The sequence below is a fragment of the Roseivirga sp. E12 genome (assembly GCF_017592825.1).
Taxonomy (GTDB): Bacteria; Bacteroidota; Bacteroidia; order Cytophagales; family Cyclobacteriaceae; genus Roseivirga.
Window position 1 is genome coordinate 57672 of the sequence record NZ_JAGFMD010000007.1, and the last position, 57671, is coordinate 115342.

The window sequence follows — 57671 nt, forward strand, 5'->3', positions numbered from 1 at the left end:
TTCGATCTAGCAGTTTTATGATGGCATTTCCTGAAGGAGTGTTTTCTTCCTTGAATTCAGAAAGCTGTGTTCTGTCCAATGAAAAGAAAGCTACCTCTGACCCAGAAATAAGTGCGGACGCGAGAATAAGCAAAATGAAGGCAACTCCATTAATTATCACATAACTACTGGAGAGTTCTACGAACTGGGAAAGGAGCACTAAACTAGGCTCGGGGTCGTCTGCGGGTAAGTCCAAATTGTACTTTTTAGTCCAACATTAGAATGGTAAGTCGTCTGTATCATCCTCCGGAATACTAGATACGGGACTTTCCACGGCTGGGTTGGCGGCAGCATTACCTTGAGGAGCTGCGGCTCCACCTCCACCTTCTGGACGGCCGCCCAGTAAAGTCAATTCACGGCCCACTACTTCAGTAGTGTAGCGTTTATTACCATCCTGATCGTCCCAAGAGCGAGTTGTCAACTTACCTTCAATATACACTTGACCTCCCTTTTTTAAAAATCGCTCTGCAATTTCGGCAAGTGGGGTCCAAAGTACTACGTTATGCCATTCAGTATTGGTCACGCGTTCGCCTTGCTTGTTTTTATAGGTTTCGCTTGTTGCTAACGAGAAGTTAGCCACTGCTCTGCCATTGTCTAAATGACGTACTTCTGGGTCTTTGCCCAAATTACCAACCAAGATTACTTTGTTTACTCCTGCCATGTTATTTACTTAATTTAAGATTGAGCTGGATGAATCTAATTAAAAAATCTCTTTTTGCAAATAGTTTTGAATCAGTATCGGTTTAGGTAATTCCTGCACCTTGCCTAATTCAAATGCCTTCAGTTTTTTGCTATTAGAAAGCGCTTCAAAGTTACCTAAATCCTTGACCTTAACCCTAATGAAACGGGCGAAAATTCGTTGATGTGTTAGCACATGTTTCACCTCCTCGGAAAAATCGATCACTACAAGCCCTTCTATACTGATCTCTTTTAAAACAGATTCTTCTGAAAGTGATTCAGGGCTTTCCAAAAGGCTAAAATCATATAACCCCTGCCAAACATCTTTTGGCCCTCGTTCTTTCATGAGCAGCTTGTCACCAAACTCATAGACATAATAATAGAAAAAGCGATTTCTGACTTTGACTTTTTTAGTTTTAACTGGCAACACCTCCTGCTTGCCAGTATTAAAAGCATAGCAGAAACTGCTCATTGGACAAATTGCGCATGCAGGACTCTTCGGAGTACATTGTATGGCACCAAAGTCCATGATGGCCTGATTGAACTCTCCTGGAGCCTTTTTATCAATAAGCGTATTGGCTTTTGTTTCGAAGATTTTTAAGGTTTTACTATTAGAGATATCATCTTCAATGCCAAAAACACGACTGAGTACCCGATAGACATTGCCGTCTACCACTGCATTGGGTTTGTTAAATGCGATTGAGGCAATCGCTGCCGCAGTGTATCGCCCAATTCCTTTGAGTTTCAGTAATTCCTCGAAGCTCGATGGAAATTCTCCTCCCAAGTCATTAGAAACAGTTTTAGCACAGGCATGCAGGTTTCTGGCCCTCGAATAATAGCCTAAACCCTGCCAAAGGCGTAATACCTCACTTTCAGGAGCTGTCGCAAGGTCATTCACAGTGGGATACTGTTCTATAAATTTCAAATAGTAAGGCATACCTTGCTTGACCCTCGTCTGCTGCAAGATGATCTCAGATAGCCATATTTTATAAGGATCATCCGTTTGCCGCCATGGCAAATCCCTTTTTTGATGATCATACCAGCTAATTAATTGATTTACAAATATTTCGCTTTCCAAAGCAGATGTGGAGGGCTTATTAGGTGTCGGTGCTGAAGGGTTCTCCATTTTTTTTGGGAATACGTTTTTTAATTAGTCACGAACCCTTAATTTTGCAGGCCAAAATAACTGGGAATAAGTTTTTTACACAATTTTATTAACCTAAAAATATAAGTTACAGTGACTAAAGCAGATGTTATCAATCAGATAGCCGAAAAGACCGGAATTGACAGGTCTGATGTTACTACAACTGTTGAGACCCTTTTTGCGGTAGTGAAAGACTCAATGGCGGAAGGAGAGAACATTTACGTGAGGGGATTCGGAAGCTTCGTGAACAAGAAGAGAGCTAAAAAAATTGCTAGGAACATATCGAAAAACACGGCAATCGTGATTGACGAGCATTATGTACCAAGCTTTAAACCTTCAAAGGTTTTTATCGAACAAGTGAAAGGCAGCGACAAAGTAAAAGCTGCTAATAATTAATATTATAAGCCTAAATAGGCTTTATGAATAAGTTTCAGGTATTACTTGTTGTTATTGGAATTCTACTTATAGTGGGCATTTACAGCCTTCCTAAGGTGGTAGTAAACAATGAGGGTACCGAAGAAGCAGCGTTTATCGATGAGACCATTCCAGGTGGAATAGTTGATCATAGTACTGAAATTCCGGAAGAGGTTCAACCTCGGATAGTTTTTTGGAAGGACAGATTGATCAGCAACGGTCGAATTCAGCCAAACATTGAATCACTTGATTCGCTCATGGCTGTCTTCATAGAGATAAATAAATATGACAGTGCAGCCTATTATGCTGCCTTATATGCTGAAGAACTTAATCAAATACCACTCTGGCAGAAGGCCGGAGATGCTTATTTCGAAGCATTTACTTTTGCTTTGGATAAGCCAAAAATTGATTTCCTAGGAGGTAAAGCACGAGAGATTTATCAAAAGATACTCGAAAAGCAGCCAGACAATTATGATGTCAAGCACAATGTCGCAATGACTTATGTGTCTTCATCGAACCCAATGCGAGGAATAATGATGTTAAGGGAGATTTTGGAGCAAGATCCAGATAACCAACGAACATTGATGAGCATGGGTAGAATGTCAATTCAAACCAATCAGTTTGGAAATGCCGTAGAGCGATTTGAGGCCTATGTGCAATATTACCCACAGGATATCGAAGGAATTTTCTTTTTAGGAGTGTGCTATTATGAAACTGGCCAGATGGTCAAAGCAAAAGCACAGTTCAATAAAGTTAAAGAATTAGGTGCCGATGAGCAGATCATTACTGCTGTAGACGAGTACCTGGAAAGAATAAGTTAAAACATTAAAAAATTACAATTATGCCTTGCGGTAAAAAAAGAAAAAGACATAAGATTTCTACTCACAAGAGAAAGAAGAGGCTAAGAAAGAACAGACATAAGAAGAAGTAATTGACTTCATTTTTATGTGCTATACACGAATAACAGTTCTTTTTTAACATAAAATACTATCACATTGAGTAATGAATTAATTATTAATTCAACTCAGAGTGGATGTCGTATAGCCCTTCTTAAAAACAAGAATTTAGTTGAATTTCATCATGATAATGATGAAACCAAATTCAATGTCGGAGATATATACTTGGGTACAGTCAAGAAGATTGTACCAGGTTTGAATGCCGCGTTCATTGATATTGGATACGAAAAAGACGCTTTTCTGCATTATTTGGATTTAGGTCCACAGATTAGGTCTTTGAACAAGTATACCAAACAAGCCTTAACCAATAAGAATATTACTGGAGGTTTAGGCAAATTCAAGAACGAACCAGACATTAATAAGCTTGGCAAAATGAGCCAGGTTTTGACAAAGGGACAAAAAATACTTGTTCAGGTTGTCAAAGAACCCATTTCAACTAAGGGGCCACGACTCACTTGTGAGTTGTCGATAGCGGGGCGCTACATGGTTTTAGTGCCTTTCTCTGATGCTATCAACGTTTCGAAAAAAATCACCGATGGTGAAGAGCGTAAAAGACTTTTGCGTTTAATTTCATCTATTAAGCCTGAAGGTTTTGGCGTCATCATTAGAACAGTAGCCAAGACTAAAAGCGTTTCAGAATTAGACAAAGATCTTCGTAATCTTCAGGAAACCTGGAAAGAGGGTATAAAGAAGCTACATCAAGTCAAGCCGAGAGATAAGGTTATTGGCGAGGTGAGCAGAGCTTCTTCTCTTTTGAGAGATATTCTGAATGAATCTTTTGACAGTGTTGTCTCAGATGACAAAGAGATTCATGAGGAGATCAAGGGTTTCATCCAGAAGATTGCGCCTGAAAAGGAAAAGATCGCTAAGCTGTACAATGGCAAAGCGAAAATCTTTGAGTCTTTTGATGTCGAAAAACAGCTGAAATCACTCTTCGGTAAATCTGTAAGTCTGCCAAAAGGAGGCTACTTGATCATTGAGCATACGGAGGCCCTGCACGTTATTGACGTGAATAGTGGCAATAAGTCCAATGCTGGTGCTGATCAAGAGTCGACTGCATTACAAGTCAATATGGAAGCTGCCAAGGAGGTAGCTCGCCAATTGCGACTTCGAGATATGGGAGGCATCATTGTCATCGACTTCATTGACATGAGAAGAGCTGAGAATAAAAAGCAGCTTTATCAGTTCATGAAAGAACAGATGAGTGAGGATCGTGCTAAAAACACCATCCTACCACTATCTAAGTTTGGACTGATGCAGATCACTCGTCAAAGAGTTAGACCTGAGATGAATATTGCTACTCGCGAAGTTTGCCCTACTTGTAATGGTACTGGTAAAGTGAGTGCGACTATTTTGGTCTCAGATCAGATTGAAAAGAATATAGAATACATTTTGAGTACTCAGAACGAGAAAGGTGTGGCAGTAGCCTTGCACCCATTCTTACATGCTTACTTCACTAAAGGTGTCTTTTCTAAAAGATGGCAGTGGTACAGAAAGTATCATACCTGGGTGAAAATTGAGAAAGACAGTTCTTTGGGACTCTCCGATTATACCCTCTACAATAAGATGGGAGAAGAGATCGAAATGAAAGCTTAAACATAAAAAACCCCGACTTGTCGGGGTTTTTTATTAGAACTTAATTCCGAATTCTAGACTGAAGAGACTGCTCTTCACTTTAAAGTCATCGTATATAGGGTTCTGAGTCTTGACTTGGTTCAGAAAGCCGATATAATAGTTAAGGCCGGCATAAACTCGTGTGTTGACTCCAATACTCCTTTCGAGTCCACCTCCAAAGTTTCCTGATAGATCGACACTCTGGAATTCACTTACAAAACCAACTCCCGGGGTTTCGTTATCGGTGTTTAACCTAATTTCAGGAACAACTCCAAAGTTGAAGAATACCTTTGTGTCCAATATAACTTCATTGGTATATAATTTTAGGAGCAGAGGTAGTTGAAGGTACTCGTGATCATAACGTTCTGACACGGTTTGGCCTGCCAGAACACCTGGGTCTGTAAGGCTTATGCGAGTCGCTTTAGAAGCAAAGTTCAATCCGGCATGAAGAATGTAATTTTCTTTAAAGGGTAAATCGACAAAAGCACCGATCAGGAATTTAATTGCGGATCCGTCTTTTTGAATGTCAGTATTGTTCCCATCTGTAGAAGTACGAGAAAGTGAAAGTGATGGACCTACCTTGATGCCAATTCTATAGTCCTGCTGAGCAGTGGCAAATTGACCTATAACCATCAGAATGATGGCTGAGAAAATGTATTTCTTCATGTTCGATAAAATAAATAAATACATTTGTCATTTAAAAAGAGGAGATGCTTAAACGGTGCTTAATTCTAGTTTTATTATCGGCTTTGGTAGCCTGTTCTAATGATGACTCTTGTGATAGTGATATAGACTTATCAGATATCAGTCTTGATTTTGAATTTGAGAACCTCACGCATACGTTAAACGAGATAGAAAGTACAGAAGCACTCAATATCTTTTTTGAGAAACACCCAGTGATCAGAGACGAGTTCTTCGAGTATGGTGGTCGACCAACAGAGGAACAAGTGCTTACGGACTTATCCAAACTAGTTCAAAATCCTGAAATCAAAGCAGTGTTTCAGACAAACTCCTACAGTGCTTTTGAGGAGGTATTGGACAAGAATAGAGACCTAAGGGAGTTTTTGAGCTATGATTATCTCTCAGTTAACAAGGGAAAAAACCTTAAGCATCTCTATGAGATGATATCTGGTTCGCGGATCATGTCATTAACCGGAAGGGAAAGCACCAGTGTAGAACCATTGAGGAATTACCTCAATGCTAACCCAAAAGAAAAGGATTACTACTATACAATTTTCGCTTATCGCTCGGATGACCAATTATTGAAGGATAACTACGAACTATTGCAGAACCCTTTTGTAGATACTCTTTACCAAGAAACAATGAGTCTCATTGATGCGGGTATGGTGAGTTATGAGCTAGATAGGGCATACAAGAGAGTAAAGAAGGCTTATCCGAACTTTACTCCCCCAAAAGTTCAGACTGTTTACTCTGGGTTTGGTAAGGACATATACCTCACTGATTCTCTGTTGATCATTGGACTTGACTATTATTTGGGAGAGAATGCATCCTTTAGACCAAGTGTCTATGATTATCTACGAGTACGACTGACTCCTGATCATTTGGTGCCCCAACTCATTCAGTTTACCTCGTTGAAGTTCAATGCAACCAAAAAGGGTAAAAGAACGATTTTGGAGGATATGATCTATTATGGTAAGGCTATGGAGTTTACCAGTGAGATGTTGCCTTGCGTGGCTGATAGCATTATCATGGGCTATTCCAGTAAGCAGATTGCCGATGCCATGGTAAGCGAAGGAGTTATTTGGTCACATTTTCTAGAAAGGAAGCTTTTGTACAGTGATATTCCTTCAGATATCACTAAATACATTGATGAACGACCAAACATTCCAGAGATAGATAAAAACTGTCCAGGGCGAATTGGTCAATGGTTAGGTTGGCAAATTGTAAAAGCTTATCGCGAAGAGTCAGGTGTAGATATAAAGGAATTGATGGAAGAAACAGATGCTCAAAAAATCCTTACGCGGTCAAAATATAGACCTCGTTCTCGTTAGCCTTAATCTGACTTTCGTTATTCAATACCTTCACTAACTTGTTTATCTGAAGCTTTTTGGAATAGAGTGATTCCGCAATCGTACGCGCATTGTTTTTCGCAGTTTCCATTAACTCTCTGTTCTCAAGATAAAGTCTGAGTTTTTCAATAAACTGATCAGGTTGATGTGGGTCTGCGTAGAAACCGCACTTGTACTGTTCAACCATGTCCTTTGTCCAGCCAGGAGTGTTTACTATGGTGAGTTTTCCAGAAGCCAGACTATCAAAGAACTTGTTAGGGCTGTTAGTTGCCAATACGGGTAGGTCAGCAAAGCTCACATAAGTTGCATCCGTTACATTGAGTATTCTCCTGACTCCTTCCTTATTTTGATGACCAATGAATTCTATGTTGGTCAACTTCTTTAGGTATGCCTTCAGTTTGATGTTTTGGAGCTGTGAACCCTCACCTACCACTTTAAAGTCAACATTGAGATTAGCCGACTTTGCCTCACTGGCTATGTCCAGTAGAAACTCGAGGTGGTTTGTCATGCCAATACTACCCAAATAAGTAACAACGAATGGCTTTTCGGCATGATAGAACTCAACCAATTTTGGGTCTTTCAGCTCTTTCTTAAAGAACTGACAATCCGCCATATTCGGGATCATAAAAACATCCTTTTCAGGAACTACTTTTTTGATCCAATCCCTCATTCCCGGAGACAATGCCACAATTCGATCGGCATGACGATATATTCTGGCTTCTAGTCTATAAAGTTGTTTCTTGAAAAAACGACCCTTGATAGCTCCAATTTCGATAGGAGCTGTGGGCCAAAGGTCTCTAACTTCGAAAGTATAATCTATGCCTAGCTTTTTCTTTAGCCAAAGCCCTATCAAACCTACTGTTAGTGGGGTTGAGGTGATGTAAGCGTGATCTATGTTGTCAATTTTCTTAGCCAGTTTTTTGGCCTTTCTAACGAATTTGAAAAATGAAAGAACACGTTTAATGAAGCCCATGTCATTGTGATACTTCACAGGGAGGTAATGGACTTTTACACCATCGATATCTTTTACTGTATAAATAGAGTCATTGTGACTCGTAATCATTTCTACCTCAAACCCATTATCTACAAGGCCTTTGGAGAGGTAATAAGACCGAATGGCACCACCTTCTTGGGGCGTTTTGAAGTATTGGTGAATATATAAAATGCGTGATGGCACAGATCAAATTTACGAAAATCACATTATCGAATGATTTTCTCCTTCTTCTCAAAATAACGACAGAAGTGAATCAAATTGCATTCTTCACATTTAGGTTTTCGTGCTAGGCAGGTATACCGTCCGTGCAAAATCAGCCAATGATGGGCCAAAGGAATAACTTCTTTGTCAAGGTTCTTTACGAGAACCTTTTCTACAGCAAGCGGAGTGGTTAGATTTTGATTGACTAGACCAAGCCTTTTGGAGACCCGAAAAACATGGGTGTCAACTGCCATTGAAGGCTGATTCCAAACTACGGAAGTAATAACATTAGCCGTCTTCCGGCCAACGCCTGGTAGCTTTTGTAAATCTTCTATTGTCTGGGGGATTTCCGAACCAAAGTCTTCCACCAACATCTTACCCAAGCCTATGAGATGCTTGGTTTTATTATTGGGGTAGGAAACGGATCTGATATACGGGAATAGTTCATCAAAATTGGTGGCGGCCAAATGTTCAGGCGTAGGAAAATCCTGAAACAACTTTGGAGTCACCAAATTGATTCTTTTATCAGTGCATTGAGCACTTAAAACTACGGCAACCAGTAATTCAAACGGGTTGTCGTAGTTGAGTTCTGTCTCAGCCTCTGGCTGATTTTCGCTAAAATAGGCTACAAATTTCTCGTACCGTTCCTTCCGTGTCATTACGCTAAAATAGCCTAATCCACGGAATGTAAATGGTAAGATTTAGAATAACTGATAATAGCATCGATGGTCTTCTCTGAAGGAGACTTCATTGATGCTTCTAAATCATTTACTACACTGAAAAGGTCGGTATAGGCTTCCGCAAGCTGCTCATCGAAGAGCATTGCGATTTCTATCTCCGAATTTTCTTCAGGGGTAGTTTCTTTGTAAATGTAACGTACTAGGTCATCTTGGGTAAAGGTTTTGATCATACGCAATGTTCTTTTTGTCCATCTTTTTTCTAAGGTTGATGAGTGCATAACGCATACGGCCCAGAGCAGTGTTGATACTCACACCAGTGGTATCAGCAATTTCCTGAAAGCTCATTTGCATATAATGTCTCATCATAAGCACTTCACGCTGTGAATCGGGCAACTCTTTGATCAAGTCGCGCAACAAAGCGTGGGTGTCTTCTTTTATTTGTTTGGACTCAATTGAGTCCTCCGAAAATTCTAATGAATTAAATACGCTACTGCCATCTTCCATGACAATAGTTGGGTAGCGCTTTGCCCTTCTGAAATTATCAATCGCCAGATTATGTGCAATTCTTGTCACCCATGGTAAAAATTTACCTTCCTCGTTGTAACGCCCTGATTTGATGGTGTTAACCACCTTTACAAAGGTTTCTTGTAACAAGTCTTCAGCCAAATATTGATCTTTAACGATCAAGTAGATGGTTGTATGGATTTTTTTAGTGTGACGTTTTACCAGCGTGGTGAAAGCCTCTTCGCTACCATTTTTATACTGCGATATCAATTGACTATCGCTTACAGCATATTTCCTCATGTCAGTAATTGTTAGGTTAACGTAGAGGTTTATATCATATTGTGCCGGTTTTTAGGGTTGGAATTATTTTCAATAGTTTCAAAAGTAGAAAATCTCAATTACAAAGCAAATATCCATTTGTTTTTATCAAATCCAGATTAGTTCCTTTTGTCATTTTCATTTCACTCCAAACTTAAAGCAATCATAGTGCCAAAAAGTGAAATAATATTCTGAGAGATCCAGATAAAATTAAAGTCACAAAACATATTAGCTCTCTTATCTTTGCACTCTCATGAATTTAACAACTGTTCTGAAAAACACCCCTATCGATGAGCTTGACCCTAAGCGGTTCATTATTATAAAAGGGGCTAAGGTAAATAACCTCAAAAGCCTTAGTGTGGCCATTCCACGCAATAAATTGGTTGTAGTCACAGGTCTGTCAGGCTCTGGAAAATCTTCTCTTGCCTTCGATACCCTTTTTGCCGAAGGTCAGCGTATGTATGTGGAAAGTTTGAGCAGTTATGCCCGTCAATTTTTGGGTAGAATGGAAAAACCAGAGGTGGACTATATCAAAGGAGTCTCTCCGGCCATTGCAATTGAACAGAAAGTCAGTACACGAAACCCTCGATCGACAGTTGGGACTTCCACTGAAATTTATGACTACCTAAAATTACTTTTCGCAAGAATTGGTAAGACTTACTCTCCTGTAAGTGGCAAGGAAGTTCAGAGAGATAGTGTAAGTGGAATAGTCGATTTTATACTCACCAAAGAAGAGGGAAAAAGGGTAATGATCTTGTGTCCTTTGGTTAAAAAGGATGACAGAACACTAGAACAAGAATTAAACATACTGCTTCAAAAAGGCTATACGAGAGTACTTTCTGAAGGCGAACCTTATTTTATAGAAGACCTTTTAGGAGACTTAAAAAGTGGGGAAGGCAAGCCTCTTGAAATTTTAATCGATCGGGGCGTTGTTCAGAAAGATGAAGACACACAATTCAGGTTTGGCGACTCAGTACAAACGGCCCTTTTTGAGGGAGAAGGAGACTGCATAATCGATTTTCCAGGAGAAGAACGGTTCTCTTTTTCAGATCGATTTGAGGCCGATGGCATTATATTCGAAGAGCCTAGCGTCAACCTTTTCACTTTTAATAATCCCTTCGGTGCTTGTAAGCGTTGTGAGGGCTTCGGAAAGATTTTAGGTATAGACCCAGACCTTGTCATTCCTGATAAATCACTTTCCGTTTATGAAGGTGCAGTCGCTCCATGGCGAAGTGAAACCATGAAAAAATGGGTTGAACCATTGCTAAAACACGGTATTGAATTTGATTTTCCGATTCACCGATCATTTAGTGAGCTGACTGCCGAAGAAAAAGAGCTGCTCTGGAAAGGCAATAAGTATTTCAAGGGCATCAATCAATTCTTTCAGTTTCTGGAGTCGAAAATGCACAAGATTCAGTACCGAGTGATGCTATCAAGGTATCGAGGTAGGACTGATTGTCCAGAATGCAAAGGCACACGACTTAGAATGGACGCCTCTTACGTGAAGATTGCAGGCGAATCAATTACCGGGTTGGTGTTAATGTCAGTTAATAACATGTTGAAGTTCTTCGATCAGCTTGAACTTACTTCTTTTGAAGAAAAGGTGGCAGGCAGGTTGATGAAAGAAATTAGAAATCGCCTCGAATATCTCGATCGTGTTGGCCTTGGCTACTTAACGCTGAATCGATTGACAAATACACTTTCAGGAGGAGAGTACCAGCGAATTAAGTTGGCGACATCACTCGGAAGTGCTTTAGTGGGTTCTATGTATATTCTGGATGAGCCCAGTATTGGTCTTCACCCTAGAGATACCGATCGCTTGATCTCAGTATTAAAAACCCTCCGAGATTTAGGCAATACTGTTGTTGTAGTAGAACATGAAGAGAAGGTAATGCAAGCTGCCGACCAGATCATAGATATTGGACCAGATGCTGGGTCAAATGGAGGTGAGTTAGTTTTCCAAGGCTCATTAGATGAGTTGAAGGAGGCTGGAAACACCTACACCGCTAAATATTTGAATGGCACCGAAAGGTTAGAAGTTCCAAAAGTCAGAAGAAAGTGGAGAGACAGTATATCCATTAAAGGGGCGCGTGAGAATAACCTTAAGAATATTGATGTTGAAGTTCCCTTAGGTGTGCTCTCTGTCATTACTGGAGTCAGTGGATCTGGAAAATCAACTTTGATTAAGCGTATTCTTTACCCAGCTCTGGGTAAGATGCTCGGAACGGTAGGTGAGCAAACGGGTAAAATGGATGCATTAGAAGGTTCACTTAAGACAGTTACCCAAATTGAATTTGTAGACCAGAATCCGATTGGAAAATCATCGCGATCAAACCCAGTGACCTATGTCAAAGCCTACGATGCCATAAGGCAATTGTTTACCGATCAACCAGTGGCTAAACAGCGCGGATATAAGCCTGCATTTTTCTCTTTTAATGTGGATGGTGGTCGTTGTGAGACTTGCCAGGGAGAGGGCATTGTTAAGATTGAAATGCAGTTTATGGCTGATATCCATTTGACCTGTGAAAGTTGCAAGGGGCAACGTTTCAAACAAGAGATTTTAGAAGTCACTCATAGGGATAAGAATATTGCAGAAGTGTTGGATATGACCATTGACGATGCCATGGAGTTTTTTGAAGGTGAAAGATCGGTGATTTCGAAACTTGCGCCATTGCAGGAAGTAGGTTTGGGATATATCAGGTTAGGACAATCTTCTAACTCACTTAGTGGTGGGGAAGCTCAACGAGTGAAGCTTGCATACTTCCTTGGTAAGGGGTCTCCAAAGTCTCGAGCAGCTTCAAAAGACAATATTCTTTTCATCTTTGATGAACCAACGACAGGCCTTCATTTTCATGATATCAGCAAGTTGATGAAGTCCATCAATGCGCTGATCGAGCAGGGAAACTCAGTATTGATTATTGAACATAATACTGAGGTAATCAAGTGTGCGGACTGGGTTATAGACCTTGGTCCTGAAGGTGGAGAAAACGGTGGTGACCTGTGCTTTGTCGGAACTCCGGAAGAAATGATAAAGCTAAAGGATAACTATACAGCCAGCTACCTGAAAGAGGCTCTCAATTAGACTTCTTAAAGCGCTTTTTATAAGCACTAAATACATTGGCCGAGACGATCAATGCTGCACCAATAAGCTTAGAAGAATTCATCTCTTCATTCAGGAAAATGTAACTCGTAACCATGGCTATAGGTGTTCCCAAATAGAAGATAAGACTTGTGGTAGCTGGTGCCAACATGGTAGATGCCCTAAGCCAAAGTGTATGTGCGCCAACAGTACATACTACGCCTAGAATACCGAGGAAGATCCAGTCCTGCTGACTTAAGTCCCAGTTGGACTCTGATGTAAATGTCAGAAAAACCAATAATGCAAAAGCATATTGGCCAAAAGCCCTAGTCATGGAGTCTATATGCTGATTTCTTCTTTGTACAAAGGGCAGAACAGCAAAGAAGAATGCACTGACCAAACCCACTAAAATTCCGGCCGTAAGGTCATTTTCTAAGTTGAACTCGGGTACAATAAGGAATATACCGAACAAGGCTACCGCTACTGCAATCAAGTCTGATAAAACAGGTTTTTGGCCATTGATAATCCAGTTCAAGTAGATCATATGAAGCCCAAATGAGGAAACTGAGAGTATCGCAATGGAAGGTGTAGCGAGCTTAACACTAATAAAATAGGTAATCCAATGTGCTCCAAAGAGTAAGCCGATATACAATAGGCCCTTCCAGTCCTTTTTGCTAAGCTTTTTTAGCTTGCCGGTCCTGATGATAGTAAATAAGAAAGCCGTCCCGATGACCAGCCTAACAATACCGATGGTAAATGCATTGGCAGAAACCTCTTTGATAAACACGGGTGTGATTCCAAAAAGAAATACAGCGATTAAGCCTTCGGTATAATAACGGGAGTTCAAGAATTCAAATGTAATTGAAAACTCAATGATGCACTATGAAGCACAATGTTGATTTCCACCAAGAAAGATTTCACAGAAAATTCGGTGCCTAGTCTTCAGACTTATCTCCTTTTAGTAAGCCTTTACGCTTTAGGATCGTCTCTACAAACTTGACTTCATTCTGTGTTTTGAAAGCGTTGAAAGGAAAGAGCATCAATTGCGCCTTACTTACAACAAGAACAATCTGTTTTTTATCTACCCAGGCTCTTTTGATTTGATCCCATTTCATAGGCATTCCTTGCTTGGAATTCATCTTGATTAAGATCTGCTGGCTGTTGATCTCATATGAGAGCTTTTCAAAAAGCATTTTGCTTTGCTCCAACTGAGTTACACCAGCGAATTGGATTAACCAGAAAAGTAGATAAAGTGTGAAAGCGATAAGTGCTCCGATCCACCACCAATTAGATGGTATAACGAAAGTCATTGAAGAAATGGCAAGAACTATCAAACCAACCCACCATTGTTCTTTCAGTACATTGCGCATACCTGCGCGTCTGTAAGCCTTCTTATCTAAGGCGTATTTTTTAGTTTTTACTATCATCTTAAAGCCTTTCTATACACAGTGTCGAAAAAGGAACACAAACATAATGATCAAAATGAAGGCTTCAATCATCTTAACTAAAAAATTGCGTTTGTTTCGAGCCAAAGTGTTATTCTGCTTTTAGACTGATATCCAGACTTTTGATAGAATGGGTAAGTGCACCAACGGAAATATAGTCAACTCCGGTCTCTGCAACCGAGCGAATGGTTTTTTCGGTAATTCCACCGGATGCTTCTGTCTCTGAACGGCCTGCCACATGCTGAACCGCTGCTGTCATTTCTTTGGGAGACATATTGTCGAGCATTATTCTGTCTACGCCACCAACGGCCAGGGCCTCCTGTACTTCTTCTAAGTTTCTTGTTTCAACCTCAATCTTTAGGTTGCGACCAGTCTCTGATAAGTACTTCTTGGTAGCATTGACAGATGCCGTTATGCCTCCGGCAAAGTCATTATGGTTGTCTTTGAGCATGATCATATCATAGAGACCATATCGGTGGTTTACACCCCCTCCTATAACAACTGCCCACTTTTCCAGCATACGCATATTAGGGGTGGTTTTCCTGGTGTCGAGAAGTTTTGCCCCAGTACCTGAGATCAATTCTGTGAGTTGCGCAGTTTTAGTGGCGATACCGCTCATTCGCTGCATACAATTAAGCAGTAATCGTTCTCCACCTAGAATGGCACGAACCTTTCCATGGAGTCTGAGAATGACATCACCAGTCTTTACATGATCACCATCTTTTACCAAACGCTCAATGGTCATTTCTCTATCAAGTCTGCTGAAAATGAGTGGTGCCAACTCCATTCCTGCTATCACGCCATCCTCTTTCATGATTAGGTAGGCTGATTTTACTGCATCAGCAGAAATTGACGCGAGCGAAGAGTGATCACCATCTCCAAGATCTTCCTTGAATGCACGATCTATAAAATCTTCTAATCCCTCTTGGGTTACGTAAGCAGGTCTCATGGTACAAAAGTAGCCAAAAGAGGAGTTCAATAAATGATTTTAGGGGAATTAGCGGTCTTTCGTGAATTCTAAGCGATAGACCTTGTAGACCTTGTTGTATTCTTTTGCTCGAATGACAACGCGGTGCTTTCCAGAAGCTGATTTGTAGGTACCGATGGCATAGATTCTTGCACCAGAGTCATTATCGCCATCATGGATAAACTCAAAACTATCGGCAGGATGTTGTTGAAAGAATTTTTTCAAGACAATCTCCGCTTGGTTGACACTGTATTCCTTGCGGACACCATCGAGCTTGATTTCAACTTTTGAATGCAGATGCTTGGTCAACTCTTTGGAACTACTTGCCTTTAATGCCTCTTCTACATTCTCAATAATGCTTTCAGCGTCCTGTGCGTTTGCGGAAAACGCAACGCAAAGGGCGAGTACTAGAAGTGTGTTTCTTAATAGGTTATACATGTCTAAGGCTTGTATTCGATTCTTGAACGAAAATTGTGCCAAATAGTATGCATCAGAGCATAATGAATTGAAATTAATACAATGCACCTCCACTTACAAACCAGCCTTTAATATTTATATTTGAGGCATGAACAAACGCGTTTTATTGATGATCCTTGATGGTTGGGGACTGGCACAAGATAAGTCGGTTTCTGCTATTGATCAGGCTAGAACACCTGTCTTAGATGGTCTTTTTCAAACCTACCCTAGTTCAAAACTTGAAGCATCGGGTTTGGCTGTTGGTTTACCAGCGGGCCAAATGGGTAATTCGGAGGTGGGCCATATGAATATCGGTGCCGGACGAGTGGTGTATCAAGACCTTGTTAAAATCAATAAGGCCGTTGAAGAAGGGACTTTAGGAGATAATGAAACGCTCAAGAAAGCTTTGAACTATGCTCAGTCTGAAGGAAAGAAAGTCCACTTGATAGGTCTGGTTTCTGACGGTGGTGTACACTCTCATGTCAACCATTTGAAAGGCCTATTGTCTATTTGTGCTGACTATAAGCTGGATCAGGTTTTTATTCATGCCTTTACGGATGGCCGAGATACAGACCCAAAAAGTGGGAAGGCCTTCGTACAAGATGTAATGGACCATGCTGAGAAGACTACCGGAAAAATAGGTTCAATCATCGGTAGATACTTTGCAATGGATCGAGATAACCGTTGGGAACGCGTTAAACTTTCCTATGACGCCATGGTCAAAGGTGAAGGTTTGAAAACTGACGATCCAATTTCAGCCATCCAAACTTCTTATGATGAAGGGGTGACCGATGAGTTCATCCAACCCATTATCAATACGGAGGGTGCCAATATTGAAGAAAGTGACGTAGTAATATGTTTCAACTTCAGAACGGATAGAGGCCGAGAAATTACTCAGGCATTGACACAGTCAGATTTTCCAGATCAAGAAATGACTAAGCTTGACTTAAAGTATGTGACCATGACTAATTATGACTACTCCTTTAATGGAGTTGAAGTAATGTTTGATAAAGACAATTTGACGAACACACTTGGTGATGTACTAGCTCAGGCGGGCAAAAAGCAGATAAGAATAGCAGAGACAGAAAAGTATCCGCATGTAACTTTCTTCTTTAGTGGCGGAAGGGAAACGGAGTTTGACGGTGAGAAAAGAATACTATGTCCATCGCCTAAGGTGGCCACATATGATATGCAACCTGAGATGAGCGCAAATGACATCAAAGGTGCAATTGTTACAGAATTGAATGCCGGAGAGGTTGATTTTGTCTGCCTGAATTTTGCAAATGCAGATATGGTAGGTCATACTGGAGTATTTGAAGCAGCGGTCAAGGCCTGTGAAACAGTCGATACATGTACCGGGCAAGTGTTGGAAGCAGCGCTCGCCAATGACTACACTTCCATTGTAATTGCGGATCATGGAAACTCAGACATTATGATTAATGCTGATGGCTCACCAAATACTGCGCATACCACAAACCTTGTACCCTGTATTCTAGTTGATAAGGATATGAAACCTGAAATGAAGGATGGTAAGCTTGGAGATTTGGCTCCGACTATACTAAAATTGATGGGTGTTCAAATTCCTTCAGAAATGACAGGCAACTTTCTTCTATGAAAAGACTTCCGATTACTTTAATTATACTCCTGTTCGCTTTGGTGACCAACTGCTCTTCCCAATTGGAAGGAGATAAGGATGACATCAATTCCTACTTCGATTTAGGTGGCTTGCTTGATCAAGAGATCAAAAAACTAACCAGTCAAGGAGCGACTTTAGAAAAGTTACTTCAAACAAATGATGAGGAAGAAAAGATCACACTTAGCCCTGATTCTGCCCAATGGCATGAACAACTAATGCTATTTTACGAAGCAGACATCAACAAGCCAGGGTTCATAGGAGAATATTTCCAAGAAGAATTACCATCTATCAGTGGTATTTCTAAAGTGATTTATACTTCCAAGAGTCAGAGGCATCCCGTGCAGGTGATGGAGTGTTTTTATGAGAATGAATCCATGACCAAAGTTCGTCTCTTGGTCAAAGAAATCAATGCCATATATAGTGTCACTAAAGAGTTGAGCCTTTACTTTGATGAAAACGGCTTGAGCAGTTTTGACATAAAAGGAGAAGAGTCGATGCGACTAAAGAAAGATTTGAATTATAAAATTCAGGGAGCGATAGTGAGGTCTTTATAGCCTGAACAGTGCTTCTAGAAAACTCATGTTTTCCTTTCCTTTCTTGACTAAAAAGAGAGGGATATCCCGATCCTCCATTAATAACTTCTCCGCCACACTGCCAATTAAGAAAGCAGCGCCACTAGACCTTCCTTTTGACCCTAAAATGATCATATCTACATTAAGCTCAGCGCCCGTCTTATAGATTTTATCGGCCGGGTGAGGGTCATCATCCAGAGCGTAAGTATGATCATATTCAACTCCCTCCAGGTTTATTTTCTTGAAGAACCGCTCACACTCTGCTCTGGTATTTTCAAGCATGATATCTGCAAATTCCTCGTAACTCTTTCCTGATTTGGCATAGCCCACAGGCACGCGATATACATTGTTACTCAAAAGTTTAGCGCCCGATTTCTTCTGTATATCAATGCCTATTTCAAAGGCCATTTGAGAGTGTTCAGAATAGTCGATCGAGACAAGCACTTTTCCGAGCTTGTTTTTTGGCTCCTCAGGTACAAAAATGATTGAGGAGGCTGTTCCCTTGGCAATTTTTCTAGAGTTAAGCCCACTTCCAGTAAGGGTTTCCTTTCTGCCTAAGAGCATCACGTCTACCACTTTGACCTTTGCAAACTTGAGTATTTCATCTGTGACAGTACCAGCCAAGACATTAAGACTGATGTCGCAGTTTTCAGGTGTCACGAAGTGTTCGTTAATAACCACTTCCATTTCTTTCATCAATGTCTCATCGACAGGAGCAATTACATTCCCATATTTTTCCTGAATCTCTTCAGGTAGCTCAAGAGAGGTGGTCACGTGAAGAAAGTAAACCGCGTCAATTCCAAAAACCTTAGCGATCATTGAAGCATACTTGACTACGAATACGTCCATATCCGAAAGATCAAGTGCGACTAACATTCTTCGAAACTTACTTAAATCATGCATGGCTGAAGTTAGGTTTGTACGGTAATTTATTGAATTAATCACGCCTATTCCACCCCCTGATGAAATTTTTGACCCAAAAAGCGAAGGTTTTTTTAGATAAACAGCTGGCTTAATTACCTTTGCAGCCTTTAAACCGAGTGAGTGTGGAAGAGAAATCGTATTTAAAGAGATTACAGGACAAGTGGGGTTTAAAATCTCTGTTTCAGACCATCATGGTCCTAATTGTTTTTGCATGTACGGGAAGTACTGTGCTTTTTATCAAACCATTTCTCTTTGATCTAATCGGTTTTGATAGTATCGAAGGAATAGCAGGTATATTGCTATACATAGTCATGATATTCCCCCTCTATCAAATTTTGATATTGATCTATGGATTTATTTTCGGTCAGTTTGCGTTTTTCTGGGCATGGGAGAAGAAGATGGTCCACAGAATGACAGGTCGTGGTAGAAAAGACAGGGCATCAAAGAAGGCTTAAAGTCGGTTTTAATTATATTTAGGCGTGGAAGCACAGGTTAAGAATTTATTGAAGGAACATTCATTGAGACTCACTCAAGGTAGAGCTGATGTTATTTCTATTTTCTTAAATCGAAACATAGCTATATCACATGGGGATATTGAATCCGATGTTGATGGTAAATATGATAGGGTAACTATTTATAGAACCTTAAAGTCGTTTCTTGAAAAGGGACTAATCCATAAGGTGCTGGATGATTCAGGAGCAACACGATATGCTCTTTGCAGCGACAATTGTAGTGAGGTGAGTCATCAACATAACCATATCCATTTTAAATGTCAGGTCTGCAATGAAACAACCTGCCTTGACAACGTCCATATACCAGACGTTGCATTACCCAATGGATTTAAGGTTTCAGAGAGCAATTACCTTATCACAGGTACTTGCGATAAGTGCAACTAGACCAAAACTTCCTCTTTGCTAGATGACAACACTTTAGGGTCATCAGGCCATATAATACCAGGGGGCAAGTCAATCTTTGGAGAATTTGAAATGGCTTCCCCTCCATCGTCATCCGAACCTTTTGACTTTCTCTTTTTCATCAATCGAAACGTCAAGTAGATTAATAGCACGTAAGTCAGCCCACTGAGAAAGATATCGTAATAGAATGATTTCATAGGTTCTGTTAAACCAATATACTTCAAGTAGCAGAGAATAGTTGCGCTGGATGGCTAAAAAACGAAGAAGATAAGCCAAATAACAAAGAAGATTGGCAATAGAATTGGTATCGAGTACCGGAGAATGTAGCCGAAGAAAGAAGGCATGTGGATACCAGTTTGCTCAGCGATTGACTTAACCATGAAGTTTGGCCCATTGCCAATGTAGGTCATGGCACCAAAGAAGACAGCACCAACTGCAATGGCCATAAGGTTGACAACAGAGTTTTCGTAAACTCCGCCAGCTGCATAATCCTGAACATTCGCGATCACGCTGATGTCTCCTCCTTGAGAAGCCAATGCGGCTGCTAAGAAATTCAAGTAAGTAGGAGCATTATCTAGGAAGCCTGATAAGATGCCAGTTCCCCAGTACAATGAATTTGGACCAATTAAATCAGCACCGGATGGCGATTGTGCAAATTCACTAACCAAGGCGAGTGCTGGCATCATGGTACCAAAAATGCCAACAAAAATGAATGCTACTTCTCTTATTGGCTCGAAATTGAATTCATTGCCATCGATAGCCTTTTTATCGGCAAACTTAAAAGAGAGGAAGCCAACAGAAAGCATAATAATTTCTCTGATAAAGGAGAATTTCTGACCATCATAAACAATTGCCGGAACACCTTCAATTACGTTGGGATCAATGAAAACGGCACCAATAATGATTGCCAACCATAAGAAGTTTTTACTGCCTACAATGGTTGTCTTATTAGTGAATTGTACCTCAGGTTCTAAATCAAGGTCTATGTCTTTGTTACGAGCATCAAAGAAGTAGAATAATACGGCAAGTATTAACAATGCCACTGCCCATGGCAAAATGTTTTGAGTCAGTGTCCACATGAATGGGACACCCTTTAGGAATCCAAGGAAAAGTGGAGGATCGCCAATTGGCGTTAATGCACCACCAATATTACTTACCATAAAAATGAAGAAGATGATATGATAAGGCCTGATGCGTCCTTTATTCAGTCGTATAAATGGACGTATTAAAAGCATCGATGCTCCTGTAGTTCCGATAAGATTTGAAATAACAGCACCAACAATCAATAGTCCAACATTGGCCATTGGGGTCGCTTTTTTATCCACATTGATCATAATGCCTCCAGAGGCAATGTAAAGGGATGAAAGCAGTGCTATAAACTGTACATACTCGGCTAAGGCGTGAACGGGTGCATGCGTATCATGTAGCGCAAACAAATAGTATATGACCACCAAAGTGGCCAATGAGACAGCAATAAGGGGGTAATTCTTATGCCAAAAGTGTTCATAGAACAACGGTCCAGTAGCAATCATGCCCAATAGAAGGACAAAAGGAATGACCGTCCAACCCGGAGGCGCTCCGTGATGTTCTCCCTCAACTTCTCCATGGCCGTCATCTGTTTTGCCATGAGTGTCTTGAGGGGTATGATCATCAGGAGTGTCATGGTCCTGGACAAACTCTAGATTAGCGCCTTTCAATTCAGAAGAGTTTTCAGCAATCAAAGTGGCTTTGGGCAAGAAAATCCCAAGCATTATTATGACTACCAAGAAGTGAAGACTCTTTAGCATGAAGGTTGATGTGAGTTGCTAATATATAATTAGTTCGTCAAAATTCTTATTCGATAATTCGATTAGAATTTAACTACTCAATTTTTTTGAATGTTATCACAACACCAAGTTATTCCAACAAGAGCAAATATTTAGACCTTATGAAGGTCACCCCCGCTGCTGTCAGTGCTTGCCCCCGTAACGGAGGATAGGCAATTTGGTTGATCCAAATGCCTTAAAAGACCTAGATATGCAAAAACAAGTGCCTCTTTGAAATTAATCGTTTGCTGATCTGGAATTGATATCGTTGTTGAAGTGTGTGATTTTAGACGGTGAATGAAATAGTCGTGAAAAGCCCCTCCACCGGTAATCAGTGTTTTATCACTTTGCGAGCCTTTTAGTGCTTTGCCAATTTCCATTGCCACATGTTCGGTAAAAGTGCACATTTTGTCTTCAATAGAAACCTTGGACGAGCTAACAATAGGCTGCCAAAACTTTCTGTAGTCCTCTATACCGAGTGATTTTGGAGCGGCCGCTGATAAATATGGGATGTCACTCAGTGCTTCCAGTAGAGTATTGTCAACCTTGCCTTGGCTAGCCAAAATTCCCCTATCGTCAAAATCAAGACCTATTTCATTCGCTAAGACATTGAGTGCCATATTAAATGGGCAAATGTCATAAGCTAATCGCAGTCCATTAAAATCATAAGAAACATTCGCTATTCCTCCCAGGTTTAGACAGTAAGAATACTCTGAAAACAAGTCTCTATCACCAATTGGTACCAGTGGTGCTCCCTGACCACCGAGCGAAACATCTTTAGCACGGAAATTATTAATGACCGGAAAGCCTGATGATTCTGCAATGTGTGCTCCACTACCAATTTGGAGAGTTATGCCTTCTTCAGGTTGGTGAAAGATAGTATGACCGTGCGATGCTATAAAATGAATGTTAGCATCGTTATTTAAGAATGTCTTTACAGCCTGACCTATGAATTTGCCTAATAAGGTGTCCAACTTTTGTATTTCTACCTTGGTAAGGTCAACAGCTGCCCGAAGGCTACTTTGTAGGGTTTGTGGATAAGCGACAGTCTCAGATTTATCGATCACGAATTGCCATCCTTTGCCCACCTTCTTGAAAGTCACTAAGACCAAATCCAAGCCATCAAGGGATGTACCCGACATGATACCAACAATTTTATACTGCATTTGTGGTGGTTTAGGTATTCACAAAACTAAACTTTTCGTTATAATTGCCATTCATTTGATATGAATCTCGTAATCGATTTTGGAAACACCAATATTAAGTGTGGCGTATTTGACGCTGACCGTCTTATAAATTATTTGACATTTGCTGATTTGCGTGAAGCCCGAGACTTTATCAATAAAGATATATACTATCAAATGGGTGTTTGTTCGGTGAATCAGTCGAAAGAATACATACTAAAAGCTGTCCCTGAACTCAAAAACGCACTTTTCCTATCTTATGACACGCCTTCCCCGCTGAAAATTAACTATGACACTCCACTGACTTTGGGGATGGATCGGTTGGCCGCAGCTATTGGTGCAAACACAATATTTCCTAACAAGCCACTAATGGTAATCGATGTCGGTACTTGTATTACCTATGATTTTGTAAACAAGGGCGTTTATGAAGGCGGCATTATTAGTCCCGGAGTAGAGCTTCGATACAAATCAATGAACGATTATACCAAGAACCTTCCATTACTTAATGAAAGAGAAAGTGAAGTACTTATTGGTAAGTCAACTGAACAAAGTATGGTGAGCGGAGTGGTCAATGGAATCATCGGTGAAATAGAATCACATATCTCACAATTTATGTTAAATAATGCTGATTTAAAGGTGATTATGACTGGTGGTGGAGCCAAAATATTTGAATCTAAAATAAAATCTGACATCTTTGTAGCCCTCGAAATTGTGCTCGTTGGAATGAATCGTGTTTTGGAATACAATGTGGAGTAAAATCAGAATTTCATTAGCTCTTATCTCGAGCTTATTTTTGTTTAATGAGGCTTCTGCTCAGTACGATCAGTCGAGTTATTCAATAATCGGTCTTGGAACTGTCAATTGGGGTGGTTACTCCCATAATGCTGCCATGGGTGGGCTTGGTGTTTCCTATGGTGACAGACTATTTTTGAGCAATGGGCTTAACCCGGCATTAGGCGCCATCAACTTGGAGGCAGTCTTTCAAATGGGCGGCTCTCTAGATATCAGACAGTACACCCAAGGTCAGACAGTACACAACACTACAACTGGAGGGTTCAAAGATTTTGGTCTAAACCTGCCTATTAAACTAGGTAAATGGAATATGGGTTTAAGCCTAAGTCCATATTCAGCGGTTAACTACGGTTTTATCAATAGAAATGAAGGCGGAGGGCCAGAGGGATCTACTACTGTGGTAGAAGTTGGCGGTACTGGTGGTATTGATAAGCTTTCTCTAACAAACTCATTTAAGTTGAATAATCTATTGATAGGCATTGATGCCCAATTCCTATTTGGTTCTATTCAAAAGGAAGACCTCTTCTTCTTAGAAGGACTCTCCCAGGCAGGCTTTGGTAATACAGTTGTAGCTAGAAGACAAAGTTTCCATAACCTGTCTCTTGGCGTTGGTGCAGTTTACCAATTACCATTGGCCGAAAGAACTAAACTCAATATTGGTGGTTTCTATCATCCAGAGATTAAAGTAAGACAAAATACACTAACTACTTTCGAGAATCAAACACAGAGTGGTGTGGCTTTCAGCACAGATACATTGGTGTTTGATGAGGCGGATAAAAAGACGGTGCTCGTTCCTCAGAAATTTGGATTTGGTATTTCATATGAAAAAACTAGAGCGCTTACCATAGGCTTGGATTTTCTTTCACAAGATTGGTCATCATATAGAGATGAAGATGGTGCGGCAGAAACCGCTTATGGAAATTCTTACCGATTAGCACTGGGAGGAACCTTCGTTCCAGACTATGAATCAAGAAAACTGTTAAGTTTGACAACTTTTCGCTTCGGAGTTCACTACGAACAGACACCTTTTTTGGTCAATAACGAAACGATTGACGATATTGGGCTTAGTTTAGGTGCGTCATTCCCTTTAAATGCTGTTTGGGGACAGGCACATATAAACTTAGGAGCAACTATTGGAAGAAGAGGAAGTGTCTCCAATAGCTTGGTAAGAGAGAATTACTTCAAAGTCCATTTAGGATTTAGCTTGCAGGATGTTACCTGGTTTACTAGACAAAGATTTAACTAAACTACTATTACTATGAGATTTAAAGCTCTACTATTGACTGCCATGCTGGCGTTGTGCACAACAGCACAAGCCCAGTTCTTTTGGCCTGAAGATCCAGAGCAAAGGTCAGATGCTCAGACATTATGGACGTTGTTTGACGATACCTATGGTCAGGGCGACTATGAGGCTGCCAAGCCTTTTCTGGAAAAAATTGTTGAGAAGTATCCAACCTTAGGCACAGCGGTGTATATCAATGCCATTAAGGTGTGGAAAGATACTTACAGGAATGAAAAAGATGCTAGTCTAAAAGCAGCAGCTGCCGATAGAATCATGGAGCTGTATGAATTGAGATATAAGAACTTTCCTGATGAGAAGGCTAAGGTAATTGACAGACAGGCAATTGATGCTTTTCAATATTACTACTTGGCAAAGCCCAAAACGCAAGAGCTGCTAGACCTTTTTTCTGAAGCTTATAAGATGAAGGGAAATAATGCTTATTACCCTTTGGGTAGATATTATATGAATATAGCTGCACTGGCTTACACTAGAAATACAGGCATTACTGACGAGGAAATATTGAAGATTTATGATACATGCACCCGTCATATTGACTTTCAAACCGCAAAAGCTAAATCTGAAAATAAGAGCTTAAAGCGATATGTTTCTATTAAGGAGTTTATAGATAAAAAATTGGTTGATCTTAACTTGATTGATTGTGAATTCATTGTTGAAAAGTTAGTTCCCGAGTTTGAGCAAAACCCGGACGATGCTGAATTGGCCAATAAAATTTTCGTTTATGCCTACGAGGGAGGTTGTACAGATGCCGAGTGGTTTGTTACTGCCGCAGAAAGAGTATTTGAAAGCGATCCTCAATATGGTGTCGGTTATTTGTTGGGAGCGAAATTTGGAGCTGAAAAGAATTTCGATAAATCGAAAGATTACTTCATGAGAGCCGCGGAGGTTACTGATGATAATACCGATAAAGCCAAGGCAATCAAGCAAGTAGCCGTTACAGAAAGGATTCAAAAGAACTTCCCTGAGGCTAAGAAGTATGCTCTTCAAGCAGCCGAGGTAGACCCTACTTTGAAAGAAGAGATGTTCACTTTAATCGGTGATATGATCATGGGTAGCTTAGAATGTGACGCCAAGAAGAGTCAGGTAGACGATAGAGCAAGATACATCCTTGCCTATGACTACTACATGAGAGGCGGTAACACAATGAAGGCAAGTTCAGCTAGCGAACAATTCCCTACAATGGGTGACATCTTTACTGCAAATAAGGAAGAAGGTCAGTCGGTATTTGTTGGGTGCTGGATTCAGCAAAACGTTAAGTTGAAGAAGAGACCTGACCAATAGAAACGAGAACAAAATATTAGAAACGGTCTTCTTCGATTTCGGGGAAGACCGTTTTACTTAAATGAAAAAGCTTTTCACATATTACCCTCTGATTGTTTTAGTACTGCTAGTCAATGCTTGTTCCCCCGATGACCAAAAACTATCAGAGATGGAAGAATATACTGGCCCTTTGTTCGAATCGGACAATGTCGAAATCAATTTAAGCCAGTCTACCATTACTAAGGTGATCATGAAGGGGAAAAAACAGCTTCGACATCAAAATGATGATATAGAATTTCCGGAAGGTATTGAGGTTACTTTCTTTGATGAGTTGGGCGAAAAGACATCAATATTGACTGCCCAAAAGGGATTTAAATCGGCTAAAGAAAATGTATATCGCGCCAATGGTGACGTGGTGGTTCGCAACTTAGAAAAACAGGAAACACTGAGAACTGAGGAACTTTTTTGGAACCCTGAAACTGCCAAAATTTATACTAATAAGTTTGTTACAGTGCAAACACCGACTGAACTCATTAGGGCTGAAGGTTTAACAGCTCCTCAAGACTTTTCTACCTACGAGTTTACAAAAGCTAAAGAGGGCAAATTCGAAATACAGGAGAATTGAAGAATCTAGGAGACACCATAATCTTTTCTTTGACCGTTGTCACTTTTATTATTGGGGTGCACCAAACCATGACCTTTGGCATTGGTTACGCCTATTTCATTTTCATGGTCTCAATGGGTTTGCTATTTTTATATAGGTATCGCATCGCCAAACGAAAGGAAAAAGAAAAATTGGAAGCGGCTAAAAAGACAAAATCTAAAAAGGGTAAAAAACGTTAATGGACCCTACTCAGTTAACGATCATTCTCGTATGCTTGGTGTTTTCAGCATTTTTTTCCGGAGCTGAAATCGCTTTTGTCAGTGCAAGTAAACTTCAAATTGAACTTCAAGGTCAGCAGGGGAAACTGGGAGGTAGAATCTTATCTTTTTTTACCAAAAAGCCTTCTCGTCTAATCAATACGGCACTTGTAGGTAATACAATTGCTCTTGTTATCTATGGTATCTATATGGCAACCCTTTTGGAGCCATGGATTGCCGAAAGACTGCCCGAATCGATTAACACAACAAGCACGGTAGTTCTATCTCAAACCATATTGTCTACTATTATTGTATTAGTGACAGCAGAGTTTACACCTAAAAGCATTTTTCTGATTAACCCCAATAGTCTGCTGAATATTTTGTCCATTCCGCTGATCATTGTCTTTGGCCTAATGTTTCCATTTGTCTGGATAATAGAGCAAATGTCTCGGTTCATCATCATCTATGTACTGAGGCAGAAGTATGCAGAAGATCGTCAGGTCTTCGGTTTGACAGATCTTGGTAACTATATCAAGAGGAATACACATGAGGATGTGAAGAAGGCTAAGATTGAAGTAGACACTAAGATTTTCAATAATGCCCTTGAGTTTAAGACCGTAAGAGTTCGAGAATGCATGATTCCTAGAACGGAGATTTCGGCAGTCGATGTTGAAGACGACATTGAGGAACTGAAGAAAGAATTTTATGAAAGCAGCCATACAAAGGTGTTGGTTCATAAAGGGAGCATTGACGAAATAATTGGTTACTGCCATGTACTTGAGCTATTCAAAAAACCCCAAGACATTGAAAGCATTCTCACCCCTATACTAATTGTTCCGGAAACCATGCTCGCCAATGAGCTGATGATCCAATTCATTCAAGAGAGAAAAAGTCTTGCATTGGTTGTCGATGAGTTTGGTGGTACCTCAGGTATCGTCAGTCTTGAAGACGTGATTGAAGAGATATTCGGAGAAATCCAAGATGAACATGATGAAGATGAAGATTGGGTCGAAGTTAAGCTAGGTGAGGGCAAGTATAAGCTCAGTGCACGGCATGAAATTGACCATCTAAATGATACCTACAACTGGGATATTCCAGAAGGGGAGTATGACACTTTGGGAGGGTTTATTTTATCAATAACTGAAAATATTCCTGAAGTTGGAGACATCATCGAATATCCACCATTTGAGATTAAAATTGAGACAATGGAAGATGCAAGAATCGATAATGTCTTGTTCACCATCAAATAACACGGAGACATCTGATTTTTAGGGAGTTTTGTCCCCTTTTTCCTTTGATTTTAGGCCATAATTCCGTTATGTTTGCGCCTGTTTAAAAAATAACCGATGGCAATAATTAATACGCTTCGTGAGAAAATGGGAAAACTACTGATCGTAGTAGTTGGATTGTCAATTGTGGCTTTCGTCTTAGGCGACCTTTTAGGCCAGAATTCGACTTTGCTAGGTAATGGCAGAAACGTAGGAGAGATTGACGGAGAAGAAATTACTCAGGAAAACTTTGCTACTATGGTGCAGAATGCTCAGCGAAATTCTGGCTACCCTTCTGGCAACCCGCAAATCATGCAGTTCTTGAGAGATCAAGTATGGAACAGCATCATCGCTGACGTAGCTTACTCAAATAAATTAGACGAATTAGGATTGGAGATTGGTCCTAATGAAAGAGTTGATATGGTTCAGGGCCGAAACCTTTCGTCTGAAATGAGCAATTTCTTCTTGCAAAGAATTGGATCTAACGACCCAACAGCAATCAAGCAATACTTGTCGAGTATTCAGTTCGATCAGAATGAGCAATACCTTTTTGCTTCTTATGAGCGTCAGGCTATGATTCAAAGAACTATTCAGAAGTTTGAAAACCTTTTGGCTAAAACGGAATATGTGACGCTCGCAGAAGCACAGAAAGCTTATCAAGAGCAATTAGGCTTCAGGTCTGTAGAATATCTATCAGTTCCTTTTTCAAGTGTGAGCAATGATCAGATAGGGACGATTCCAGATAACGAAATTAAAGCATACCTAGACAGTCACGAAGATGAGTTTACTGTAGACGAGACAAGAGCCATTGACTTTGTTTCATTCCCAGTTATCCCTTCGGCACAAGATACTGCTCAGTATGATCAGCAAATGGCTGACATCAAGGCAAGGTTTGAGACGGGAGACAATGACTCAATTTATGCTTCGAGCATTACAGAGCAGGGTAATGGTTTCATGGAGTACGATCCTACCGCACTACCAATTGCTGTAGCCGATCAATTGACTTCTCTTAAAGAGGGTGATATCATTGGTCCTAACCTAGAGAATGGTATCTACACGATTCATAAATTGACAGAAATTGTTCCTACTGCTGATAGCGAATTTGCGAGAGCAAGTCAAATCGTTTTCAGTATAGCTGGAAAATCAGTTTCTGAAATTGCGGGTGTAAGGGCTAATGCAAATGATATTCTGCGACAAATTAGAAATGGTGCTGATTTTGCTGATATGGCAAGACAACATAGCGAAGGAGCTTACAACAATGTTGGAGGTGATGCCGGTTGGATGAAGAAAGGTGATACAAGAACTGTAGACATCGAAGCAGCAGTATTTGGTACTACAAGAAAAGGCTTGATCAGAAGACTGATCGAAACGGACAATAACATTTACATTGTAAGTGTAACTGAGCCAAAAATCAAAAACAGATACAAAGTAGCTCAAGTAATAGTGGAGCTCATCCCGTCAACTCAAACCATTGATGAAGTCTATAGAAAAGCAGGCCTTTTTGCCAGCGATGTTAATAACGTTCAGGAGTTTAATGACTATGCTGCTGAGAATGGTTATTCGGTATTCAATGGTAATGGAATTGACAAGAACGCAATCTCAATAGGAAGATTGACTAATGCTCGTCAAATCGTTTCTTGGTTATATGGTGAGGCCTCAGTGGGAGATGTTAAAGATTTTGACTTGGAAGATGAATACGTTGTAGCAGTTTACAGAGACAAGACAGAAGAAGGAGTTCAGCCTCTAGAAGATGTCAGAATTCAGATTGCAGCCAAACTCATGAACGAGAAGAAAGCTGAGTTCATCAAAGCTAAAATCAACGGACTATCAGGAAATGTTAGTGCTATGGCAACTGCTTACGGACCTGAAGCCAGCCTTTATAGTAGCAACGCGTTAAAACTGGCAGATGTGAGTTTGCCAAATACTGGTGTTGCCCCTGAAGCTATCGGTGCTGCTTTTGCTCTTCAAAATGTTGGTGACAAGACTAAACCATATGTTGTGGACAATCAAGGTGTGGTTGTGCTAGAGTTGAAATCAATTTCTAGCGCTGCCGAAATTGGCGACTATACATCCTACGAAAACCAGATTCTACAAGCAGCGTTTGCTGCGATTCAAGGCAAGCTAAGGCAAGCCGTTATTGATCGAGTAGAAGTTGTCGATGAACGATACAAATACTTTTAACTAAGAATCGGCCAATTGGCCGATTTTTTTTTGCGTAACTTTTTTCAGGCTATTGATGTTATTTTGATCCATGAGTCAATTTACAACCGAAGAATTCAAAAAGAAGCTGGACGATATCCATGATTTTCCAACGTTATATATGTTTAAGTTCATAGTAACCGAAGACAAGAAAAGTGAAGTAAAAGCGCTCTTCCCTTCTAGCGAGTTGAACTATAAGCCTTCTAGCAAAGGAAAATATACAAGTGTGACAGCCAGAGTAATGATGCAGTCCAGTGATCATGTTATTGATATCTATAAGAAAGCACAGAAGATAGATGGTATTATAGCCCTTTGATGAATAGAAAGCTTTTCATACTGATAGTACCAATACTCCTATTGTCTTGTGGAGGTAGCAACCTGGAGAAAAAAGAGGAAAGCAATCCTTCTTCTGATAGTACACCTAGTGTTACTGAACGGGCATCCACGGGAAGAGAGGCAATCCAAGTTGATATTGAAGATCCCAAAAGAACACAATGGCAAAATCCAGACTTGATCCTAGATCGAATAGGAGACCTGACGAATAAAACTGTGGCGGATATTGGTGCAGGTTCTGGATACTTTACATTTAAAATTGCCAGAGATGCATCCAAGGTCATTGCCTTAGATATTGACCCAAAGGCCCTAGAATACATCGATAGCCAAAAAGAGATTGTTGGAGAATGGTCTAACAATATCGAGTCCAGATTGACTCCCCCTGACGTGCCTAATCTTTTGGAGGGGGAAGTGGATATTGTCCTCATCGTAAATACCTACGGCTATATACCCAATAAAGAGGTGTATTTCCCTCGTCTCTTGAATGGTATGAAATCTGGAGGTCGATTAGTTATCGTTGATTTCAAAAAAGGTGAGATTCCAGTGGGGCCAGCAGACGAATACAAGGTAGAACCAAGTGATGTCAGGTCTTTTTTAAGAAAGTCCTCTTTCAGAAAGATCGACATTGACGAAAAAAGTTTACAGTATCAATACATTATTACAGCCGAAAAGAAATAAGCCATGTGGAATGAAGTAGATAACAAACTGGTAAGAACTTTTGAGTTTAAAGATTTTGTCGAGGCATTTGGCTTTATGACACGCGTTGCGATAGCAGCAGAGAAGGCGGATCATCATCCCAATTGGTCAAATGTATACAATAAGGTCACTATCGAATTGACTACACATGATGCAGGAAATGTGGTTACAGATAATGATCGTAACTTAGCGCGAGTCATTGATACCTTGGCCTAATGCCAGAAAAGATCAACCTTTACTTAGTACCAACTCCCATTGGGAACCTCGAAGACATTACGCTTAGAGCACTCCGAGTGCTTAATGAAGTAGATGTAATTCTCGCGGAAGACACCCGCACATCAGGAAAGCTTTTAAAGCATCACAACATTACCAAGCCGCTTCAGAGTTACCACATCTTTAATGAGCACAAGACTGCTGAAAAGCTGGTTGAGCGTATGGAGAGCGGTGAAGTATTTGCGCTGATTTCAGACGCAGGAACGCCTGCTATTTCAGACCCAGGGTTTCTTTTGGTAAGAGAAGCTTTAAAAGCGGGTTTGGAAGTGAATTGTCTGCCAGGAGCAACGGCTTTCGTTCCTGCTCTTGTGAATTCAGGTCTACCCTCAGACAAGTTCGTGTTTGAAGGATTTCTGCCACATAAAAAAGGACGCCAAACACGCCTGAAATTGTTAGCGGAGGAGGAAAGGACCATTGTATTGTATGAGTCGCCTCACAGGCTCATAAAAAGCTTAGAGCAGCTAAAGGAATTCTTAGGTGATCGTCAAGTTTCCGTGTCTAGAGAATTGACCAAGATGTTTGAAGAAACAGTCCGAGGTACTATCACTGAAGTAGTCGCTCACTTCACGGAAAAAGGTGTCAAAGGAGAATTTGTATTGGTTATAGACGGAAAGTCTTAAACCGATTTCAAAGCCTCAACCAAATAGTCAACATCGGCTTTGGTTGTAAATACCGATAGAGAAATCCTAACTCCGTTAATACCGTGGCTTCCTATAGGCCGACAATCGATCATGTGGTTGTCAAACAAAGCCTTCTTAACATCACCAACCTTCCTGCCGATCACTTCTACGTTTTGAATGGCACAAGAAAGATCAGCAGCTCCGGGCGTTTTTAACTTGAAACGATCATCCGCTTCAATTTTTCCTCTGAAGTAAGCCTTCAAATCTCGAAGCCTGGCCTCACGTTTTTCGGCACCAATCAAGTTATAGTAATCTATAGCAGTACCCATACCGAGCAATTCAGGATAGTTACGGGTGTTATAGTTTTCCAGTCTTCTGATGGACTTGTCTCTGAAATGAGCACGAGAAACAATAAGTGGCTTCAAGTGCTTTTGTGATTCCTTTCTAGCATAGAATACGCCCATTCCTTTAGGGGTAAACATAAATTTATGACCACTGCCAGCATAAAAGTCACAGCCCAAATCATGTAAATCAATCTTGAAGGTGCCAGCTGTTTGTGCAGCATCCACAGCAACGAGAATACCTCTCTCATGGGCCATAGCACTTACCTCCTTGACCGGAAGAATCATGCCATTGGTATTGGTGCCGTGCACCATAGAAATCACTTTCGTGTTGGGGGTAATTGCTTTTCGGTAAACTTCCACCAACTCTTCCTTGCTTTCTGGTAGAATGGGAAGTTTTGGCCTAACGATTTTGAAGCCTCTAATCTCTTGCCAATGTTGCCAAGGCACGGTACCGCTTGGATGCTCATGATCGGCCAAGATCACCTCGTCACCAGGTCCTAATTCTATAGAATGTGCGACAAGATTCATCCCTTCGGTGGTATTATGCACCATCGCGATTTCTTCTTTATCCGCAGAGAACATGTCTGCAATTTTTTGACGAGTCGCTTCCTTTTCATCTTGCCAGCCACCCCACATATACTTCGAAGGGAATCCATCTAGAAGTGCCCTAAACTCATTAGTAGCATCAACCACTAATTTGGGACATGGTCCAAGGGAAGCATTATTGAAATAATAGAGTCCTTTTGCCATCGAAAACTCACTTTTAACAAGCTCCCAATAATCTTCATCATTATCATTTGAAGTAAGGTCGAAACCTGTTTTCTCAATTTTTTCAAGAAAGGAGGTTCTCATTCCACTAGCGAGCAACGAGGACGCTGCAATCCCGGAGAACGAATACTTTAAAAGGTTTCTTCTATCCATTTTATTTCAAAACTTGATCCAAGTAAGGTGTCATTTCTTTGATGACGATATCATCTCGCTTTCTTAATTCTCTGAGAAACCAGCCTTTATGACCCGCACCATAAGTAATTAAGAATCGCTTCCCTTCGCCACGGTGTTTTTCGATAGCTTTTTCGATGTGCCAATAATGTGCAATGTTGATGTTGTCCCAGCCGCCCAAGAGCAGTGTCTCGTTCAAAATTCGATTATATGCCTCATACCTTATTTCCCCTGCTTCGTCATAAGCATTTGAATTAATAAAGTAAGGATCATTGCTGTCGCCTGCAGAATTCATTGCCTCTCTTGATTTTCTACCAGCTTCTTGATACTCCTCCCATCTTTCTGCCCAAGCAGTATCTTGTCTGATTTCTCTTAGGCGTTGATTCCTGTAATCATTCATGGGTTTGGTCCAACCAGCAGTAGGAATAATTTCAAAATCCATTTCCTTGGTTAGTGGGAAGATGGCATCTACATATTCTGGGAACACTCGGACCCGCGATTCCATAATGGTGTCCAGCTCGTCAAACTCTTTTCTTGCTTGCGGATAGCGATCTGGTGGAATTTCAGTCAGGATGTAGTCAGGATCTATGGCCCTTACGAGATTCTTTACTGTTTCGATATCATAGTTTGGGTTTGTGCGATGCCCACTATGTATCATACCCATCACAATCACTTCATTCTTTGGAGGTTCTTTTTGACAGGATAAAAAAAGCAATGTAGGTAAGACTAAAAGCAGAAAAACTCTCTTCATGATAGCATCAAGTTAGTGAATTAATGAAAATGTAAGTGTCAGATATAGGCGTTCTTTCGGCCATTCATGTAATTTTGAAGCATGCAAAAATTGCTTCAAGATGTCATTGTTTTGGTAAAGGAGACCGGAGAGTTTATTCGCCAAGAATCGCGCAAATTCGATGAATCGAAGATTGAGTACAAAGGAAAAAATGACTTGGTGTCATACGTAGATAAGGAAGCTGAGCAAAAGCTGGTTAAAGGCCTGTCGGATATCTTACCAGGGAGTGGCTTTATTGCTGAAGAGGGCACCTCAACACATAAGTCAGATATCTATAACTGGATCATCGACCCACTGGATGGAACAACCAATTTTACGCATGGCATTCCAGTGTATGCAGTGTCAGTGGCCTTGATGAAACGCGGAGTTTTAGCCCTTGGGGTAGTTTATGAGATCAATAGAGATGAATGCTTTCACGCCATCAAGGGAGAGGGTGCTTTTTTGAACCACACGGCTATTAAGGTTTCGGAAACCAGAACGCTAGAGAAATCATTGTTGGCTACGGGCTTTCCATATTACAACTTTGATCAGATGCGGCAATATTTGACCATTATCAATGAGTTTATGCAAACCACTCACGGTCTAAGGCGTATGGGAAGCGCTGCTGTAGATTTAGTTTATACAGCATGCGGAAGATTTGAAGGCTTTTTTGAATACAATTTGAATGCCTGGGATGTTGCTGCGGGAGCACTGATTGTCCAAGAAGCAGGTGGGACAGTGACTGATTTTAAGGGGGGAGAAGACTTTCTATTTGGAAGAGAAATTGTGGCAGGCAATATCACTCAACCACGGATGTTATCTACAATTCAAAAGCACTGGAAGTAGTTTTTTAATATTGAATCGACAACGTTTTGTTACTTTTGCCATGATTTTAAGAACTAAGAATTCGAAAAGTTAGTTTAATAGTCAATGCAAGAAGTTTTAGTCATCATATTGTTTTTAGCAGCAGCCATCTATATGGGTAGAAAGCTTTACAAACAGTACAAAGCTGAAAGTGGCTGTGCTTCTGGTTGCGATTCTTGTGCTCCACCAAAAAAGGAGATTAAGCTACCTGGTCATTTAAAACCCTAGGCCCAAACCTTGGTGCCTTCAGAGCAGTTTTTGCACATTTCTATTTCGCTTCGTGACTTGATTAGTGATGCCCGAAAGTTTTGATAAGCTTTCCCCCGCCAAACTGATTTAAATGATTGACCCTCCATAGTGCCTAATTGGTAATGAGCGTCTTTGTCGAAACAGCAAGGGACTACCTTTCCATCCCAAGTAATGACGCAGGAGTGCCACATCTTCCAACAGTGATTCACAAGTTTATTCTTGATCTTCCACTTACCGTTAGGTAGTTGCTTATACCTCGAATATTGTTCAATGGTGGGTATCAATTCAGAACCATCTTCATAGTCATAGATTTGGGCGGTTTTGAAAGCGACCTCATCTACCCCTAATTCTTTAGCAAGGCTTTTAACCTCTTCAAGCTGATGTTCGTTTGGCTTAACAACTAAGTATTGAAAAATGACATGAGGAGTACTTGATTTCAATTCATTTTTCCATTTGATCACATTGCGCGTACCCTCAATTACCTTCTCGAGCTTTCCGCCTACGCGGTACTGTTCATAAGTTTCCTGACTTGTTCCATCAATCGATATGATCAGACGATCCAGACCAGATTCTACTGTTTCCTTGGCGAGTTGATCATCCAAATAATGCGCATTGGTAGAAGTAGCCGTATAAATGCGTTTTTGATGAGCATACTTTACTTGGCCTAGAAAGTTTGGATTTAAGTAAGGTTCACCCTGAAAATAGAAAATCAGATAGGACAGGCTGGGCGCTAATTCATCGATTACCTTTTTGTAAGTATCATCCTGGAGCATGCCAGTAGGTCTTGTAAAGTTTCTAAGTCCGCTAGGGCATTCAGGACACCTTAGGTTACAAGAAGTGGTAGGCTCCAAAGAGATACTGGTGGGCATACCATAGTGAGCCGGTCTGCCTGTCAGCTTAGATAGATAGTAGCTTCCAACTAACTGAACCATGTTGAATATTCGCAGCGGTGTCAGTTTAGACACGTAGTTGAATCCATCCCTCCAATTTCGGTTCATGTGCTCAAGTTAGCTGCACATAGGTAGGCATCAAAATTGATCATTACATTTGCATCAAAATCATTTCAAAATCATAGCTTTAAACTGTGAAGTATTTCATTTTTTCTCTCCTTCTGATTTTTTCGTTTAAGCTTTCAGCCCAATTTGGGAGGCTTTCGGATCAAGCCGAGGTAAGCATCATCACCGTTGGGCCTGGTGCTAATCTGTACGACTGCTTCGGGCACAGTGCCTTTCGCATTATAGACCCGAGTAAAGGTTTAGACAGAGCCTACAACTATGGACAATTCGATTTTACCGAGGGTGGCTTTGTCGCAAAGTTTAGCATGGGCGTTGCACAGTATAGATTGGGTGCATATCCCTTCGAGCGCTTTTATAATAACTATGTACAAGAAAACAGGTGGCTCACGGAGCAAGTCTTAAACCTGAGCCTGGAAGAGAAACAGGCGATTTATGAAGCTTTGGAGACAAATTATCTTCCAGAGAATCGAAAATATGTTTACGATCCCTTCTTCGATAATTGCGCCACTAGAATGCGTGACATTGTCAAGGAGGTGATGGGTGATGCCATTCTGTATAATAGCGATCATTTGACGAAAACATCTACCATCCGATCGCTAGTCGATGAAAACTCTTATAACCATCCATGGGTAGACTTCGGTATTGATGTAGCACTCGGTACGATTATCGATAAGAAAGCTACGCCAGAACAGTACATGTATTTGCCAGACTACGTACTGGCCGCTTATGCAAATGCGACCATTCTGAGAGATGGCCGAGCCGTACCTGCTGTTAAACAGACTAACAAACTTTTTGAATCGGATTATTATGAAGTCAGGCAGGAGAAAATGTCTCCGACATTGTTGTTTGTTGTTGTGGCAGTTGTACTGATTGTATTTACTGTGAGGGACTACATGAAAGGAGGGCGTTCCAGATTTCTTGACTTTGGTATTATGTTCCTAACAGGGCTTCTAGGAGCCTTTTTGATCTTTTTATGGTTCTTTACTTATCACAAAACCACAGTTAATAACCTGAATATACTATGGGCATTCCTTCCCAATATTGTGGTTGCTTTTTACCTCATTAAAAGAGAAACTCCTAAGTGGGTGAGGGTGTATGTAAGGTTTCTGTTCATCCTACTAATAGCAATGGCTTTTGTTTGGATACTGAGGCTCCAAGTGTTTAACACGGCCATGCTTCCAATAATGGTATTACTTGGAGTTAGGTATGGTTATCTGTGGCAAAAGGGACTAACGAAAAGCTAGTTTTCCTCGCTGAGGACTTGTTTTATTGCTTCTTGAATCAAGTCCATTTCGAACCCCTTGGCAATTAAATGCTGAGTGAGTTTGCCCTTAAGAATGTACTGTGAGTCAGTTTTTATCGAAGGCCTTTTCTTCTCCAAGTGTTTGATGATTGTATTGAAATAATCATCAGAGTCAATCTCCAACATTCCCTTTTTCACACAGTACTCAGAGATTCTGTGCTGCTTAAGACCTTGAAGAATTTTCCTTTTCCCCCAACCCTTCATTCTGAACTTTCCGCCAGCATAGGCCTTGGCAAACCTTTCTTCATTGATATACCCTTGGGTGATTAACTCGTATATAGTCTCCTCAACTTCATCACGGTGTAAGCCATAGCCATAGAGCTTATCTCTTACCTCTTGTTGGGAGCGTTCTTGATAGGCGCAGTAATCAGCGGCTTTTAAGAGCGCTGTTTTTCGATCAAGCGGTTTTTTGCGTTTTCGAGAATCGAAATCGTCCATGAACAAATGTAAGAAGGCTGATTGGATTAGCAGACGAGTTTGTAACCATAACCACGCACATTCATAATCTGTATTTCTGGATCAAGGGTCAACTTCTTACGTAACTTGGTAATAAATACGTCCATGCTTCGGGCATTGAAGAAGTCATCATTTCCCCATAGGGTGTTAAGGATAAGCGTGCGTTCGGTTAACTCGTTTTTATGCCTGTAGAGTTCATGCAGTAGTTGTGCTTCTCTATGAGTCAGCATTATTTCATTACCATCAAAACTCAGGATTTGCTTTGAAAAATTGAAGGTATACTGCCCTATTTGTACATCTTCGGAAGCGGATTTGCCAGGCTTTCTATCCAAAAGGGCTTTGATCCTTACTATTAACTCTTCCATGCTGAAAGGCTTTTTAAGATAGTCGTTGGCGCCATAGCCAAAGCCTTCAACAACATCTTCGGTTCTTGACTTGGCCGTCAAAAAAATGATTGGAATACGGTCGTCAACCTTCCGGATTTCTTTCACCAACGTAAAGCCATCTTTTTTGGGCATCATTACATCCAGTACCAAAAGTTCTGGCTTATCCGTCTGGTAGAGTTTTTTTGCCTCTTCACCGTCCATCGCATAGCTTACTTCAAAACCCCTTGTTTCAAGGCTTTCTTTCACAATGGTGCCAAGTGCCAATTCATCTTCGGCTAGCAATATTTTTGCGTTTTCTGACATGTTAGATCTGAATGGTAAAGTCTGTCATATGCTCGGCAACGTTAACCGTAATGGTCCCATCATGTTTTTCAACAATCTTTTTGGTATAGTATAGGCCTATTCCGAAACCTTTTACATCGTGAATGTTACCAGTAGGGATTCGGTAAAATTGATCGAAAATTCGTTGCTGCTGAGTTTTGTCAATCTTGCCCCCATTGTCAACAACCTGCCAGATTAACTGATCAGACTCGGAACTAAGTTTCAGGCTTATTTCATCACCGCCATATTTAATAGCATTATCAATCAAGTTGGAAATAGCATTTTCCATATGGAAAGGATCTATCTTATTCCATTGCTCCGAAATGGCCGTTTGGAAGAATAATTTCTTATTTCCTTTTATCAATTGGAACTTATCGAAGATCTGTTGAGTAAACTTGACCAATTCCACAGACTCTAAATTGAGTTCAAGCTCATCGGAGTCCAAGGATGCCGTTTCAAGCAACTTCTCTACCATACCATTAAGCTTTTTCAGCTGGTTGTTTGATATGTCTAGGTATTTCGCTGTTTTGGCAGGGTCGTTGGCCTGATTAAAACTTGAGATTGCCTCTATGGCGGTAGATACTGTTGCTATGGGTGTCTTAAATTCGTGGGTAATATTGCTGATCAGGTCATTCTTAATCTCAGCCAATTGTTTCTGTTCAGAGATCACTTTGTATAGATACAATAGACAACCTATCACTGCTCCAGTAATGAGTAAGGAAATGAACAAATCCAAAGCACCTCGTTTCAAAATATTCAGAGAGGCATTTTCATAATTCATGACCAGTTTTTGGTCTCTCGGTAGATAATTAGATTGAGAAACAGTTCTTAGGTTGTAGTAATCGTGATTGGGCTCCGAGATTAGCGAATCATCAACATAATGCCATAGCACGAAGCCAGCATCTATATTTTTTCTATCTAACTCGGTGACCATTATTTCAGTGAGCCTGTCATGGTCAAGGTCAGTACGAGAAAGAGAGAACATCACTTTTTTAAAGAAGCCTTTGATGTCGTTCAGAGAATCAAAATTTGTAATCTCACTCTTAACACTTATACCTGTGAGCGAATTCTCATTAAGAAAAAGACTGTCCAGAGCTGGGAGATTATTTCTAAAACTCACAGAGGTAGTGGCATTGGTAGCTCTACCATTAATGGACAGAAACCTCCTTGTACTACTGTCTGTAAGCCCCGAGAGAAGGTGTGCGGTGTCACCTCCCATGCGGTTTACCATCGACCATGACCTACCGCCCAGTCGATTAAACAAGGTGTCTTGTGATGAAAAGATGATAAGATCATTTCTTGCCAGATCCGTGAAGTAAGATTCTACGCTAGTGTCCAATGCCGTTTGCATGTCGCTCATAAATCGCTGCTTATTCAATTGATAGTTTTGAATATTGCGGTATACCTGAATACCAACAGTAATCAGAGCCGTCAGGGCAATCAGATAGCTTATACGTTTGAATTTCAATGCTTTCACAGTTCAAATATACGGACATTGACAAGTTCAGTATTGTGACTTAACACTCGTTAACACTGGTTAACCCATCGTTTGCAGAGTTCCACTTTTATTTGTACCCATCAAACTTTTCGAAACATGACAGCACTCAAAAAAAGAATTTCACTAATAGTAGGTCTCTTACTGGTCACCATAGGGACTATTCATGCTCAAAACTTTCAGGGGATCGCTACCTATCAGTCTTCAAGAAATATGAAGAACATGCAGATTAAGGCTGAGGGAGTCACTGAAGCAATGCAAAAACAATTGATGGAACAGATGAAAAAACAGTTCCAGAGAGAATATGAATTACAGTTCAACTTGACCGAATCTAGTTGGAAAGAAGAAGAGAGTCTGGATAGCGGACCGGCTACTGCTTCATCCGGAGGTATGAGAATATCTTTTTCAACTGCTGGTGGAGGTACGACTTATAAGAACACCTCAGAGAACTTATACATTCAGGAAACTACAGTTTTCAGTAAGCCATTTTTGGTGAAGGATGAACTGCAGGCTTACGAATGGCAAATGACCGATGAGACTAAAACTATCGGAAATTACACTGCATATAAAGCCGTTTATAAAGATATCAGAGAGAGTAGATCGATTTCATTCACTTCTGATAGTGATGATAAGGACAAGGATTCTGGTGAGTCAACAGTTGTTATGGATACTATCAGTGTCTCGGCTTGGTATACTCCTGAAATTCCTGTTTCTCAAGGTCCAGAAGACTATTGGGGATTGCCTGGATTAATCTTGGAATTGAGTGATGGTAGTACTACTTATTTATGTACAAAAGTTGTTCTAAATCCAGAAGAGGAAATCAAAATCAAAAGACCAAGCAAAGGGAAAAAAGTAACCAGAGAGGAACTAAGAGTGGAAATGGATTCCAAGATGGAGGAAATGTCCAAGAAGTTCAAGCAAGGAGGAAAAGGTGGCGCTACTTTTAGAATAGGCGGAGATCAGTAATCATTTAAGGTCAAAAACAACTCAATTATGAACAGATTTTCACTGATTCTAGTGGCATTGGTATGCTTATGTTTTACTGCCAATGCACAAAAAGTCACCTTCAATGGTGAAGTAAGAGATTCCCTGGGTACCCCGCTTCAATTTGCCAATGTCTTGGCGATAGATACGGTAAAAAATACAATGGCCGCCTTTGGTGTTACCAATCAGCAAGGGCGATTTAAACTCTCATTGGATCGAGGAACTACCTACCGTTTAAAAGTGAGCTTTATAGGGTTCTTGCCTTTTGAGCGAGTTTTTACACCCGGTGAAAGCAATGATATCCCATATGGCATAGTGCTGAGTTCAGATGTAACCCAACTGGGTGATGTTGAGGTGGTTTCTGAAATGCCAGTGCTCATTCAGGGAGATACTATTACTTACAAAGCAGATGTCTTTACTCAGGGAAATGAACGAAAACTTGAAGATGTGCTTGAAGATCTACCCGGTTTCGAAGTAGATGAAGATGGCGGGGTCAAAATTCAGGGTAAAGATGTGAGCAAAGTACTGGTCGATGGCAAGGAATTTTTTGAAGGAGATACTAAGTTGGCGACCAAGAATCTTCCAGCGAATGTGGTAGATAAGGTCCAAGTTTTGCAGAATTATAATAATGTGGGTCCGCTCAGTGGAGTAAATAATAGTGAGCAGATTGCTTTGAACATTCAGCTGAAAGAGGACAAAAAGAACATCGTTTTTGGAGATATTTCTGCTGGAGCGGGTCCTGAGGAGCGCTATAAAGCCAAGGCCAATACTTTCTACTATAACCCGAAAACTAACCTCAACTTAATCGCAGGATTAAATAATGTGGGTGAGCTGACCTTCACCATGCGTGACTACTTCAGGTTTACTGGCGGACTAGGAAGCTTTGCGCGAGGAGCAGGTTCGTCCTTTCAAGTGAGTTCGAATAACCTTGGTATTCCCATGGCCGAACGTAACAATGCCCGTGACCTTAAGAATATTGTTGGAGCATTCAACTATAACCTGACTCCGACAAATAAGTGGAGTTTCTCAGGCTTTGCCATAGGTTCTAAAGTAGATAATACCTTGGGCTCAGTGCAACAGAGAACTTACATCCTTCAGCCCAACAGTGATCAGGAAACGCTTAGTTCTACACAAAGGGTCAACAGCACTTCAGGGTTGTTCAAGTTTGCGGGTAAGTTCACACCTAATCCGAGCTTACAAATAGACTACAGCGCTTTTGGAAGGCTTTCGGATATTTCGAATTCAGATGCTCAAACATCTGTTTTTGGAGCATTAACCAATGATATTTCAGGTTTGAGAAATCAAAAACCAAGGTCAGTTGAGCAACAATTACGTGGGTTTTATGCTCCAAATGAACGAGATGTTTTCTCCTTTGAAGCCTCCTATCAGTATCAAAATCAGGATCCATCCTATAACTTAGTTACCACAGGTCAACCATTTGCAAGTATTATCCCAATGACGGCAAGCAGCCCTTACGATTTGACACAGTTGAGGGATGTGACAACCAAGAAGCAGGAGGCAGTTTTAAACTACTATCGCATTCTTAACAAAACCAACCATATCAATTTTAAGGTTGGAAATACTTATTCAACGCAGACCCTGACCTCTAATATGTTCGAAAGGTTGAGTGATTTGTCTACCAATCAGTTTAGCGATCCAACGTTGGTCAACCTAGTGGACTACACTTATCAGAATTATTATCTGGGACTGCTTTACAAAACCAAACTGGGTAAACTGGTACTTACGCCTGCTTTGAACCTCCATTACTATGATATAGCCAATGAGCAAAATGGAGTTGAGGAAGGCTTTGATAAGACCTTGTTACTACCTTCGGTGAATGCCAAGTATACCTTTAGAAGCTCCCACTCCTTGACATTGGATTATAGAGTGACGGCCGAATTTACTGATGTGGCTAATATTGCAGAAGGACTTTTGGTAAGGGGTTACAACACCTTGTTTGGAGGAAACGCCAATTTGCAAAACAGCCTCTATCACAGTGTGCAGTTGAACTACTTCAACTTTAATATGTACAACTTCTTCAATGTATATGGTGGCTTGACCTATTCAAAACGCTTTGATGATATCACCAACATTGTAAGTTTTAATAACCTTGAGCGTGTCAATAGTCCGATTAATATCAATACCGCAAATGAGGTGCTTTCGGGTTTTGCTAGTACTGATAAACGATTTGATGCCTGGAGATTTAATTTCAGAGCCAATTGGTCTAAAAGCATCAGCAACAATATTATTAGTGACACCCCTAATGAGAATACTAGCTTCTTACAATCCTACAGAGCAACAATCTCTACCACGTTGTTCAAATCTTTGTTTCTGGACTTAGGTTATGATGTATCATTCAATACTTATGAAGGAAGAAACGTCTCGAGCCAGTTTGAAAATCACAAGCCGTTTGCGAGCTTGAGTAAGAAGTTCCTTAAGGGTTTTGAGCTAGAGGTTGAGTACGAATACAACAGTTATATAAGCTCTGGAAGTAACTCCAGTACTTATGATTTGTTAGATGCAAACCTAACCTATCGTCAAGATGGTAGTCCATGGGAATTCAAAATAGAAGGGATGAACCTAATGAATACTACTGGAATCAGAAGGGACTCATTTAGTGAAAGCTTGATCAGCACTTTCGAGTACTTTATTCAAAAGCGATACTGGCTCTTCAGCGTGATGTATGATTTATAATTAAAGACGACTTAACTAAAACTAACGACCGGCCTTCAATGTAAATTGGGCCGGTTATTTTTTGTAGAAAAGATTGATTGAGTCGATTACATGATCTATTTGTGCCTCTGTTAAGCCAGGAAATATTGGCAGAGAAAGGCAGTTTTCTTGAAGTTGATAGGAGTGGGGAAAGTCGCTCTTACCAAAACCCATTTGGGAATAGGCCTTAGTAAAGGGTATAGCCTTAGGGTAGTGAACCTGAGTTTGAATACCTCTTTCCTCCAAAAATGCTCGAATTTCATCTCTGGTTGCAGTCTGAATAATAAAGATATGAAAGACGTGACTAGAAGGGTCGCCCAACGATGGCAGCGTTAAATCACCAACACCGTGCAAAGCAGATAAATATCGGTTGGCAATCCGCTGACGTTCTGCCGTCCATCCATCAATGTGTTGGAGCTTTAGGGAGAGAATGGATGCTTGTAACGTGTCCATGCGACTGTTGACCCCTGGAAATTCATGCTCATCTTTTCCAATACCTCCATGGTTGGCAAGCTTCCGACATCGAGTGGCCAATTCCTCATTGTTAGTCAGAATACAACCGGCATCACCAAGGGCTCCTAGATTCTTAGAAGGATAGAAGCTGAAAACACTTGCGTCCCCAAAAGAGCCCGCCATATTTCCCTCTTTCTGTGCAAAATGGGATTGAGCACAGTCCTCAATCACCTTCAAATCGTGTTTGTTAGCAATGGATTTTATCACTTCCAAGTTTGCTAATTGACCATAGAGATGAACTGGAATAATGGCCTTGGTCTTTTCGTTGATCAGTCCTTCGATTTGGCCACTGTCAATAGTATAGCTCATTGGGTCTATGTCAACAAAGACAGGCTTGGCTTTCAATTGTGTAACCACTTCGGCATCTGTAATCCACGTCATGGCGGGCACCAACACCTCATCACCAGGGCCAATACCCATCATCTTCAGGGTAATGTAAAGTGCGTCTGTACAATTGGCAACAGCAATGCAATGGTCTACACCGCACTTTTCTGCAAAGGAGTTTTCAAATGTTGTGACTTCGGATCCATTAATAAATTGTGATTCTCTAAGTACTTTTCGATACACCTCTTCAAGCTCATTCTTGATGGGCTCATGTATTAAGGAAAGGTCCAGAAAAGGCACTTGCATGCAGGAAAGATAAATATTTTTTGACCAGAGAGATGGAGGTTTGCCTCTGATTTATATAATTTCATTTCAAATCAAAATAATCCGATATGGCTACTCCTGAAGAAATGCTACAGACCATGATTAATAATATGCCTGAAAAGACTGGTAAGTCTTTGGACGAATGGAAGGCAATGCTTGGCACCACTGATCTTGCTAAACATGGTGACATTATGAAGCTCTTAAAGGGAGAGTATGGAGTAACCCATGGTTTTGCAAATACTATTTCGCAGCTCTATTTGAAGCCAGAATTATTGGCACCACAAACTAATTCGGGTAATGAGGATGAGGTATTACTCAATGGGAAAGAGGCCATCGCAGATATCTTTAAAAGTGTCAAAGCCCAGTTTGAATCAATTAATGGAGATGTAGAGTTCTCATATAAAAAGACTTATATCAGTCTTCGAACTCCCAAAAAGCAGTTTGCCCTATTGCAGCCTAGTACTAAAACGAGGGTAGATGTGGGACTGAATTTAAAGGGTGTAGACCCGGAAGGAATTGTGCAAGCCGCAGGAAGTTGGAATGGTATGGTTACCCATAGAGTAAAGCTTACAGAACCAGGTCAAGTAGATGCTAACCTATCCGCTTGGCTTCAAAAGGCATATGACGCGAATTGCTGATGAACAAATTCCAACCTGTAGATTTTCAAGACTTAGACGACCTTTACGCATTTCTGCCTGAAGATGAATTGAATGTTGTAAAACTACTGAGAGGATTGGTATATGAGTGCATCCCCGAGGTCAAAGAGAAACTATCTTATAATGTGCCATTCTTTCGGGGGCGAAAAACGATCTGTTTTATCTGGCCTGGCTCAGTGCCTTGGGGTGGGACTTTCGAAGGAGTACAATTTGGCTTTGTAAGAGGACATCTAATGCTCAACGAAGACGGGTTTCTAGATGCGGGAAAACGGAAGTATGTTAGAACAAAAACTTTCTACTCAGTTCAGGAGATTGATTTCGAAAAGCTGAGAAGCTTACTCTACGAAGCGGCAATTATTGATGCAGAGGCATAAAAAAAGCCACTCTTATTAAGAATGGCTCCTCAGTTCTTTAATCTTGCTTACTCATCAAACAACTCCGTCCACGCAGCATTAACGGGTCGGGTTTGTCTTCCCTTCCATTCAGGAGCGCCAGGGATTTCTGTGGCATTCGCTAACTCTTCTTTAGTTTTGCCTGCGACCTGCCCCTTCTTCACAAACTCCATTACTTTACCTAAGTAATTTTGGAAAGCTTTTAAATCTTCTCTGGTTCCTGTAATTCCAAACCCATTGCCTGAGTGACCAAATACAAATTGAGTGTCTTTGTCAAACGCTTTGTAACCCTTTTCCATTACCACTTGCCAGTTGGTCATATTGGCGCCAGCGGACTTGTCTACAAATGGGGCCCTCCTATTAAAAAGCAGGTCACCACAGTGTACAATGTTTGCATTTTCAAAGTGGACGAAAGAATCACCATCAGTATGCGCTGCTCCAAAATAGTGTAAAGCCATTCTTTCATCGCCTACCTTTTGTCTGAACCTTCCCTTTTTATATGTCGTGTCTGGGAAGAGTTGTTTATCAGCATTACCTGCTCTTTCGGCATTTGCTTTTTGATTCTTCAATGAGTTTTCATGAGCCATTACGGTCTTCACTATTCCTTTGAAAGCAACATTACCTGCACTATGATCACCATGGTGATGCGTATTGATCAATAGATCAATCTGTCTGTCAGATTTCTTCTGAATTTCACCCACCAAATTTTTGGCTTGGGCGGGAAACTGAGAGTCAACTACCACAATGCCACCATCAGAGATCATCCAGCCAATAGTGCCTCCCCTTTCGGTGAAAATACCAACGTTATTTCTCAAGGCTTCCATTTTGTATCCGCTTTGAAAGAGGCTCTCCCAAAGCGAAGCATTTGGTAAAATAGAAAGTGCACTAAGCGCTGTGCTTTGCTTAATGAATGATCTGCGATTTGTCATGACATTTTAATTTATTGAAATTTAGTAGCCTTAGGCCTGAACTACTAACCACTGATGTAAATGAAAGTTCGACTGCTCAGGATTATTAGGGCTTTTTGTAATTTGGTGGACAAAGTTTATTCAATGAAAAGATCAGCTCTTCTAATTCTCAGTTGTTTTCTCACATTTCAATCCCTAGCACAACAAGTAGACCGCAGTCTGCTCATCAAGCCGGAGAGAACCAACTATCGTGAAACCTCCACTTACCAAGAGGTGATTGACTTCACCAGCCTTGTGACCAAAGACAGTAAATACGTCTCTAAAGTCAGTATGACTACTAGTTTAGAAGGGAAGGACATTCCCGTCTTCGTTTTAGCTAACCCGAAAATAGAAACCCCTGAACAGGCAAAGGCTAGTGGCAAACCTGTCATTTACATTCAGGGAAATATTCACTCGGGCGAAGTAGAAGGGAAGGAAGTAGTTCAAATTCTGATGAGAGATATCCTCACAGGAGACAAGGGCTACTTGTTAGATAACCAGATCATTCTTTTTGTACCCATCTACAATACCGATAGTAACGATAAAATGGAAGCGGGCCGAAGACCATCTCAAGAAGGAAGTCCTATCGAAACGGGCATCAGATCAAATAGCCAAGGATGGGATTTGAACAGAGATGGTATGAAAATGGAAACCATCGAGTCGAGAGGTTTGATCCAAAATATCATCGTTCCATGGGACCCAACGCTTTTTGTTGATTTACATACCACCAATGGAACATGGCATGGCTATTCATTGACCTGGGCTCCTAGTTATCATTCTGCTGGAGAGAAAGCCCCTTATGATTTTACTTGGGATAGAATTCTTCCAGAAGTCACAGAGAAGGCCTTAGATAAGCATAATGTACATTTAGGCCCATATGGCTACTACTATACCCGAAGAGAAGGCTGGCCAATCAAGTCAATTTACACGTACAATCACCACCCTCGCTATCTAGTCAATCAGTTTGGTCTTAGAAACCGGATGGCCATACTAAGCGAAGCCTTCGCTCATGAAAGGCTATATCAGCGAATTAATTCTACCTATGCATTTGTGAGTGAGATCCTTGAGTTCACCAATAAGAACGGAAGTGAAATGTTGAAGATCAATGCACAGGCAGAACAAGATGCTATCAATTTGGTCAAAGAACAGGGAGGTAAAGTACAGAAAGGCGTTCGTTTCCAAATGGCTGCTCTAGATGACCCAATTACTGCTTATAGAACTTACAATCATATGGAAACCACGAATGAACGTGGTCAAAAGACTTACCTAAGGAAGCCCGAAATCATCGAGCTAAAGGATGTGGTAAACTATAGCGCCTTCGAAGCGACTAAGACGGCAACTTTACCAAAAGGGTACCTCATTCCAAAGGAGTTTGCCTCTATTGCCGAACACCTAAGAATGCATGGTGTAAAGGTGACTGAACTGACGAAGAATAAGAGAGCCAAAGGAGAAATCTTTACGGCTACTAAGCTGGAACGATCTAACAGAGCTTTTGAAAAACATAAAATGGCTACAATAGAAGGTAGCTATGCTGCATCAAACAAGAAGTTTGGTAAAGGCGATTTCTGGGTAGATATGGCACAGCCATTGGCCAATTTGATTTTCTATTTGTTAGAGCCTGAGTCAGATGACGGCCTTGTCACTTGGAATTTCTTTGATGAGCATTTCGACAGCAATGGAATTGCTGAAAAACCAGTTGAGTACCCAATTTTTAAGTATTTCGAGATTAAGTAAGTAGCCATGAGAAAGCATTTGAACATATTATCTATAGTCGTTTTGGTAGCCACTTTTGGTTGTGCCGAAAAATCTGACCTCAAGAAAACTCTCGATACGGTTAACCAACAGACCATCAAGGACCATATCTACTATATAGCTTCAGATGAGATGCGAGGTAGAAATACAGGGTCGCCAGAAATTTTAAAGGTCGCAGACTATTTGGCTGATCAATTGAAAAGTTATGGCGCAGAGCCGGTTCCGGGTGCTGATGGTTTCTTTCAGCCTGTTCCATTTAGGCAGAAGACACCTGCGACCGCTGGTAGCTTCAGCTATTCCGGTAGAAACTTCAACCTTAATGATGACTTTCTTGTTGTAGATGGGAAAAGTGGCGAGTATGAAGGAGAGGTGGTCTACCTGGAGTATGCCCTTGAAGGGGACTATGAAGGAAAAGACGTTAAGGGTAAAATTGTTTTTGCCAAAGCGGGTGATGGAACTACCGCTGACCGAAGAGCAATTCTTAGGCTCAGCCGACAGAAATATGAATTTGCGAGAGAGAATGGTGCCGCAGGACTAGTAGAATTTTATAGTTCACCAGCTACACCTTGGGCACAACTAGGCTTCACCTTCAATCGAGTCAATCTGACACTCGATAGCTTCGACAATGAAAAAGAGATTATTCCGCACTTGTGGCTCAAGGATCTCGACAATGCCAATCAGCGCTTTATGAGGACTCGCAGCATCAAAAGAGCTTCTTTGAAGATTGAAGGGATGACCAATGAAATCACTAAGGACAAGAACATTCTGGCAATAGTAGAGGGAACAGACCCTGAATTGAAGAATGAGTTTATTATGTTTTCCGCACACTATGACCATGTGGGTGTGGGTAGACCGAATGCCGAGGGAGATTCAATCTACAATGGCACAAGAGACAATGCCATAGGTACTGTTACGGTGCTTTCTGCTGCTGAGAATATTGCCAAATATCCAATGAAGCGATCAGCATTGTTTGTGTTGTTTACCGGTGAGGAAAAAGGCCTATTAGGAAGTCGCTATCTGGCGAATAACCCGATCATTCCTAATGAAGAGGTCGTCTTTTGCTGGAATAGTGATAACGGAGGGTATAATGACAAAACGATTTCGACCATTATCGGACTTGAAAGAACCACTGTTTCTCAATACATAAAAGATGCAAATGTAGCTTTCGGCTTAGAAGCAATTGATGACCCTGCAGGAGAACAAGGTTTGTTTGATAGATCTGATAATGTGAGCTTCGCTCGAAAGGGAATCCCTGCTCCAACCTACAGTTTGGGTTTCCGTGCCTTTGATAATGAAATTACCAAGTACTATCACCAACCTGGAGATAATCCCAACACTGTCGACTATGACTACCTAGAGAAATTCTTTAAGAGTTATGTTTTGGCTTCAAGAATGATTGGTAACGCTGCAGAAAGACCTTTCTGGATTGAAGGCGATAAGTATTACGAAACAGGCAAGAAGCTTTATGGGGTGAATTGACCGACTAGACTTCCTAGTACTAAAGAATGGAGCCCTCTTACGGAGGGCTTATTTTTTGTCTTTCTGTCAATCTTTCTAGTAGTATACTGAATACGTATTTTAAAAAATTGTTATATTTAATGAATATACAGATTTATAAGTTGTAAAAAATGTAAAACACTCTTTGTGTTGAAAATTATAATCATACTTTGTTCGGTTGTAGCATTTTGCTCGTGTTCTAATCAAAACGGAGAGAAATATCTTTTGGAGACTACATTTTCTAGTCAAAAGAATTTAGTCTTGGAGGTCGATAGCATCTCAATCGATGTAGGAGATTACGGGTTATTCTATTATCCGTTAAGTACAACAGCTGAAATTCAAGGGACACGTTTCTATTTTGGCTGGAACCATACGACTTTTTCACTTGATATAGTCAACTTAGACAAATCAGAGTATTACAAATCCATTAAGTATGAGGTCAATGGACCGAATGGCATCGGTGATGTGAAAGGATTGTCAGTGGTAGATTTTGATTCAATATTTTTTCTGTCATCTCAATACTTGACTTTGATTGATTCTAATACCAACGTTACTTCCAAATGGGGTATTAATGAAAAGAATGAGTTTCAAGGATTTAGTTCTCAGGATCATAATTTAACTACTGAAGAAACATTCAATATTTTCTTTGATAATAGAACAAAGAAACTTTATGCAAGACTTCACTTTCCACGCTTCGCTTGGTGTGACACAGAACTTGGCTATTATAATGAGAATTTTATTGGCGAGTTAGACTTGTTTAATCTCTCATTTAGGGAATTGAACATTGGCTACCCCCCAGAGTTTCGAGAACTATCATTTGGTTTTCGAGATATTCCTGCAGTGACCTTCGATCCATCTGGCTTAATTAACTACACCTTTTCTATCAGTTCGAATATTTATCAATATTCGTTAGAAACCGGTAAAACATCCTCCTTTGGTGGTGCTAGTGACTTCACAAGGAACCATGCCGATGCTTTACAAATTGAAGACTGCCCCGATACACCGCTTGGAATGAAGCATAATTTGCTGAATGTTAAGTTCATGCATTTGTTACAGGACCCTTATAGGAAACTCTACTATAGGTTTCATTGGGGAGATGTTCCAGAACATAGGGCAGATGGGCGATTCAATGCTTACAACGATAAACCTCTATTCTTGACAGTCTTTGATGATCAGCTCAAAAAGTTGATGGAAATGGAGGTAGATAGAAAGCAAGGAGCTGCTTGGTGTTTTGTGGACGAAGCCGGACTACATATTTTAAAACCAAGGGGAAGTGAGAATGTATTAGGGTTTAACCTTTATAAATTTTTATAACCATGAAGAATTCTGCATTGAGCTTTGTCTTCTTATTGCTCTTTTGCTCATGCACTAATAATGAGCCAGATGACAGTTCTGTAATAATTAAATCGATTGTTGAGAACGAAATGTCTCATGAAATAAGAAAGGAAGGAAAGACTTTTATATTCTTTCTTCAAAACGCGGAATGCAAGTGTTCAGAAGAAACTTTGGACAGAATTAGAGCCTTTGATGAGACAAAAGGTAAGCTAATAATCGTAGTTAATAAACGCTCACACTTTTCTGTCCCGAAGCTTCAAGCGAAGCAAGAAAGTTTAAAATATATAAGCATAAATACATTGCTGTCTTATGGCTTCTTCCAAGACAAAGACATGCTTGTTGAACTTGATGGAAATAAATTGATTTATACGAACCTTTAATTAGAAGAAATGAAAAAACTATTAGCGAGCGTACTGTCATTATCATTTGTGATAGCAATGACTATTTATCAGCCTAGTAATGTAAACGCTAGAGAGTATGGCGAAGGGGATAGGTATAGACCTGGTACCTGTACATTGATCGATGAAGAAGGTCCTGTGGAGATAGCAATATGTACTAAAAAAGTTGCAGATGGCCCTTGTTTTAAGGAGGTGAAATGTGAGCAGCCTATTCCAGAGTAAAATTCTTATGTAATATTAGAACTTCAAAAAATGAAAAACTTATTAAAAGCTTTATTCATCATCACAATGTTTGCCTTTAGCACGACTTTAAATGGACAGTCTGAGACCAATTATTACAAACTCAAAACCTGTACTGGTATTGACCCTGAGGGGAATACATTTGACGGTGCGATGTGTAAAGATATTGTTGAGGATGGTCCTTGTGACAAAGAATCTATATGCTATGGGCCTGATGATGTAATTCCTTATGAGTGATTTCTGATAACCTCAAAAGCCCTAAAGTTTAAACAACTACTTCTTGTCCTTATCCCTTTGTGCCATCTTTTTAGGCAAAACGACAAAGCGATAGTAACCCCAAAGCAATCCTGCCGGAACAGCAAAGAATAGTTCTGTCAGGTGTTTCTCAGGTTCTCCAATCTGATCTTCGCTAAATTGCGGGAAGATAACATACATCAAAACCCAAACTAATCCGCCAAAAACAAGCCCTTTTACAACCCAACCGTAATTTTTCATACCTACTTAATTATTGCTTTATGAATAAACCTGAGTCCCTCTAACGTGAGGTGACGATTCACCTGATCGAATCGATCATGGAGTGGATGCAAGATAGAAGAAAGACCACCCGTGGCGACTACTTTCACCTCCTTATTTAACTCAGCCTGAATCCGATCTAGCATACCTTCGACCATACTGACATAACCCCAAAGCACACCATTTTGTATAGCCGTTGTCGTATTTGTTCCAATGACGGAATCTGGGAGCTCCAAAGGAACTTCTGGTAGTTGAGCCGTATTACCAACCAATGCCACAATTGCCGTCTTTAGCCCAGGCGCTATATTGACTCCTTTTATCTTTCCACTCTTTTCTACAACTGTGAAAGTCAGGGCCGTGCCAAAATCCACAATGACAATATCCTCCTTGTAAAGCACGTGCCCAGCCATGGCGTTGGCGATTAAATCAGTGCCAATCTCATGTGGGTTTTGGGTGCTGATAGGTAAGTCCCCATAGATTTTTGGTCCTACAAAAACGGGCTCTTTGTCAATAAGTGGTTTTGTGAACTCTGAAAGAATGTCGTTCAATTGTGGAACGACAGAAGAAATAACTATTCGATTGACATCTTCCAATTTCAGATTTGCCTCCAAAAAGTTCAACCTGAGAAATAGCTCATACTCAATCTGGTTTTTTATAGGTACGGTTTCAAAGCGCCATTCTTGAATCCATGAGTTTCCATCATGAATACCGAATACAATGTTGGTGTTGCCCGCATCAATTGCTAATAGCATGTTTGAAGATATTAATTATTCCATAACCAGTCGTTATGCTGAACTCGTTTCATCATTTAGCACAGCACCAAAAACCAGCCATTTGTGGATAATGACCTTAATTTTTAATTGATAAAGCCTGGTGGATGTTGTTCGTCAAAATCCGTTGCTTCTTGGTATGCCCTTGCTACTGCCAAAATTGTGGCTTCGTCAAACAAGTTGCCAATAAATGAAATACTGGTTGGGCCTCCGTTTTGGTTGTAGCCGTTCTTTAAGACTACACAAGGGTGTCCGGTTAGGTTAGTTGTCAAAAGCTGGCTGCCTCCAAAACTTGGTGTTATGATTACATCATAGTCTTCCATAAGAGCATTCACCTTTTGCACAACTTCATGCCTCACGCGATTAGCATTGATATAATCAACCGCTGAAGTAAATCGAGCGCTGCGAAACAAATTGGGCCAGGCTCCTGCACTTTGTCTCACTAAGAGGGTGTCCCTATCAGATCGAGTAAGTGCATCAAATGCTGCTGAAGCTTCCGCACTGAGTATAGCTTGCATGGCCGGGAATGGTAAGTCAGAAACCCATTCTACTGGTTGAAGATCGGCACCTAACGATCTTAATACTTCAAGAGACTTGTCATCATTGGCCTTTTGATTGGGCCGGTTTCGCTCGAAGTAAGATTTGAGATAACCTACCTTGAGCTTAGAAAGATCAACCTTCCCAATATAGTTAAAGGGGTGATCTTCGACCGTCAAGTCAATATCGTCTTCGCCTCGAATCACATCAAAAACGAGAGCGCAGTCAAAGGCATTTCGAGTAATTGGACCAATCTTATCCATGCTCCAGCTTAGTGCCATTGCTCCAGCTCTGCTTACCCGGCCAAAAGTTGGTCTTAGGCCAGTAACACCATTCCTGGTAGATGGAGAGACTATTGATCCGAGGGTCTCAGTGCCGAGTGCAAAGGGTACAAGTCCGGCAGAAGTACTCGAGGCTGAACCTGCTGAAGAACCACTAGAACCTTGTTTTAGATTCCATGGATTCTTGGTAGTACCACCATACCACACATCTCCCATGGCAAGAGCGCCAAGTGTGAGTTTGGCAATCAAGACCGCCCCGGCTTCATCTAGTTTTTTTACCACTGTAGCCAATTCACTCCCGCGGTTTTGCTCCTTATAAGGGCCAGCACCCCATGTAGTCTTATAATCCGGAACAGACATCAAATCTTTAGCACCATAAGGAATGCCATGAAGTGGCCCTAGATAAGTACCATTTTTTAATAAATCATCAGCGCGCCTTGCCTGAGCCATCGCCCGTTCTTCGGTGATGCTGATTACAGCTTTCAATGAATCGTCATGCTTCCTTAGTCTGCCAATGAAGAATTCGGTTAGTTCAACGGAAGTAATTTTTCTTTCCTTTATCAACACCGATAACTCAGCAACTGTATAGAAAGCCAGATCATTTTTGTTTTCAGGGAGCTTGACGTTTTTTGGAAGTTCCCACTGAATGCGTTCCTGCTTTGTCGGAATAGGTCGAGTTCCTTTCTGGGGTTTAAACCATAGGGCTGGTGGAACACTGTTATCAATCGAATACTGATGTAACTCTTTTAATCCCCTCAAATTACGATTGATATTGGGTAGCATTTGGGCAATCTCCTGATCGTCAAAATCAAGGTCTAGGATCTTCTGAGCAGCTTTTATATCCTCTTTTTCTATGGCCATATTCTGAGCCATTTTGAAGCCAGCCAAAAAACCAGCCATTACCAGCAACCCAATTAAAACAACTGGTGCCTTTTTAAACTTTGTATTGAGTATCGTCATTGAAGAAGTGTTTTATAGATTTGAGGGAGATTTTGCCCTGACTATAATTGAAAGATAAGTTATGAATTCCATCAAGACACCACAAACCATTTTCCCTAACTGGATGCGTGGTTTTCTACTTGTTTCAGCTGCATACAATATCCTCTGGGGTATCTTCATTGGCTACTTTACTGAGACGTTCTTTCAGTGGGTCACTGAGTCTGACGCTACAGCACCTGGTATAATCGAATGGCAAGGGAAATTTGTATTGTTAATGGCCGCTGTTTATTTAACATGTGCCATCCATCCGGGTAGGTTTTGGTACCTTTTGTTTGTTGCAGCCTTTACGAAGGTGGCAGGTGGTCTATGGTTCTATTTCAGTATTCTTGAACAACAAGTAGGAGATAAGGCCATTTTTCACCTATTAATGAACGATGGTATTTGGGTGCCTTTCTTGGTATTTATGGGCTTTAGGGCGATTGCATACAAGAAGGCAAAAAGCGCTGTGGAACAGGCGGCTTAGAAAAAGAGAAACTTCTTTCGCTTATAAAGGGGTGTTCTTTGTGATCTGGTGAACCCACTGCCCACTCTCGAAGAACCAAAGCAATAAGTCTTTTTTGAATTCGCCTTTAACTGATTCAAGCTGATGCTAAAGAATGCCCCTCCTGACTTTTTCTCTTTGGAAAATATAGACCCTAAACTGTGAGTACCAATAGTGAAGGCGCCATATCGTAGGGCAGCTCCAAGCTCTGAGTCTCCATCTAAATTGCGATAAAAAGGAAGGTAGAACCCCCCATAACCAGTTTCATAGCGAGGAGTAATGGTGATACTGCTTGGGTAATTGACTCTATAATCTGCCGGGATAAGGCCGGTTAAATCAAACCTACCAGCTACATTGAGATAAAAGTTATTCCAAAAATTGTAGTCATAATTAAGGTTTAGGGAAGTCGGTAAGGTAACCGTATAAGCTCCAGATTTGTCCTGAATTTGTAATACCGTTTCGAGTGAGTCCCGGACTTGCCGAAAGCTATCAAGGTTTCCAAAAAGGTCGTCAAAATTGATGTCACCTTGATTTGGCAGTATACCGGTGGCCGCAAAAGCAGCAGATCCTTGTTCAAATCTCATGACCCCGATGTCGGTGATGGAAATTCCCAGTCTGAACTCATAGGTAATATCAGGCTTGAGTCTTGTTTCTCTGTTTCCACTAGGGTCTTCTCGATACGCGACTCTCTCATACACTACTCCAATATCTCCTCCAGGCTTAAAACCAGTACCCTTTGGTAGTCTATTGAAGCTTTGTGTACCATCAAACTGTTGGAAATCATCAAGGGTAGATGAGTAACCGAGCTCAGCCTCTAAATTCGTAAACTGTGCAAGTCCCGCACCGGTAATGTTGTAATCAATATCCTGTACAGTAGCCCACACATTGGCTAAAGGGTTGATCAATTTGAATGTCGCGCCCACCTTCCAGCGATGAAAGCCATCATCTTTTTTTACAAAGGCATAACTGAAAGCCACTTCTTGCCACAGGCTAGTAGCAAAGTCACCCTTCTGGTTGGAAACGGTCGTATTTAGGAAGCGCGAGTCGGTAAAGCGATTTACCTGAGTAATAAACTGGGGTGAAAGATCATTGACACTGCTCACTGATCTTAAACGAAACTGTAAGGCAATTCCCTGATTTCTTGGTAAAGAAAGCATAGCTGATAGTCCTCCTAAGCCCACATTTGCATGTAAAAATCTAGGGTCTAAATCTACATACCTTATAAGGCTCGTGCCCTCTGCGTTGGTTCTGGTAAATCCAATATTATTGGTTAAGTAGTAGTTGGCATTGATCAAATTGAAATCGAATTTATAGGGAGAATCTGCGATAGATGCAGGCTGCGTTCTGGCACCCAGGACACCCGAGAAGTCAGATGTTATAAACCCATTGAACTCTTGAGCCCTAAGGTTTGGGGCGATGAGAATTAGGGATAAAAAAAGTACTCTCCGATTTATAATGACCAAAAATGATTAGGGATTACCTTAAAATTACGACTAGTACAGCAGATTATTTTATGTAAACCACGGATTTCGTGAGATATTGGCAGAATCTTTCTTTTTAATGGTCAAATAGATATTTGGCCAAAGAGTATTTTGTCAAATTTGATTCTTAGAGAAGATACTCAATTTAAGAGTATATACATGCATTGATAAAGAGCAGGGAAATGTATGTGAACGGCATAAAAATTTGTGACGAACGACTTTTTTCTGTATGTTTGA

General features: G+C 40.7%; 62 protein-coding genes (1 of these 62 only partly in view). 34 read left to right on the forward strand and 28 right to left on the reverse strand.

All coding sequences use genetic code 11. The features are described 5' to 3' along the window. The 3 genes in view from gldE to mutY are tightly spaced (at most 39 nt apart) and all read right to left on the reverse strand, a layout consistent with a single transcriptional unit that may run on beyond the window. On the reverse strand, positions 1-235 hold the 5' end (the start) of the coding sequence (gldE, locus tag J4E76_RS15210; RefSeq protein ID WP_208505630.1) for a gliding motility-associated protein GldE. The gene continues 1100 nt to the left of window position 1, outside the view; 235 of the gene's 1335 nt are visible here — the first part of the coding sequence; its start codon is at positions 233-235; its stop codon lies beyond the left edge, outside the window. Positions 236-256: 21 nt separating this feature from the next. Continuing rightward, the gene (locus J4E76_RS15215; protein ID WP_208505632.1) at positions 257-700 is read right to left on the reverse strand and encodes a single-stranded DNA-binding protein; all 444 of its coding nucleotides are present in this window, start codon (positions 698-700) and stop codon (positions 257-259) included. A gap of 39 nt (positions 701-739) precedes the next feature. Beyond that, positions 740-1843 (reverse strand): A/G-specific adenine glycosylase, encoded by a 1104-nt coding sequence (gene mutY / locus J4E76_RS15220; protein ID WP_208505635.1) that lies wholly within the window; start codon positions 1841-1843, stop codon positions 740-742. A gap of 111 nt (positions 1844-1954) precedes the next feature. Here mutY and J4E76_RS15225 point away from each other — a divergent pair, with 111 nt between their 5' ends. The 3 genes from J4E76_RS15225 (at position 1955) to J4E76_RS15235 (ending at position 4827) form a co-directional block, all read left to right on the forward strand. Continuing rightward, complete coding sequence (locus tag J4E76_RS15225) at positions 1955-2257, forward strand: HU family DNA-binding protein (protein ID WP_069843270.1); 303 nt, start codon at positions 1955-1957, stop codon at positions 2255-2257. Between the two features lie 23 nt (positions 2258-2280). Continuing rightward, on the forward strand, positions 2281-3096 hold the full coding sequence (locus tag J4E76_RS15230) for a M48 family metallopeptidase (protein ID WP_208505637.1): 816 nt from the start codon (positions 2281-2283) through the stop codon (positions 3094-3096). Positions 3097-3270: 174 nt separating this feature from the next. After that, on the forward strand, positions 3271-4827 hold the full coding sequence (locus tag J4E76_RS15235) for an Rne/Rng family ribonuclease (protein WP_208505638.1): 1557 nt from the start codon (positions 3271-3273) through the stop codon (positions 4825-4827). Positions 4828-4860: 33 nt separating this feature from the next. On the opposite strand, the gene J4E76_RS15240 is transcribed toward J4E76_RS15235, so the two are convergent. After that, positions 4861-5511, reverse strand: coding sequence for an outer membrane beta-barrel protein (locus J4E76_RS15240; protein ID WP_208505640.1), 651 nt, complete (start codon positions 5509-5511; stop codon positions 4861-4863). 44 nt (positions 5512-5555) lie between these two features. On the opposite strand from J4E76_RS15240, the gene J4E76_RS15245 reads away from it, so the two are divergent. Continuing rightward, positions 5556-6857: a hypothetical protein gene (locus J4E76_RS15245; protein ID WP_208505642.1), complete on the forward strand. Its 1302-nt coding sequence runs from the start codon at positions 5556-5558 to the stop codon at positions 6855-6857. On the opposite strand, the gene J4E76_RS21205 is transcribed toward J4E76_RS15245, so the two are convergent. The 4 genes from J4E76_RS21205 to J4E76_RS15265 are packed head-to-tail and all read right to left on the reverse strand — an operon-like array spanning position 6823 to position 9554. Next, entirely contained in the window at positions 6823-8052 is a 1230-nt protein-coding gene (locus J4E76_RS21205; RefSeq protein ID WP_208505644.1) for a glycosyltransferase family 4 protein, read from the reverse strand. The genes J4E76_RS15245 and J4E76_RS21205 overlap by 35 nt on opposite strands. Positions 8053-8075: 23 nt before the next feature. After that, positions 8076-8729, reverse strand: a complete 654-nt coding sequence (gene nth, locus J4E76_RS15255) for an endonuclease III (RefSeq protein ID WP_208505646.1) — start codon at positions 8727-8729, stop codon at positions 8076-8078. A gap of 14 nt (positions 8730-8743) precedes the next feature. After that, positions 8744-8980: a hypothetical protein gene (locus tag J4E76_RS15260; protein ID WP_208505647.1), complete on the reverse strand. Its 237-nt coding sequence runs from the start codon at positions 8978-8980 to the stop codon at positions 8744-8746. After that, positions 8955-9554, reverse strand: a complete 600-nt coding sequence (locus J4E76_RS15265) for an RNA polymerase sigma factor (RefSeq protein ID WP_069843278.1) — start codon at positions 9552-9554, stop codon at positions 8955-8957. The genes J4E76_RS15260 and J4E76_RS15265 overlap by 26 nt, the downstream gene beginning before the upstream one ends. 271 nt (positions 9555-9825) lie before the next feature. Between J4E76_RS15265 and uvrA the strand changes: the two genes are divergently transcribed. Further along, a complete protein-coding gene (gene uvrA, locus J4E76_RS15270) occupies positions 9826-12654 on the forward strand; it encodes an excinuclease ABC subunit UvrA (RefSeq protein WP_208505649.1) in 2829 nt (942 codons plus the stop codon). On the opposite strand, the gene J4E76_RS15275 is transcribed toward uvrA, so the two are convergent. The 4 genes from J4E76_RS15275 to J4E76_RS15290 all read right to left on the reverse strand — a co-directional run bounded on the left by J4E76_RS15275 (position 12647) and on the right by J4E76_RS15290 (position 15501). Continuing rightward, a complete protein-coding gene (locus J4E76_RS15275) occupies positions 12647-13498 on the reverse strand; it encodes a DMT family transporter (RefSeq protein WP_208505651.1) in 852 nt (283 codons plus the stop codon). The genes uvrA and J4E76_RS15275 overlap by 8 nt on opposite strands. A gap of 88 nt (positions 13499-13586) precedes the next feature. Beyond that, on the reverse strand, positions 13587-14078 hold the full coding sequence (locus J4E76_RS15280; protein WP_208505653.1) for a YcxB family protein: 492 nt from the start codon (positions 14076-14078) through the stop codon (positions 13587-13589). A 109-nt stretch (positions 14079-14187) separates the two neighbouring features. After that, entirely contained in the window at positions 14188-15045 is an 858-nt protein-coding gene (gene nadC / locus J4E76_RS15285) for a carboxylating nicotinate-nucleotide diphosphorylase (protein WP_208505655.1), read from the reverse strand. A gap of 48 nt (positions 15046-15093) precedes the next feature. Next, positions 15094-15501, reverse strand: coding sequence for a DUF4783 domain-containing protein (locus J4E76_RS15290; RefSeq protein ID WP_208505657.1), 408 nt, complete (start codon positions 15499-15501; stop codon positions 15094-15096). A gap of 127 nt (positions 15502-15628) precedes the next feature. Between J4E76_RS15290 and gpmI the strand changes: the two genes are divergently transcribed. Together gpmI and J4E76_RS15300 are read left to right on the forward strand one after the other, a co-directional pair. Then, entirely contained in the window at positions 15629-17134 is a 1506-nt protein-coding gene (gpmI, locus tag J4E76_RS15295; protein ID WP_208505659.1) for a 2,3-bisphosphoglycerate-independent phosphoglycerate mutase, read from the forward strand. Continuing rightward, a complete protein-coding gene (locus tag J4E76_RS15300) occupies positions 17131-17709 on the forward strand; it encodes a hypothetical protein (protein WP_208505661.1) in 579 nt (192 codons plus the stop codon). Before gpmI ends, J4E76_RS15300 begins: the two co-directional genes overlap by 4 nt. Here the strand turns inward: J4E76_RS15300 and J4E76_RS15305 are convergent. Further along, positions 17704-18603, reverse strand: a complete 900-nt coding sequence (locus J4E76_RS15305) for a universal stress protein (protein ID WP_208505663.1) — start codon at positions 18601-18603, stop codon at positions 17704-17706. The two genes, J4E76_RS15300 and J4E76_RS15305, sit on opposite strands and share 6 nt — an antisense overlap. 170 nt (positions 18604-18773) lie before the next feature. Between J4E76_RS15305 and J4E76_RS15310 the strand changes: the two genes are divergently transcribed. Further along, positions 18774-19106 (forward strand): DUF6787 family protein, encoded by a 333-nt coding sequence (locus tag J4E76_RS15310; RefSeq protein WP_208505665.1) that lies wholly within the window; start codon positions 18774-18776, stop codon positions 19104-19106. A gap of 24 nt (positions 19107-19130) precedes the next feature. Beyond that, positions 19131-19547 carry a transcriptional repressor gene (locus tag J4E76_RS15315; protein WP_208505667.1) on the forward strand — a complete coding sequence of 139 codons (417 nt, stop codon included), beginning with the start codon at positions 19131-19133 and terminating at the stop codon, positions 19545-19547. Here J4E76_RS15315 and J4E76_RS15320 read toward each other — a convergent pair. From J4E76_RS15320 to J4E76_RS15330, 3 genes are all read right to left on the reverse strand, one after another. After that, a complete protein-coding gene (locus J4E76_RS15320; RefSeq protein WP_208505669.1) occupies positions 19544-19762 on the reverse strand; it encodes a hypothetical protein in 219 nt (72 codons plus the stop codon). The genes J4E76_RS15315 and J4E76_RS15320 overlap by 4 nt on opposite strands. Positions 19763-19816: 54 nt before the next feature. After that, entirely contained in the window at positions 19817-21352 is a 1536-nt protein-coding gene (locus tag J4E76_RS15325) for a sodium:proton antiporter (protein WP_236017495.1), read from the reverse strand. 131 nt (positions 21353-21483) lie between these two features. After that, the gene (locus J4E76_RS15330; protein WP_208505670.1) at positions 21484-22536 is read right to left on the reverse strand and encodes an anhydro-N-acetylmuramic acid kinase; all 1053 of its coding nucleotides are present in this window, start codon (positions 22534-22536) and stop codon (positions 21484-21486) included. Positions 22537-22596: 60 nt separating this feature from the next. Between J4E76_RS15330 and J4E76_RS15335 the strand changes: the two genes are divergently transcribed. From J4E76_RS15335 to rsmI, 11 genes are all read left to right on the forward strand, one after another. Further along, positions 22597-23310, forward strand: coding sequence for a type III pantothenate kinase (locus J4E76_RS15335; RefSeq protein WP_208505671.1), 714 nt, complete (start codon positions 22597-22599; stop codon positions 23308-23310). Then, positions 23300-24592, forward strand: coding sequence for a hypothetical protein (locus tag J4E76_RS15340; protein WP_208505672.1), 1293 nt, complete (start codon positions 23300-23302; stop codon positions 24590-24592). Before J4E76_RS15335 ends, J4E76_RS15340 begins: the two co-directional genes overlap by 11 nt. Positions 24593-24604: 12 nt before the next feature. Then, positions 24605-25927 (forward strand): hypothetical protein, encoded by a 1323-nt coding sequence (locus tag J4E76_RS15345; RefSeq protein WP_208505673.1) that lies wholly within the window; start codon positions 24605-24607, stop codon positions 25925-25927. A gap of 61 nt (positions 25928-25988) precedes the next feature. Further along, positions 25989-26531 (forward strand): LPS export ABC transporter periplasmic protein LptC, encoded by a 543-nt coding sequence (gene lptC / locus J4E76_RS15350; RefSeq protein ID WP_208505674.1) that lies wholly within the window; start codon positions 25989-25991, stop codon positions 26529-26531. Then, the gene (locus tag J4E76_RS15355) at positions 26528-26749 is read left to right on the forward strand and encodes a hypothetical protein (RefSeq protein ID WP_208505675.1); all 222 of its coding nucleotides are present in this window, start codon (positions 26528-26530) and stop codon (positions 26747-26749) included. Before lptC ends, J4E76_RS15355 begins: the two co-directional genes overlap by 4 nt. Beyond that, the gene (locus J4E76_RS15360) at positions 26749-28017 is read left to right on the forward strand and encodes a hemolysin family protein (RefSeq protein WP_208505676.1); all 1269 of its coding nucleotides are present in this window, start codon (positions 26749-26751) and stop codon (positions 28015-28017) included. The genes J4E76_RS15355 and J4E76_RS15360 overlap by 1 nt, the downstream gene beginning before the upstream one ends. A 96-nt stretch (positions 28018-28113) precedes the next feature. Continuing rightward, entirely contained in the window at positions 28114-30216 is a 2103-nt protein-coding gene (locus J4E76_RS15365; protein WP_208505677.1) for a peptidylprolyl isomerase, read from the forward strand. A gap of 70 nt (positions 30217-30286) precedes the next feature. Further along, positions 30287-30550, forward strand: a complete 264-nt coding sequence (locus J4E76_RS15370) for a DUF493 domain-containing protein (protein ID WP_208505678.1) — start codon at positions 30287-30289, stop codon at positions 30548-30550. After that, on the forward strand, positions 30550-31245 hold the full coding sequence (locus J4E76_RS15375; protein ID WP_208505679.1) for a class I SAM-dependent methyltransferase: 696 nt from the start codon (positions 30550-30552) through the stop codon (positions 31243-31245). The genes J4E76_RS15370 and J4E76_RS15375 overlap by 1 nt, the downstream gene beginning before the upstream one ends. Before the next feature lie 3 nt (positions 31246-31248). After that, positions 31249-31479 carry a 4a-hydroxytetrahydrobiopterin dehydratase gene (locus tag J4E76_RS15380; protein WP_208505680.1) on the forward strand — a complete coding sequence of 77 codons (231 nt, stop codon included), beginning with the start codon at positions 31249-31251 and terminating at the stop codon, positions 31477-31479. After that, a complete protein-coding gene (gene rsmI, locus J4E76_RS15385; RefSeq protein ID WP_208505681.1) occupies positions 31479-32156 on the forward strand; it encodes a 16S rRNA (cytidine(1402)-2'-O)-methyltransferase in 678 nt (225 codons plus the stop codon). Before J4E76_RS15380 ends, rsmI begins: the two co-directional genes overlap by 1 nt. Here rsmI and J4E76_RS15390 read toward each other — a convergent pair. Both J4E76_RS15390 and J4E76_RS15395 read right to left on the reverse strand, forming a co-directional pair. Further along, positions 32153-33421 carry an aminotransferase class V-fold PLP-dependent enzyme gene (locus J4E76_RS15390; RefSeq protein ID WP_208505682.1) on the reverse strand — a complete coding sequence of 423 codons (1269 nt, stop codon included), beginning with the start codon at positions 33419-33421 and terminating at the stop codon, positions 32153-32155. The two genes, rsmI and J4E76_RS15390, sit on opposite strands and share 4 nt — an antisense overlap. A gap of 1 nt (position 33422) precedes the next feature. After that, entirely contained in the window at positions 33423-34190 is a 768-nt protein-coding gene (locus J4E76_RS15395; protein ID WP_208505683.1) for a hypothetical protein, read from the reverse strand. An 81-nt stretch (positions 34191-34271) separates the two neighbouring features. On the opposite strand from J4E76_RS15395, the gene J4E76_RS15400 reads away from it, so the two are divergent. Then, entirely contained in the window at positions 34272-35054 is a 783-nt protein-coding gene (locus tag J4E76_RS15400; RefSeq protein ID WP_208505684.1) for an inositol monophosphatase family protein, read from the forward strand. A gap of 84 nt (positions 35055-35138) precedes the next feature. Continuing rightward, the gene (locus tag J4E76_RS15405) at positions 35139-35300 is read left to right on the forward strand and encodes a FeoB-associated Cys-rich membrane protein (RefSeq protein WP_208505685.1); all 162 of its coding nucleotides are present in this window, start codon (positions 35139-35141) and stop codon (positions 35298-35300) included. On the opposite strand, the gene J4E76_RS15410 is transcribed toward J4E76_RS15405, so the two are convergent. Beyond that, positions 35297-36319 (reverse strand): SPASM domain-containing protein, encoded by a 1023-nt coding sequence (locus J4E76_RS15410; protein ID WP_208505686.1) that lies wholly within the window; start codon positions 36317-36319, stop codon positions 35297-35299. The two genes, J4E76_RS15405 and J4E76_RS15410, sit on opposite strands and share 4 nt — an antisense overlap. Positions 36320-36405: 86 nt before the next feature. Here J4E76_RS15410 and J4E76_RS15415 point away from each other — a divergent pair, with 86 nt between their 5' ends. After that, positions 36406-37581 carry a DUF4105 domain-containing protein gene (locus J4E76_RS15415; RefSeq protein ID WP_208505687.1) on the forward strand — a complete coding sequence of 392 codons (1176 nt, stop codon included), beginning with the start codon at positions 36406-36408 and terminating at the stop codon, positions 37579-37581. Here J4E76_RS15415 and J4E76_RS15420 read toward each other — a convergent pair. The 3 genes from J4E76_RS15420 to J4E76_RS15430 are packed head-to-tail and all read right to left on the reverse strand — an operon-like array spanning position 37578 to position 40280. Then, positions 37578-38078 carry a regulatory protein RecX gene (locus J4E76_RS15420; protein ID WP_208505688.1) on the reverse strand — a complete coding sequence of 167 codons (501 nt, stop codon included), beginning with the start codon at positions 38076-38078 and terminating at the stop codon, positions 37578-37580. The genes J4E76_RS15415 and J4E76_RS15420 overlap by 4 nt on opposite strands. 26 nt (positions 38079-38104) lie before the next feature. After that, the gene (locus tag J4E76_RS15425; RefSeq protein WP_208505689.1) at positions 38105-38785 is read right to left on the reverse strand and encodes a response regulator transcription factor; all 681 of its coding nucleotides are present in this window, start codon (positions 38783-38785) and stop codon (positions 38105-38107) included. Between the two features lies 1 nt (position 38786). Further along, entirely contained in the window at positions 38787-40280 is a 1494-nt protein-coding gene (locus J4E76_RS15430) for a HAMP domain-containing sensor histidine kinase (RefSeq protein ID WP_208505690.1), read from the reverse strand. A gap of 117 nt (positions 40281-40397) precedes the next feature. Between J4E76_RS15430 and J4E76_RS15435 the strand changes: the two genes are divergently transcribed. Both J4E76_RS15435 and J4E76_RS15440 read left to right on the forward strand, forming a co-directional pair. Continuing rightward, on the forward strand, positions 40398-41264 hold the full coding sequence (locus J4E76_RS15435; RefSeq protein ID WP_208505691.1) for a GLPGLI family protein: 867 nt from the start codon (positions 40398-40400) through the stop codon (positions 41262-41264). 27 nt (positions 41265-41291) lie between these two features. Then, the gene (locus J4E76_RS15440; RefSeq protein WP_208505692.1) at positions 41292-43976 is read left to right on the forward strand and encodes a carboxypeptidase-like regulatory domain-containing protein; all 2685 of its coding nucleotides are present in this window, start codon (positions 41292-41294) and stop codon (positions 43974-43976) included. Between the two features lie 54 nt (positions 43977-44030). On the opposite strand, the gene J4E76_RS15445 is transcribed toward J4E76_RS15440, so the two are convergent. Beyond that, complete coding sequence (locus J4E76_RS15445) at positions 44031-45137, reverse strand: DegT/DnrJ/EryC1/StrS aminotransferase family protein (RefSeq protein ID WP_208505693.1); 1107 nt, start codon at positions 45135-45137, stop codon at positions 44031-44033. 86 nt (positions 45138-45223) lie between these two features. On the opposite strand from J4E76_RS15445, the gene J4E76_RS15450 reads away from it, so the two are divergent. Both J4E76_RS15450 and J4E76_RS15455 read left to right on the forward strand, forming a co-directional pair. Next, positions 45224-45793 (forward strand): DUF5655 domain-containing protein, encoded by a 570-nt coding sequence (locus tag J4E76_RS15450; RefSeq protein WP_208505694.1) that lies wholly within the window; start codon positions 45224-45226, stop codon positions 45791-45793. Next, positions 45793-46185 carry a DUF1801 domain-containing protein gene (locus J4E76_RS15455; protein WP_208505695.1) on the forward strand — a complete coding sequence of 131 codons (393 nt, stop codon included), beginning with the start codon at positions 45793-45795 and terminating at the stop codon, positions 46183-46185. Before J4E76_RS15450 ends, J4E76_RS15455 begins: the two co-directional genes overlap by 1 nt. Positions 46186-46232: 47 nt before the next feature. Here the strand turns inward: J4E76_RS15455 and J4E76_RS15460 are convergent, their stop codons facing one another. Continuing rightward, positions 46233-47132: an MBL fold metallo-hydrolase gene (locus J4E76_RS15460; RefSeq protein ID WP_208505696.1), complete on the reverse strand. Its 900-nt coding sequence runs from the start codon at positions 47130-47132 to the stop codon at positions 46233-46235. A 123-nt stretch (positions 47133-47255) separates the two neighbouring features. On the opposite strand from J4E76_RS15460, the gene J4E76_RS15465 reads away from it, so the two are divergent. The 6 genes from J4E76_RS15465 to J4E76_RS15490 all read left to right on the forward strand — a co-directional run bounded on the left by J4E76_RS15465 (position 47256) and on the right by J4E76_RS15490 (position 52609). After that, entirely contained in the window at positions 47256-48884 is a 1629-nt protein-coding gene (locus tag J4E76_RS15465; protein ID WP_208505697.1) for a M14 family metallopeptidase, read from the forward strand. Between the two features lie 6 nt (positions 48885-48890). Next, complete coding sequence (locus tag J4E76_RS15470) at positions 48891-50381, forward strand: M28 family peptidase (RefSeq protein ID WP_208505698.1); 1491 nt, start codon at positions 48891-48893, stop codon at positions 50379-50381. A 165-nt stretch (positions 50382-50546) separates the two neighbouring features. Further along, a complete protein-coding gene (locus J4E76_RS15475; protein ID WP_370592813.1) occupies positions 50547-51713 on the forward strand; it encodes a DUF4221 family protein in 1167 nt (388 codons plus the stop codon). A gap of 2 nt (positions 51714-51715) precedes the next feature. Further along, on the forward strand, positions 51716-52114 hold the full coding sequence (locus J4E76_RS15480) for a hypothetical protein (protein WP_208505700.1): 399 nt from the start codon (positions 51716-51718) through the stop codon (positions 52112-52114). A 9-nt stretch (positions 52115-52123) separates the two neighbouring features. Next, the gene (locus J4E76_RS15485; RefSeq protein WP_208505701.1) at positions 52124-52354 is read left to right on the forward strand and encodes a hypothetical protein; all 231 of its coding nucleotides are present in this window, start codon (positions 52124-52126) and stop codon (positions 52352-52354) included. Between the two features lie 30 nt (positions 52355-52384). Beyond that, complete coding sequence (locus J4E76_RS15490; protein ID WP_208505702.1) at positions 52385-52609, forward strand: hypothetical protein; 225 nt, start codon at positions 52385-52387, stop codon at positions 52607-52609. Positions 52610-52645: 36 nt separating this feature from the next. On the opposite strand, the gene J4E76_RS15495 is transcribed toward J4E76_RS15490, so the two are convergent. The 3 genes from J4E76_RS15495 to J4E76_RS15505 all read right to left on the reverse strand — a co-directional run bounded on the left by J4E76_RS15495 (position 52646) and on the right by J4E76_RS15505 (position 55433). Further along, positions 52646-52867 (reverse strand): hypothetical protein, encoded by a 222-nt coding sequence (locus J4E76_RS15495; protein ID WP_208505703.1) that lies wholly within the window; start codon positions 52865-52867, stop codon positions 52646-52648. Between the two features lie 2 nt (positions 52868-52869). After that, complete coding sequence (locus tag J4E76_RS15500) at positions 52870-53637, reverse strand: type III pantothenate kinase (protein ID WP_208505704.1); 768 nt, start codon at positions 53635-53637, stop codon at positions 52870-52872. Positions 53638-53741: 104 nt separating this feature from the next. Further along, complete coding sequence (locus tag J4E76_RS15505; protein ID WP_236017497.1) at positions 53742-55433, reverse strand: amidase; 1692 nt, start codon at positions 55431-55433, stop codon at positions 53742-53744. Between the two features lie 61 nt (positions 55434-55494). Here J4E76_RS15505 and J4E76_RS15510 point away from each other — a divergent pair, with 61 nt between their 5' ends. Beyond that, a complete protein-coding gene (locus tag J4E76_RS15510) occupies positions 55495-55935 on the forward strand; it encodes a hypothetical protein (RefSeq protein WP_208505705.1) in 441 nt (146 codons plus the stop codon). On the opposite strand, the gene J4E76_RS15515 is transcribed toward J4E76_RS15510, so the two are convergent. Next, positions 55932-57416: a DUF5723 family protein gene (locus J4E76_RS15515; protein ID WP_208505706.1), complete on the reverse strand. Its 1485-nt coding sequence runs from the start codon at positions 57414-57416 to the stop codon at positions 55932-55934. The two genes, J4E76_RS15510 and J4E76_RS15515, sit on opposite strands and share 4 nt — an antisense overlap. Positions 57417-57671: the final 255 nt, after the last annotated feature.

Coding starts and splice junctions, on each gene's coding strand:
- J4E76_RS15215 (WP_208505632.1), bottom strand. CDS start 700: ATGGCAGGAGTAAACAAAGTAATCTTGGTTGGTAATTTGGGCAAAGAC.
- mutY (WP_208505635.1), bottom strand. CDS start 1,843: ATGGAGAACCCTTCAGCACCGACACCTAATAAGCCCTCCACATCTGCT.
- J4E76_RS15230 (WP_208505637.1), top strand. CDS start 2,281: ATGAATAAGTTTCAGGTATTACTTGTTGTTATTGGAATTCTACTTATA.
- J4E76_RS15240 (WP_208505640.1), bottom strand. CDS start 5,511: ATGAAGAAATACATTTTCTCAGCCATCATTCTGATGGTTATAGGTCAA.
- J4E76_RS15245 (WP_208505642.1), top strand. CDS start 5,556: ATGCTTAAACGGTGCTTAATTCTAGTTTTATTATCGGCTTTGGTAGCC.
- nth (WP_208505646.1), bottom strand. CDS start 8,729: ATGACACGGAAGGAACGGTACGAGAAATTTGTAGCCTATTTTAGCGAA.
- J4E76_RS15260 (WP_208505647.1), bottom strand. CDS start 8,980: ATGATCAAAACCTTTACCCAAGATGACCTAGTACGTTACATTTACAAA.
- J4E76_RS15265 (WP_069843278.1), bottom strand. CDS start 9,554: ATGAGGAAATATGCTGTAAGCGATAGTCAATTGATATCGCAGTATAAA.
- uvrA (WP_208505649.1), top strand. CDS start 9,826: ATGAATTTAACAACTGTTCTGAAAAACACCCCTATCGATGAGCTTGAC.
- J4E76_RS15280 (WP_208505653.1), bottom strand. CDS start 14,078: ATGATAGTAAAAACTAAAAAATACGCCTTAGATAAGAAGGCTTACAGA.
- nadC (WP_208505655.1), bottom strand. CDS start 15,045: ATGAGACCTGCTTACGTAACCCAAGAGGGATTAGAAGATTTTATAGAT.
- J4E76_RS15290 (WP_208505657.1), bottom strand. CDS start 15,501: ATGTATAACCTATTAAGAAACACACTTCTAGTACTCGCCCTTTGCGTT.
- gpmI (WP_208505659.1), top strand. CDS start 15,629: ATGAACAAACGCGTTTTATTGATGATCCTTGATGGTTGGGGACTGGCA.
- J4E76_RS15300 (WP_208505661.1), top strand. CDS start 17,131: ATGAAAAGACTTCCGATTACTTTAATTATACTCCTGTTCGCTTTGGTG.
- J4E76_RS15305 (WP_208505663.1), bottom strand. CDS start 18,603: ATGTTAGTCGCACTTGATCTTTCGGATATGGACGTATTCGTAGTCAAG.
- J4E76_RS15320 (WP_208505669.1), bottom strand. CDS start 19,762: ATGAAATCATTCTATTACGATATCTTTCTCAGTGGGCTGACTTACGTG.
- J4E76_RS15325 (WP_236017495.1), bottom strand. CDS start 21,352: ATGCTAAAGAGTCTTCACTTCTTGGTAGTCATAATAATGCTTGGGATT.
- J4E76_RS15330 (WP_208505670.1), bottom strand. CDS start 22,536: ATGCAGTATAAAATTGTTGGTATCATGTCGGGTACATCCCTTGATGGC.
- J4E76_RS15335 (WP_208505671.1), top strand. CDS start 22,597: ATGAATCTCGTAATCGATTTTGGAAACACCAATATTAAGTGTGGCGTA.
- J4E76_RS15340 (WP_208505672.1), top strand. CDS start 23,300: ATGTGGAGTAAAATCAGAATTTCATTAGCTCTTATCTCGAGCTTATTT.
- J4E76_RS15345 (WP_208505673.1), top strand. CDS start 24,605: ATGAGATTTAAAGCTCTACTATTGACTGCCATGCTGGCGTTGTGCACA.
- lptC (WP_208505674.1), top strand. CDS start 25,989: ATGAAAAAGCTTTTCACATATTACCCTCTGATTGTTTTAGTACTGCTA.
- J4E76_RS15360 (WP_208505676.1), top strand. CDS start 26,749: ATGGACCCTACTCAGTTAACGATCATTCTCGTATGCTTGGTGTTTTCA.
- J4E76_RS15365 (WP_208505677.1), top strand. CDS start 28,114: ATGGCAATAATTAATACGCTTCGTGAGAAAATGGGAAAACTACTGATC.
- J4E76_RS15370 (WP_208505678.1), top strand. CDS start 30,287: ATGAGTCAATTTACAACCGAAGAATTCAAAAAGAAGCTGGACGATATC.
- J4E76_RS15375 (WP_208505679.1), top strand. CDS start 30,550: ATGAATAGAAAGCTTTTCATACTGATAGTACCAATACTCCTATTGTCT.
- J4E76_RS15380 (WP_208505680.1), top strand. CDS start 31,249: ATGTGGAATGAAGTAGATAACAAACTGGTAAGAACTTTTGAGTTTAAA.
- rsmI (WP_208505681.1), top strand. CDS start 31,479: ATGCCAGAAAAGATCAACCTTTACTTAGTACCAACTCCCATTGGGAAC.
- J4E76_RS15390 (WP_208505682.1), bottom strand. CDS start 33,421: ATGGATAGAAGAAACCTTTTAAAGTATTCGTTCTCCGGGATTGCAGCG.
- J4E76_RS15395 (WP_208505683.1), bottom strand. CDS start 34,190: ATGAAGAGAGTTTTTCTGCTTTTAGTCTTACCTACATTGCTTTTTTTA.
- J4E76_RS15400 (WP_208505684.1), top strand. CDS start 34,272: ATGCAAAAATTGCTTCAAGATGTCATTGTTTTGGTAAAGGAGACCGGA.
- J4E76_RS15405 (WP_208505685.1), top strand. CDS start 35,139: ATGCAAGAAGTTTTAGTCATCATATTGTTTTTAGCAGCAGCCATCTAT.
- J4E76_RS15410 (WP_208505686.1), bottom strand. CDS start 36,319: ATGAACCGAAATTGGAGGGATGGATTCAACTACGTGTCTAAACTGACA.
- J4E76_RS15420 (WP_208505688.1), bottom strand. CDS start 38,078: ATGGACGATTTCGATTCTCGAAAACGCAAAAAACCGCTTGATCGAAAA.
- J4E76_RS15425 (WP_208505689.1), bottom strand. CDS start 38,785: ATGTCAGAAAACGCAAAAATATTGCTAGCCGAAGATGAATTGGCACTT.
- J4E76_RS15435 (WP_208505691.1), top strand. CDS start 40,398: ATGACAGCACTCAAAAAAAGAATTTCACTAATAGTAGGTCTCTTACTG.
- J4E76_RS15440 (WP_208505692.1), top strand. CDS start 41,292: ATGAACAGATTTTCACTGATTCTAGTGGCATTGGTATGCTTATGTTTT.
- J4E76_RS15445 (WP_208505693.1), bottom strand. CDS start 45,137: ATGCAAGTGCCTTTTCTGGACCTTTCCTTAATACATGAGCCCATCAAG.
- J4E76_RS15450 (WP_208505694.1), top strand. CDS start 45,224: ATGGCTACTCCTGAAGAAATGCTACAGACCATGATTAATAATATGCCT.
- J4E76_RS15455 (WP_208505695.1), top strand. CDS start 45,793: ATGAACAAATTCCAACCTGTAGATTTTCAAGACTTAGACGACCTTTAC.
- J4E76_RS15460 (WP_208505696.1), bottom strand. CDS start 47,132: ATGACAAATCGCAGATCATTCATTAAGCAAAGCACAGCGCTTAGTGCA.
- J4E76_RS15465 (WP_208505697.1), top strand. CDS start 47,256: ATGAAAAGATCAGCTCTTCTAATTCTCAGTTGTTTTCTCACATTTCAA.
- J4E76_RS15470 (WP_208505698.1), top strand. CDS start 48,891: ATGAGAAAGCATTTGAACATATTATCTATAGTCGTTTTGGTAGCCACT.
- J4E76_RS15480 (WP_208505700.1), top strand. CDS start 51,716: ATGAAGAATTCTGCATTGAGCTTTGTCTTCTTATTGCTCTTTTGCTCA.
- J4E76_RS15485 (WP_208505701.1), top strand. CDS start 52,124: ATGAAAAAACTATTAGCGAGCGTACTGTCATTATCATTTGTGATAGCA.
- J4E76_RS15490 (WP_208505702.1), top strand. CDS start 52,385: ATGAAAAACTTATTAAAAGCTTTATTCATCATCACAATGTTTGCCTTT.
- J4E76_RS15495 (WP_208505703.1), bottom strand. CDS start 52,867: ATGAAAAATTACGGTTGGGTTGTAAAAGGGCTTGTTTTTGGCGGATTA.
- J4E76_RS15500 (WP_208505704.1), bottom strand. CDS start 53,637: ATGCTATTAGCAATTGATGCGGGCAACACCAACATTGTATTCGGTATT.
- J4E76_RS15505 (WP_236017497.1), bottom strand. CDS start 55,433: ATGACGATACTCAATACAAAGTTTAAAAAGGCACCAGTTGTTTTAATT.
- J4E76_RS15510 (WP_208505705.1), top strand. CDS start 55,495: ATGAATTCCATCAAGACACCACAAACCATTTTCCCTAACTGGATGCGT.